This is a genomic window from Pseudonocardia sp. NPDC049154, from assembly GCF_040648315.1.
GTDB lineage: Bacteria > Actinomycetota > Actinomycetes > Mycobacteriales > Pseudonocardiaceae > Pseudonocardia.
Genome location: NZ_JBEZDN010000052.1, coordinates 1 through 51,714 on the forward strand (window position 1 = coordinate 1; position 51,714 = coordinate 51,714).

At 72.2% G+C, this 51,714-nt stretch carries 49 protein-coding genes, 1 tRNA gene, 1 pseudogene and 1 other annotated feature; of the genes and pseudogenes, 19 read left to right on the forward strand and 32 right to left on the reverse strand.

Going from position 1 to position 51,714, the window contains the following annotated elements:
- Positions 1–969: 969 nt before the first annotated feature.
- The 8 genes from AB0B41_RS23210 to AB0B41_RS23245 form a co-directional block, all read right to left on the reverse strand.
- The gene (locus AB0B41_RS23210) at positions 970–1,665 is read right to left on the reverse strand and encodes a maleylpyruvate isomerase family mycothiol-dependent enzyme (protein WP_358206612.1); all 696 of its coding nucleotides are present in this window, start codon (positions 1,663–1,665) and stop codon (positions 970–972) included.
- Complete coding sequence (locus tag AB0B41_RS23215; protein WP_358206614.1) at positions 1,662–3,344, reverse strand: AMP-binding protein; 1,683 nt, start codon at positions 3,342–3,344, stop codon at positions 1,662–1,664. Before AB0B41_RS23215 ends, AB0B41_RS23210 begins: the two co-directional genes overlap by 4 nt.
- On the reverse strand, positions 3,325–5,379 hold the full coding sequence (locus AB0B41_RS23220; RefSeq protein WP_358206616.1) for an acetate--CoA ligase family protein: 2,055 nt from the start codon (positions 5,377–5,379) through the stop codon (positions 3,325–3,327). Before AB0B41_RS23220 ends, AB0B41_RS23215 begins: the two co-directional genes overlap by 20 nt.
- Complete coding sequence (locus AB0B41_RS23225) at positions 5,376–6,938, reverse strand: FAD-dependent monooxygenase (RefSeq protein ID WP_358206619.1); 1,563 nt, start codon at positions 6,936–6,938, stop codon at positions 5,376–5,378. The genes AB0B41_RS23220 and AB0B41_RS23225 overlap by 4 nt, the downstream gene beginning before the upstream one ends.
- Positions 6,939–6,941: 3 nt before the next feature.
- Complete coding sequence (locus AB0B41_RS23230; protein WP_358206621.1) at positions 6,942–7,754, reverse strand: fumarylacetoacetate hydrolase family protein; 813 nt, start codon at positions 7,752–7,754, stop codon at positions 6,942–6,944.
- Complete coding sequence (locus AB0B41_RS23235; RefSeq protein WP_358206623.1) at positions 7,751–8,836, reverse strand: cupin domain-containing protein; 1,086 nt, start codon at positions 8,834–8,836, stop codon at positions 7,751–7,753. The genes AB0B41_RS23230 and AB0B41_RS23235 overlap by 4 nt, the downstream gene beginning before the upstream one ends.
- Before the next feature lie 227 nt (positions 8,837–9,063).
- Positions 9,064–10,179, reverse strand: a complete 1,116-nt coding sequence (locus AB0B41_RS23240; protein ID WP_358206625.1) for an aromatic acid/H+ symport family MFS transporter — start codon at positions 10,177–10,179, stop codon at positions 9,064–9,066.
- A gap of 112 nt (positions 10,180–10,291) precedes the next feature.
- A complete protein-coding gene (locus tag AB0B41_RS23245) occupies positions 10,292–11,260 on the reverse strand; it encodes a PaaX family transcriptional regulator C-terminal domain-containing protein (protein ID WP_358206627.1) in 969 nt (322 codons plus the stop codon).
- Between the two features lies 1 nt (position 11,261).
- Here AB0B41_RS23245 and AB0B41_RS23250 point away from each other — a divergent pair, with 1 nt between their 5' ends.
- From AB0B41_RS23250 to AB0B41_RS23275, 6 genes are all read left to right on the forward strand, one after another.
- A complete protein-coding gene (locus tag AB0B41_RS23250; RefSeq protein WP_358206629.1) occupies positions 11,262–11,771 on the forward strand; it encodes an aldehyde dehydrogenase family protein in 510 nt (169 codons plus the stop codon).
- Positions 11,772–11,877: 106 nt separating this feature from the next.
- Entirely contained in the window at positions 11,878–12,984 is a 1,107-nt protein-coding gene (locus tag AB0B41_RS23255) for an NAD(P)-dependent alcohol dehydrogenase (protein ID WP_358206632.1), read from the forward strand.
- Between the two features lie 203 nt (positions 12,985–13,187).
- Positions 13,188–13,463: a hypothetical protein gene (locus AB0B41_RS23260; RefSeq protein WP_358206634.1), complete on the forward strand. Its 276-nt coding sequence runs from the start codon at positions 13,188–13,190 to the stop codon at positions 13,461–13,463.
- Positions 13,460–13,987 carry an SDR family NAD(P)-dependent oxidoreductase gene (locus tag AB0B41_RS23265; protein ID WP_358206636.1) on the forward strand — a complete coding sequence of 176 codons (528 nt, stop codon included), beginning with the start codon at positions 13,460–13,462 and terminating at the stop codon, positions 13,985–13,987. Before AB0B41_RS23260 ends, AB0B41_RS23265 begins: the two co-directional genes overlap by 4 nt.
- 531 nt (positions 13,988–14,518) lie before the next feature.
- Positions 14,519–14,890 carry a hypothetical protein gene (locus AB0B41_RS23270; RefSeq protein WP_358206638.1) on the forward strand — a complete coding sequence of 124 codons (372 nt, stop codon included), beginning with the start codon at positions 14,519–14,521 and terminating at the stop codon, positions 14,888–14,890.
- Positions 14,887–15,396, forward strand: coding sequence for a hypothetical protein (locus tag AB0B41_RS23275; RefSeq protein WP_358206640.1), 510 nt, complete (start codon positions 14,887–14,889; stop codon positions 15,394–15,396). The genes AB0B41_RS23270 and AB0B41_RS23275 overlap by 4 nt, the downstream gene beginning before the upstream one ends.
- Positions 15,397–15,437: 41 nt before the next feature.
- Here AB0B41_RS23275 and AB0B41_RS23280 read toward each other — a convergent pair whose 3' ends face one another.
- The 3 genes from AB0B41_RS23280 to AB0B41_RS23290 are packed head-to-tail and all read right to left on the reverse strand — an operon-like array spanning position 15,438 to position 18,801.
- On the reverse strand, positions 15,438–16,385 hold the full coding sequence (locus tag AB0B41_RS23280; RefSeq protein ID WP_358206642.1) for a PDR/VanB family oxidoreductase: 948 nt from the start codon (positions 16,383–16,385) through the stop codon (positions 15,438–15,440).
- Positions 16,378–17,421 carry an aromatic ring-hydroxylating dioxygenase subunit alpha gene (locus AB0B41_RS23285; protein ID WP_358206644.1) on the reverse strand — a complete coding sequence of 348 codons (1,044 nt, stop codon included), beginning with the start codon at positions 17,419–17,421 and terminating at the stop codon, positions 16,378–16,380. Before AB0B41_RS23285 ends, AB0B41_RS23280 begins: the two co-directional genes overlap by 8 nt.
- A gap of 27 nt (positions 17,422–17,448) precedes the next feature.
- The gene (locus AB0B41_RS23290) at positions 17,449–18,801 is read right to left on the reverse strand and encodes an MFS transporter (protein ID WP_358206647.1); all 1,353 of its coding nucleotides are present in this window, start codon (positions 18,799–18,801) and stop codon (positions 17,449–17,451) included.
- A gap of 153 nt (positions 18,802–18,954) precedes the next feature.
- Between AB0B41_RS23290 and AB0B41_RS23295 the strand changes: the two genes are divergently transcribed.
- Positions 18,955–19,551: a TetR/AcrR family transcriptional regulator gene (locus AB0B41_RS23295; protein WP_358206649.1), complete on the forward strand. Its 597-nt coding sequence runs from the start codon at positions 18,955–18,957 to the stop codon at positions 19,549–19,551.
- Here the strand turns inward: AB0B41_RS23295 and AB0B41_RS23300 are convergent.
- The 3 genes from AB0B41_RS23300 to AB0B41_RS23310 all read right to left on the reverse strand — a co-directional run bounded on the left by AB0B41_RS23300 (position 19,541) and on the right by AB0B41_RS23310 (position 21,946).
- Positions 19,541–20,431, reverse strand: a complete 891-nt coding sequence (locus tag AB0B41_RS23300) for a zinc-binding dehydrogenase (protein ID WP_358206651.1) — start codon at positions 20,429–20,431, stop codon at positions 19,541–19,543. The genes AB0B41_RS23295 and AB0B41_RS23300 overlap by 11 nt on opposite strands.
- A 319-nt stretch (positions 20,432–20,750) precedes the next feature.
- The gene (locus AB0B41_RS23305) at positions 20,751–21,341 is read right to left on the reverse strand and encodes a 3,4-dihydroxy-2-butanone-4-phosphate synthase (RefSeq protein WP_358206653.1); all 591 of its coding nucleotides are present in this window, start codon (positions 21,339–21,341) and stop codon (positions 20,751–20,753) included.
- A gap of 50 nt (positions 21,342–21,391) precedes the next feature.
- Positions 21,392–21,946 carry a TetR/AcrR family transcriptional regulator gene (locus tag AB0B41_RS23310; RefSeq protein WP_358206655.1) on the reverse strand — a complete coding sequence of 185 codons (555 nt, stop codon included), beginning with the start codon at positions 21,944–21,946 and terminating at the stop codon, positions 21,392–21,394.
- A gap of 213 nt (positions 21,947–22,159) precedes the next feature.
- On the opposite strand from AB0B41_RS23310, the gene AB0B41_RS23315 reads away from it, so the two are divergent.
- Positions 22,160–23,185 (forward strand): AraC family transcriptional regulator, encoded by a 1,026-nt coding sequence (locus AB0B41_RS23315; protein ID WP_358206657.1) that lies wholly within the window; start codon positions 22,160–22,162, stop codon positions 23,183–23,185.
- A 27-nt stretch (positions 23,186–23,212) separates the two neighbouring features.
- Here the strand turns inward: AB0B41_RS23315 and AB0B41_RS23320 are convergent, their stop codons facing one another.
- The 4 genes from AB0B41_RS23320 to AB0B41_RS23335 are packed head-to-tail and all read right to left on the reverse strand — an operon-like array spanning position 23,213 to position 26,456.
- Positions 23,213–24,151, reverse strand: a complete 939-nt coding sequence (locus tag AB0B41_RS23320; RefSeq protein ID WP_358206659.1) for an amidohydrolase family protein — start codon at positions 24,149–24,151, stop codon at positions 23,213–23,215.
- Positions 24,151–25,230: a maleylacetate reductase gene (locus AB0B41_RS23325; RefSeq protein ID WP_358206718.1), complete on the reverse strand. Its 1,080-nt coding sequence runs from the start codon at positions 25,228–25,230 to the stop codon at positions 24,151–24,153. Before AB0B41_RS23325 ends, AB0B41_RS23320 begins: the two co-directional genes overlap by 1 nt.
- A gap of 53 nt (positions 25,231–25,283) precedes the next feature.
- Positions 25,284–26,147, reverse strand: coding sequence for a dioxygenase (locus tag AB0B41_RS23330; protein ID WP_358206662.1), 864 nt, complete (start codon positions 26,145–26,147; stop codon positions 25,284–25,286).
- Between the two features lie 9 nt (positions 26,148–26,156).
- The gene (locus tag AB0B41_RS23335; RefSeq protein ID WP_358206664.1) at positions 26,157–26,456 is read right to left on the reverse strand and encodes an antibiotic biosynthesis monooxygenase; all 300 of its coding nucleotides are present in this window, start codon (positions 26,454–26,456) and stop codon (positions 26,157–26,159) included.
- A gap of 240 nt (positions 26,457–26,696) precedes the next feature.
- Between AB0B41_RS23335 and AB0B41_RS23340 the strand changes: the two genes are divergently transcribed.
- Complete coding sequence (locus tag AB0B41_RS23340; RefSeq protein WP_358206666.1) at positions 26,697–27,158, forward strand: flavin reductase family protein; 462 nt, start codon at positions 26,697–26,699, stop codon at positions 27,156–27,158.
- 77 nt (positions 27,159–27,235) lie between these two features.
- Here the strand turns inward: AB0B41_RS23340 and AB0B41_RS23345 are convergent, their stop codons facing one another.
- From AB0B41_RS23345 to AB0B41_RS23365, 5 genes are all read right to left on the reverse strand, one after another.
- Positions 27,236–28,081, reverse strand: coding sequence for an alpha/beta hydrolase (locus AB0B41_RS23345; RefSeq protein WP_358206670.1), 846 nt, complete (start codon positions 28,079–28,081; stop codon positions 27,236–27,238).
- A 168-nt stretch (positions 28,082–28,249) separates the two neighbouring features.
- Positions 28,250–29,659 (reverse strand): MFS transporter, encoded by a 1,410-nt coding sequence (locus tag AB0B41_RS23350; protein ID WP_358206672.1) that lies wholly within the window; start codon positions 29,657–29,659, stop codon positions 28,250–28,252.
- Positions 29,660–29,817: 158 nt separating this feature from the next.
- Complete coding sequence (locus AB0B41_RS23355) at positions 29,818–31,029, reverse strand: acyl-CoA dehydrogenase family protein (protein WP_358206674.1); 1,212 nt, start codon at positions 31,027–31,029, stop codon at positions 29,818–29,820.
- Positions 31,026–32,000 carry a dihydropteroate synthase gene (gene folP, locus AB0B41_RS23360; protein WP_358206677.1) on the reverse strand — a complete coding sequence of 325 codons (975 nt, stop codon included), beginning with the start codon at positions 31,998–32,000 and terminating at the stop codon, positions 31,026–31,028. Before folP ends, AB0B41_RS23355 begins: the two co-directional genes overlap by 4 nt.
- A gap of 371 nt (positions 32,001–32,371) precedes the next feature.
- Positions 32,372–33,511: a hypothetical protein gene (locus AB0B41_RS23365; protein ID WP_358206679.1), complete on the reverse strand. Its 1,140-nt coding sequence runs from the start codon at positions 33,509–33,511 to the stop codon at positions 32,372–32,374.
- Between the two features lie 142 nt (positions 33,512–33,653).
- Here AB0B41_RS23365 and AB0B41_RS23370 point away from each other — a divergent pair.
- Positions 33,654–34,914 (forward strand): annotated as a pseudogene (locus AB0B41_RS23370) (IS3 family transposase).
- Positions 33,953–34,087, forward strand: a sequence feature (AL1L pseudoknot). It overlaps the preceding pseudogene by 135 nt.
- 28 nt (positions 34,915–34,942) lie before the next feature.
- Here AB0B41_RS23370 and AB0B41_RS23375 read toward each other — a convergent pair.
- On the reverse strand, positions 34,943–35,161 hold the full coding sequence (locus AB0B41_RS23375) for a hypothetical protein (protein ID WP_358206681.1): 219 nt from the start codon (positions 35,159–35,161) through the stop codon (positions 34,943–34,945).
- 221 nt (positions 35,162–35,382) lie between these two features.
- Positions 35,383–35,457: transfer RNA gene (locus tag AB0B41_RS23380), tRNA-Ile, on the reverse strand.
- 280 nt (positions 35,458–35,737) lie between these two features.
- Here AB0B41_RS23380 and AB0B41_RS23385 point away from each other — a divergent pair.
- Complete coding sequence (locus AB0B41_RS23385; RefSeq protein WP_358206683.1) at positions 35,738–36,421, forward strand: YceI family protein; 684 nt, start codon at positions 35,738–35,740, stop codon at positions 36,419–36,421.
- A 9-nt stretch (positions 36,422–36,430) separates the two neighbouring features.
- Here the strand turns inward: AB0B41_RS23385 and AB0B41_RS23390 are convergent, their stop codons facing one another.
- From AB0B41_RS23390 to AB0B41_RS23410, 5 genes are all read right to left on the reverse strand, one after another.
- A complete protein-coding gene (locus tag AB0B41_RS23390; protein ID WP_358206685.1) occupies positions 36,431–36,868 on the reverse strand; it encodes an SRPBCC family protein in 438 nt (145 codons plus the stop codon).
- 3 nt (positions 36,869–36,871) lie between these two features.
- A complete protein-coding gene (locus tag AB0B41_RS23395; RefSeq protein WP_358206688.1) occupies positions 36,872–37,708 on the reverse strand; it encodes a phosphoenolpyruvate hydrolase family protein in 837 nt (278 codons plus the stop codon).
- Complete coding sequence (locus tag AB0B41_RS23400; RefSeq protein WP_358206690.1) at positions 37,705–38,889, reverse strand: Tm-1-like ATP-binding domain-containing protein; 1,185 nt, start codon at positions 38,887–38,889, stop codon at positions 37,705–37,707. Before AB0B41_RS23400 ends, AB0B41_RS23395 begins: the two co-directional genes overlap by 4 nt.
- 21 nt (positions 38,890–38,910) lie before the next feature.
- On the reverse strand, positions 38,911–39,174 hold the full coding sequence (locus tag AB0B41_RS23405) for a hypothetical protein (RefSeq protein WP_358206692.1): 264 nt from the start codon (positions 39,172–39,174) through the stop codon (positions 38,911–38,913).
- A 207-nt stretch (positions 39,175–39,381) separates the two neighbouring features.
- Positions 39,382–40,611 (reverse strand): DoxX family protein, encoded by a 1,230-nt coding sequence (locus AB0B41_RS23410; protein ID WP_358206695.1) that lies wholly within the window; start codon positions 40,609–40,611, stop codon positions 39,382–39,384.
- 98 nt (positions 40,612–40,709) lie between these two features.
- On the opposite strand from AB0B41_RS23410, the gene AB0B41_RS23415 reads away from it, so the two are divergent.
- From AB0B41_RS23415 to AB0B41_RS23425, 3 genes are read left to right on the forward strand one after another with little or no spacing between them, the layout of a single operon-like run.
- Positions 40,710–41,675, forward strand: coding sequence for an ROK family protein (locus AB0B41_RS23415; protein WP_358206697.1), 966 nt, complete (start codon positions 40,710–40,712; stop codon positions 41,673–41,675).
- A gap of 9 nt (positions 41,676–41,684) precedes the next feature.
- Positions 41,685–43,340, forward strand: a complete 1,656-nt coding sequence (locus tag AB0B41_RS23420) for an alkaline phosphatase D family protein (protein WP_358206699.1) — start codon at positions 41,685–41,687, stop codon at positions 43,338–43,340.
- Positions 43,337–43,903 carry a GNAT family protein gene (locus tag AB0B41_RS23425; RefSeq protein WP_358206702.1) on the forward strand — a complete coding sequence of 189 codons (567 nt, stop codon included), beginning with the start codon at positions 43,337–43,339 and terminating at the stop codon, positions 43,901–43,903. The genes AB0B41_RS23420 and AB0B41_RS23425 overlap by 4 nt, the downstream gene beginning before the upstream one ends.
- On the opposite strand, the gene AB0B41_RS23430 is transcribed toward AB0B41_RS23425, so the two are convergent.
- On the reverse strand, positions 43,875–44,594 hold the full coding sequence (locus AB0B41_RS23430) for a TetR/AcrR family transcriptional regulator (RefSeq protein ID WP_358206704.1): 720 nt from the start codon (positions 44,592–44,594) through the stop codon (positions 43,875–43,877). The genes AB0B41_RS23425 and AB0B41_RS23430 overlap by 29 nt on opposite strands.
- Before the next feature lie 80 nt (positions 44,595–44,674).
- Here AB0B41_RS23430 and AB0B41_RS23435 point away from each other — a divergent pair, with 80 nt between their 5' ends.
- A complete protein-coding gene (locus AB0B41_RS23435) occupies positions 44,675–46,120 on the forward strand; it encodes an MFS transporter (protein WP_358206707.1) in 1,446 nt (481 codons plus the stop codon).
- Positions 46,121–46,122: 2 nt separating this feature from the next.
- Here the strand turns inward: AB0B41_RS23435 and AB0B41_RS23440 are convergent, their stop codons facing one another.
- Positions 46,123–46,905 (reverse strand): maleylpyruvate isomerase family mycothiol-dependent enzyme, encoded by a 783-nt coding sequence (locus AB0B41_RS23440; protein WP_358206709.1) that lies wholly within the window; start codon positions 46,903–46,905, stop codon positions 46,123–46,125.
- Between the two features lie 103 nt (positions 46,906–47,008).
- On the opposite strand from AB0B41_RS23440, the gene AB0B41_RS23445 reads away from it, so the two are divergent.
- The 4 genes from AB0B41_RS23445 (at position 47,009) to AB0B41_RS23460 (ending at position 51,607) form a co-directional block, all read left to right on the forward strand.
- A complete protein-coding gene (locus AB0B41_RS23445; protein ID WP_358206711.1) occupies positions 47,009–47,335 on the forward strand; it encodes a hypothetical protein in 327 nt (108 codons plus the stop codon).
- 311 nt (positions 47,336–47,646) lie between these two features.
- Positions 47,647–47,781, forward strand: coding sequence for a hypothetical protein (locus AB0B41_RS23450; protein ID WP_358206713.1), 135 nt, complete (start codon positions 47,647–47,649; stop codon positions 47,779–47,781).
- Between the two features lie 162 nt (positions 47,782–47,943).
- A complete protein-coding gene (locus AB0B41_RS23455; RefSeq protein WP_358206720.1) occupies positions 47,944–50,586 on the forward strand; it encodes an ABC transporter ATP-binding protein in 2,643 nt (880 codons plus the stop codon).
- Positions 50,587–50,683: 97 nt separating this feature from the next.
- Positions 50,684–51,607, forward strand: coding sequence for a serine/threonine-protein kinase (locus AB0B41_RS23460; protein ID WP_358206716.1), 924 nt, complete (start codon positions 50,684–50,686; stop codon positions 51,605–51,607).
- The last annotated feature ends 107 nt before the right edge of the window (positions 51,608–51,714 follow it).

The window sequence follows — 51,714 nt, forward strand, 5'->3', positions numbered from 1 at the left end:
GGTACTCGTCAAGATCACGCGGTGGCCGTCTCACGTCACGACGCCACGCCGCTCACCAGCGAGGGACTCGTACACCACCCCCGAGGACGCAGCCCCCCGCCTGCAGCGCGGTCCCCTGCAGAGCGGCGGGGTCGCCACGGTGCTCAGCTCATCGGATCGCCTGCGGCCGTGCCATTCGATCGGATCGCCGAGCAGGCCGCCTCGGAGGATCGGCACGGGGCAACACCTAGCTGCAGTTCCTGCTCGCCGGCGGCCTACGGCCGGCCGCCGCTCGGCGTGGTCGGCGTACCAGCCCGCTGCGCGCCGACTTCCCGATCTCGACGGCGGCCTCCACCGCGGCGTCGTCGTGCGCGGGGGCGGTCGACGAGCGAGCTACCCGCGGGATCGACGGTCTCGATGAGGATGGTCAGGTATCCACCCGGTCGGGGGTGCGGACCTCTCCGGTGGTGCTGGCGGCGGACCCGACCCGCCGGGCCAGCACGAGGCCGCAGGCCAAGGGTGACCGCCAGGATCGCCACAACGTAGACCGAGACGGAGGGCCCCCCGGGTGCTCCTGCCCGCGGCGGCTCGAAGAGGACCAGCGTGCCGACGAGTCCGCGCTTCTCGGCGTAGGCCAGCGTGCAGAGCGCGCCGTAGGAGTGCCCGAGCAGGTGGGCCCCCGGCCCGGCCACCGCTATCATCGCCGCGATGTCCGCGACCTCCGTCCCGAGGTCGTACGCCGGCCGCGGCATCCCCGCTGCAACCCCGGCCGCGGCGGTCGAAGGCGTAGCAGGTGAAGTGCTCGGCCAGGTGCTCGGTGGCCGGGATCCACTGCTCCGCGGCCGAGACGCTACCGTGCGTGATGACGAGCGCAGGCCCCGACCCTCGGCGGAAGTAGCCGAGGACGGTGCCGTCCGCCGAGGTCGTGGAGTCGAACGTGAGATCGGACATCGGCCCTCCGTCGGGTCGATCAGGGGGGGTCGTCGGGGCTCAGAGCCAGCGTGGGAGCGCGGGCCGGTCGGGGCCCGAGACGCGACCGGTGAGCCACCCCGCGAGCTCCGCGGCGGGCGCGGCGACCGTCTCGCGGGCGTCCGGGGCGCCGAGGGTCCAGGTCCGGTCCCGGTCCGTCGGGGCCAGCAGGAGGGCGGCGCAGTCCTCCTTGCCGGAGAGGGCCGCGCTCACGTCGTCGAGCAGGAGGTCGACGACGTCCGCGGGCAGGTCCTCCACGCCGGCTCCAAGGTCGACCGCGTGCAGCCAGACCTCGCGGATCCGCATCCACGGCACCTCGGCCGCGGGGATGGCCCGGCCGAGCGCGCTGCGGACCTGGGCCTGCCACTGTGCCGGGGTGAGCGCCGAGAGGTCCGCGTCCAGGGTCGCGGCGGTCGACGCGAGATCCCCGCGCAGGGTGGCCGCCGGCAGGGCGGCGGAGCTCTCGATCTCCGCCGCGCGCTGTTCGCGGTCCGCGTACATCGGCGTCTCGACACCGGTCCGGGCCCACGCGGCGAGCCTGCTCAGCGCCTCGGCGTTGCGCGCCATGTGCCCGACGACGTGCGCCCCCGTCCAGCCCGGGAGTGCGCTCGGGCCTGCGAGCTCCTCGTCGGTGAGCTTGTCCACCACCGCGAGCAGGTGCGCGGTGCCCTCGCGCATCCACGGCAGGGTGGCGGTGACGTCGTGCCGGTCGGTCATGCAGGGGCTCCGTTCAGGCGGTCGGCGATGTCGGCCCGCAGCGCCTTCTTGTCGATCTTTCCGACCTTGGTGGAGGCGATTTCCTCGACCAGCACGAGGTGCTCGGGCAGCTTGAACCGGGCGACGCCGATCGCGTCCATGGACTCGCGGATCTCCTCGAGGGTCACCGTCGCGCCCGGCCGCGGGACCACGTAGAGGCAGACCCGCTCCCCCAGCTGCGCGTCCGGCATGGCGACCGCGGCGACCTGGGCGACCGACGGCAGCTGGTAGACCAGGTTCTCGACCTCCTCGGCGGAGATCTTCTCGCCGCCGCGGTTGATCATGTCCTTGTCGCGGCCCTCGACGATCAGGTTGCCCTCGGGGGTGCGCCGGCAGATGTCGCCGGAGCGATACCAGCCGTCCTCGGTGAACGCGCGCGCGTTCTGCTCCTCGGCTCGGTAGTAGCCGCGCGGGGTGTACGGGCCGCGGGTGAGGAGAGAGCCCGGCTCGCCCTCCGGCACGTCCTTGTCCAGCTCGTCGACGAGCCGGACCTCGTCCGCGGGACACATCGGACGACCCTGCGTGGTGCAGATGAGGTCCTCGGGGTCGTCGAGTCGGGTGAAGTTCAGCAGCCCCTCCGCCATCCCGAACACCTGCTGGAGCGTGCAGCCGAGCACCGGGGTGATCTTGCGGGCCAGCTCGTCGGCCAGCCGCGCGCCGCCGACCTGCAGCACCCGCAGGCTCGCGACCTGCGCCGCGCCGTGCTCGGCGGCGTGGTCGAGCCAGCGACCGGCGACCGCGGGGACCACCGCGGTGTGGGTCACGCCCTCGGCCTCGATCGTCGCGAAGGCCCGGACGGGCTCCGGCGACGGCAGCGTGACGACCCGGCCGCCCGCCAGCAGCACCCCGAGGATGCCCGGGCAGGCCAGCGGGAAGTTGTGGCCCGCCGGGAGGCTGATCAGGTAGACGGAGTCGGCGTCGACGTCCGCCATCTCGGCGCTGCGCCGGGCGTTGTAGACGTAGTCGTCGTGCGTGCGGGCGATCAGCTTCGGCAGGCCCGTGGTCCCGCCCGAGAGCAGGAAGACCGCGACGTCGCGGCTGTGCGGCGCGAGCGCGTCGAGCCGCGCCCGGTCCGCCTCCGGATCGCCGGGACCGCACAGCTCGCGCAGGTCGATACTGCCGGGAGCCACCTCGTCCCCCGCGACGAACACGTGCCACGGTCCGTCGGCGACCTCACGGACGTCGTCGGCCAGCTCGTGAGCGAGCGTCTGGTGGTCGAAGTCCCGCATCCGGTCCGGGACCGCGATCGCGGTCGCCTCGGCGTGCCGGGCCAGGTAGGTCAGCTCGGTGCGTCGGTGGGCGGGCAGCGCCATGACCGGCACGATCCCGGCCCGGAGGCAGGCCAGGGTGAGCACCACGAACTCCCACCCGTTGCCCAGCTGGACCACGACCCGCTCGCCGGCCGCCATGCCGAGGTCGAGCAGGCGGGACGCGGCGGCGTCCGCGCGGTCGGCGAGCTCGCCGTGGGTCAGCCGCAGGCCGGTGGCGGCGTCGACGAGGGCCGGGGCGTCCGGGTGGGCGTCCGCGACCTCGCGCAGGGCCGTGCCCAGCGCCACCTCGGCCCAGTAGCCCTGGGCGACGTACTCCACGGCGAGGTCCGCAGGCCAGGGCACGGTGTGATCACTGATGGGGCTGGGCATCGCTGGCCTCCCTGGGGATGACGACGGCATCGAGGGCGACCAGGCCGGTCGCGGTGAGACGGAGCGGGTTGACCTCGATCTCGTCGAGGTCGGGGTTGGCCACGAGCAGGTCACCCAGCGCCGCGACGACCCGGCCGAGCTCGGCGGGCTCGAGCACGGGGCCGCCGCGCCACCCGTCGAGCAGTGCCTGCCCGGCCAGCTCGGTCGACATAGCGCCGGCCTCCTCCGGGGCCACCGGCGCGAGCCGGATCGCGACGTCGGCGAGGGCCTCGGCGGTGGTGCCGCCCAGGCCGAGCAGCAGGATCGGCCCGAACACCGGGTCGCGGCGGGCGCCGAGCACCAGGTCGACGCCGCCGGAGGCCATGGACTCGACGAGGTAGCGCTGAGCGTCGACGGCGTCCAGGGCGTCGAGGGCGCTGTCGAGCTCGTCCGCGCTACGGATCCCGAGGTGGACGCCGCCGATCTCGGTCTTGTGCAGGATCGCGGCGTCGAGGATCTTCACCGCGACCGGCCCGCCGAGCTCGGCGAGGGCGGTGTGCGCCTCCGCCCGCGACGCGCACACCCGGCGCGGGGTGGTCCCGACGCCGATCCGGTCGAGGAGGCTCTTGGCCTGGTCCTCGTCGTGCGGGCCGTGGATCCCGGTCGGCGCCGCGGACGGCGTCGGAGCCGCCGTGGACCGCTCTCGGGCGCGGGCATCGGCGAGCAGCGCCCCGGTCGCCGCGGCGACGCCACGGGGGTCGTTCGCCACCGCGATCCCGGCCGCGAGCAGGTCACGACGCTGGGCGACGACGTCCTCGCCGGTGCCGCCGAGGCCGAAGACGACCGGGACCTCGGGGACCCGGCCCTCCTCGGCGGCCGCGACGAGGTCGACCGCGTCCGGTTCGTAGAGGGCGTACGCGGCGACGACGTCCACCTGGGGGTCCGAGGCGACGGCGTGGAAGATCCGGCCGAGCTCGGGGCCGGGCCTGCCCGTGTCGACCGGGTTGGCCTGGAAGGTCAGCGGGGGCAGCAGGGTGCCCAGCGTGTCCTGGGTGGTTCCGGTCAGCTCGGGCACCCGCGCCCGGCGACCGCGAAGGTCGTCGAGCAGCAGCAGACCCGGCCCGGCCTGGGCGGTCACCACCCCGACGCCTGCCTCTCGCGCTGGCCGGGCGCGGGTCACCGACAGCGCCCCGACCGCGTCGACGAGCTCGCGCTCGTCGTCCACGGTCACCGCACCGGCCTGCGCCAGCGCGGCGCGGGTCGTGCGCCAGGAGGTGGCCAGCGCGCCGGTGTGCGACGCGGCGAAGGCCCCGATGTCGTGGCGCCCCACGACCAGGGCCACCACCGGCCGCTCCGCGGACAGCCTCCGGACCGCCTCGACGAGCCGGGGCCCGTCGGCGACGGACTCGATGTGCAGCGCGACCGCCCCGGTGCCCGGGTCCACCGCGAGGTGGTCCAGCACGTCAGGGGCGGAGACGTCGACGGCGTTGCCCAGGCCCACCGCCAGGCTGACCCCGTGCCCGGCCTCGGTGAGCAGGAACGACAGCGCGTGGTTGACCCCGCCGCTGGCCGCCACCACGGCGACCCGCCCGGGCCGCACCTGGGTCACGCCGGGCACGAAGCTGGCCGTGACCCCAACGTGGGGGGCGAGGAAGCCGCTGGTGTTGGGGCCGAGCAGGCGAATGCCCGTCTCGGCTGCGACGGCGGCGAGATCGTCCTGGTAGCCGATGCCGGGTCCGCCGGCCTCGGCGAACCCGCCACCGCAGATCACCGCGGCGCCCGCGCCCGCGGCGGCCGCCTCGGCCACCACCGACACGCTCGCGGCGGCCGGGACACAGACCACGGCGAGGTCGACCGGGCCGTGCTCAGCGGCCGCGGCCACGCTCGGGTACATCGTGTCGTCGCGGGAGTTCACCAGGGCGAGGTGTCCCCCGCGCTCGGCGAAGCCGCTCAGCGAGCGCGCCATCGTCGCGCCGAGCTTGGCGGGGTTGCGGGAGGCGCCGACGACGGCGATCCCCTTCGGTGCGAACAGCGCGTTGAGATCGGTTCGGGTCATGCGGGCACTCCCACCAGGTCGGCACGGCCGGAGAGGACGGTGGTGACCGCGCGGTCCCGCAGTCCCTCCTCGCCGTCGACGTCCACCAGCAGCGCGGGCAGCCGGTCGTGCATGCGGGCCTGCTCGCAGACCAGGGTGCGGGTCAACGCGGTGCCGCCCGCCACGGCGACCAGCACCGGCGCCCGGTCCCCGAGCGCGGCCCAGCCGCGGAGCCGCTCGAAGACCGCGGAGAGGCCCTCCTCGTTCTCAGGGGCCCCCAGGCGCGCCACCCACGGACCGTCCTGCGGCTCGTCGGCGAAGGGCAGGTCGTCCGCGACCGCGGTGTCCGACAGGCGCACCAGGCGGCCCGGGCTGGACCAACTACCGTGCTCGAACGGGGTCTCGAGCGGCTCCGCGCCGTGGGCGTCGACCCAGCCGCGGTGGCTGGCCTCGACGAACTCGGGGGCCCGCCGCGCCAGCCGAGCGTCGGAGATGCTGCGGGACAGGAAGTGGTAGGCGAACTGCCAGGGCTCGAACTCGTCGTGGTAGCGCCCGAAGTGCTCCCACCAGGCCAGGCTCGGCCGGGCCGAGTTCTGGATCTTCCGCACGGACGGCTGGGCCGCCTGCTCGTAGTCGGCGAGCGCCGCGCCCAGGTCAGCAGGCGACGCGGCGACCGCGCGGGCCAGCTCGACCGCGTCCTCCATGGCCATCTTCGTGCCCGAGCCCACCGAGAAGTGAGCGGTGTGCACGGCGTCGCCGAGGAAGGCGACCGGGCGCGGGCTCAGCGTGTGCCAGCGCCGGGTGCGACGGGTGCGGAAGTTGCCCCAGCGGGAGTTGTTGGTCAGCAGCCGCTTGCCGTCGATCTGGTCGGCGAACAGCTTCTCCAGGTAGTCCTTGGTGACCATGTCGCTGGCCCCGGGGGGCTGGGTCACGTCGAACTCGTCGAGCCCGGCGCGGCGCCACGACGCCTCGTCGGTCTCGACGATGAAGGTGGAGACCTCGTCGGAGATCGGGTAGCCGTGCACCGCGAAGACGCCGTCGGGGCTGCGCTCGTGGACGAACGTCAGGCCGTCGAACAGGTAGTCCGTGCCGAACCAGATGAACTTCGCCGTGGCCGTCTCCACCTCGACGCCGAGGTCGGCCTCCAACTGCTCCCGGATCCGGGAGCCCGTGCCGTCCGCAGCGACCACCAGGTCGTAGTCGTCGAGGTCGGCGAGGGTGACCTCGGTGGAGAAGCGCAGGTCCGCGCCCACGTCCCGGGCGCGGGCCTGCATGAGCGCCAGCAGGGTCTTGCGCACCACCGCGGCCATGCCGTTCCCACCGCAGCGGATCCGCTCGCCCTTCAGGCGCACCTCGATCTCGTCCCAGTGCTTGCCGTGCTCGGTCAGGGCCTGGCGCAGCACGGGATCGGCCTCGTGGATCCCGGCGAGGGTGCGGTCGGAGAAGACCACGCCGAAGCCGAACGTGTCGTCGGCGCGGTTCCGCTCGAAGACGGTGACCTCGATCGACGGGTCGGCCCGGCGCAGCAGGGTGGCGAAGAACAGCCCGCCCGGGCCGCCCCCCGCGACGGCGATCCGCATGCCTCAGGCCCCCTTGACGACGGTGTTGCGCAGCTCGCCGACGCCCTCGACGCGGGTGACCAGCTCCGAGCCCTCGGCCAGGTAGCGCGGGGGCTTGCGGGCGTGCCCGACCCCGCCCGGGGTGCCGGTGGCGATGATGTCCCCGGGCACCAGCGTGATCACCTGGGAGATGTAGGCGACGAGGTCGGCCGGGGAGAACACGAGGTCCGAGGTGTCGGCCTTCTGCACCACGTCGCCGTCGACCTCGCAGGAGATCTCCCCCGGCTCGGCGTCGGTCACCAGCCATGGGCCGACCGGCGTGCTGCGCTCGAAGGTCTTGCCCTGCAACCACTCGACCGACCGGTACTGGAAGTCCCGGGCGGTCACGTCGTTGACCACCGTGTAGCCGGCGATCGCCGCGGCCGCCTGCTCCGGGGTGGCGTGCCGGACCTCGGCACCGATCACCACGCCGAGCTCGGCCTCCCAGTCCACCTGCTCCGACCCCGCCGGCAGCTCGACCGGGTCGTATGCGCCGACCAGCGCCCGGGCGAACTTCGCGAACAGGGTCGGGTACTCCGGCAGCTCGCGGCCCATCTCCAGGATGTGCGTGCGGTAGTTCAGCCCGACGCAGAACACCTTCTCCGGCCGCGGGACCAGCGTGGCGTAGTCCAGTCCGGCCAGGTCGTGCCGGGTGCCCGACGCCGACTCCGCGGCGGTGCGCCAGTCAGGGCGGGCCAGGAACTCGCCGAGGTCGGCGGCGCCCAGCTCGACGGCCCCGTCGCCGTCGATGCGGACGGCAGCGGTGCCGCTGGGGGTGCGGATGGTCGCGAGCTTCACGAACGGTCCTCTCGGGAGGTACGGGCGAGGCCGAGGGCCTCGAAGACGGGGGCGTCGGAGTAGGCGAAGGCGTCCAGCCCCGAGGAGCCGGCGTCGAAGGCGAGCCCGGCCCAGGACGGGACGCAGAACAGGTCACCCTTGCCGACCTCGTAGCGCTCGTCGCCGACCGTGACGACGCCGGAACCCTCGAAGATCTGCCACACGGACGAGCCCGCGGTGCGGGTCAGCGCCGTCGAGGTGCCCGCCCGCAGGCGGTGCATCTCGCAGCGCATGGTGGACAGGCAGTCCCCGGCCGTGGCCGGGTTGGTGAACCGGACGACGGCGTGCCCGGGCTCGACGACGCCGGGGTGCCCCTCGGCCTCGAGCTCGAGCTGCGCGGTCAGGGCGGCGTCGGTGTGCTCCCAGCGGTACGCCATCAGCGGCGACGCCTTCGGGGCGGACGCGCCGACCGGGGCGAGCCCGGGGTGGCCCCAGAGCCGCTCGTTGCGCGAGACCGCCGGGGTCTCCTTCGTCGACAGCATGTCCGGGCCGAACTCGAAGAACCCGGCGTCGAGCGTGCGGACCAGCGGGATGTCCAGGCCGTCGATCCAGGCCATCGGGTGGTCAGTGGTGTTGTGGTGCTCGTGGAAGTGCATCCCCGGGGTGAGCAGCAGGTCCCCGCGGCGCATCGCCACCGGGTCGCCCTCGACGTTGGTCCACACCCCCTCGCCCTCGACGACGAACCGGAAGGCCGTCTGCACGTGCCGGTGCGCCGGCGCCTCCTCGCGCGGGCCGAGGTACTGGATCGCCGCCCACAGCGTCGGGGTGGCGTAGGGGGTGCCCGGCAGGCCGGGGTTGGCGAGCGCGATCGCGCGCCGCTCCCCGCCGCGGCCGACCGGGACGAGCTCGCCCGCCTTCTCCGCCAGCGGGAGCAGGGTCGACCAGCGCCAGAGGAACGGCACCGAGTCCGGACGCGGGCTCGTGGGCATCAGCCCGCCGATCTGCGTCCAGAGCGGCTTCATGTGGGCCGCCTCGAAGTCGCTGTACAGCTCGTCGAGCTGCTTCTGCTCCTCCGGGGTGATCTCCGGAACCGTCGCGGTCATGCGGTCGTCTCCTCCTTCGTCGTACCCGAGGTCGTCGGGTCGTCGGATGTGCTGCCGGTCGTCGTGCCCGTGGGGCGTCGGCGGGGGATCAGGGCGATCAGGACGGCCCCCGCGAGCGCCGGCACGGCGAACCCGTAGAAGTTCCACTCGAAGCCGATGCCGGAGGCCAGGACCCAGCCGCCGAACAGCGGTCCGACGATCGCCCCGGCTCGCCCGACCCCGAGCGCCTACCCGAGGGCGGTCGCCCGGATCGAGGCCGGGTAGTGCACGGCCACGTACCCGTTCACCAGGATCTGGGTACCCACACTGCCGAGTCCGGCCACGGCCACCGCGACCATCAGCAGGCCCGTGTCGACCCGCTGGCTCAGCACCAGCAGGCACAGCGTGGCGAGCAGGAACGCCCCGACGGTGACCGGCTTGGGGCCGAACCGGTCCGCCAGCAGCGACGCGATCACCGCCCCGACGATCGCGCCGAGGTTCAGCACGAGCAGGAACGTGAACGCCGAGCCGAGCGGGTAACCCGCCTGCCGCATGATCTGCGGCAGCCAGGTGTTGAGGCCGTAGACGAGCAGCAGGCCGCAGAAGCTCGCGGCACCGAACAGCAGGGTGGCGCCGAGCATCCCCTTGCGGAACAACGCCTTCGGACCGGCGGCCCCCGCGGCGGCGGCGCGCTCCTCGCGGAGTGCGGGCAGGTCGACGCCGTAGCGGGCGGCGAGCGTCTCGGCCTCGTCGTCGCGCCCCTTCGCCAGCAGGTACCCGACCGACTCGGGCAGGAACCGCCAGGCCAGGGGGAGCACGATGAGCAGCGGTGCGGCGCCGATGGCCAGCAGCGGGCGCCACCCGTGGTCGGCCACCAGCGACAGGGCCAGGACCGCGGCGAGCACCCCGCCGACGGAGTAGCCGGCGAACATCAGCGCGTTGTAGAGCTGCCGACGGCCGCGCGGGGCGTACTCCACCGTCAGCGCGATCGCCGAGGGGATGACGCCGCCGAGACCGAGGCCAGCCAGGAAGCGGAACAGCCCGAGCAGCTCCGGGTTGGGGGCGAGCGAGCAGACGATCATCAGCAGCGAGAACCAGGTGATGCCGATCAGCATGATCCGGCGCCTGCCGAGGGCGTCGGTGATCGCCCCCGCGCCCAGCGCGCCGATCAGCATGCCCGCAAGGGCGTAGCTGCCGATGGCGCCCGCCTCCGCGGGCCCGAGGTCCCAGCCCGGTTCGGCCAGCAGGCTCGGCACGACCGAGCCGTACACGATCAGGTCGTAGCCGTCGAAGACGATGGTCAGGAAGCACAACGCGATCACGATGAGCCCGGACCGGGTCGCCGGCTTCGTCGTCCCTGACACGAGCACCACGCTCCTCGTTGCGATGCGCACGACGCCGCCATGGCGAGTACACCGACAAGTTACAACGTGGTACCGACGACCGTCTAGTTAGTGACACACTTTGAGCGCGTGATCACCCTGCTCGCTCGTCCAGGAGCGTCGAACCCGTCAGCGCGTCCACGCAGGCCTCCGCAGGCCCCCGCAGAAGGCCGTGCGCCTCGATGAACACGTCGTGCGCGACGCGCCCGTTCCAGCCCTCCGGCAGCAGCTCGGGCGGCAGGTCGGGATCCCGGAACGGGAAGCTCCGGTACTCGTGGATCAGGCACATCCGCTCGGCGAGCGCCTCCGCCCCTTGCAGCTCCCCTGCGCGGTAGGCCGCCAGGCGGGGCCGGTAGGTCGCGAGGAAGTCGACGTAGGCACGGTTCAGCTCACCCAGATCCCAGGAGCGCGACGCGATGCCACGATCCTCCACTGCGCCGCTCGTTCGAGAGCGGAACACATCCAGGCGTACTGCAGGCTCCTCCGCGAATGCCTCCTTGACCAGCCCGACCCGGTCGTGCGGACTGAGCCAGACCGAGGACGACAACGGGCCGAAACCGAACCAGGCGAGCTTCTTGCGGAGCTGTTCACGCAGGCCTCGCTCGGACTCCGGGACCGAGTAGATGACCATGTGCCACTGCCCGTCCCATGGCCCTTGGGCGCGATGGAAGATCCGCTCGCGCCCCTCGTCGAGCAGCGCCCAGGCCGCGTCGGTCAGCGCGTACACGGTCTCGCGTCCCTCACGACGGCTGGACAGCCAGCCGTCCTTGCGCAGCCGGGCGACGACGACGCGCACGGTCGGCCCAGGGACGTCGAAGCAGCCCATCAGCGACACGAGGCTGCGCAGCCGCGCCTCTCCACCGCGGTACCGCAGGTAGTCACCGAACAGGTCGAAGACCAGTGACCGCGCCTTCACGACGTCACCTCCTCCGTCGACCGAGGCGGCCGACGACGCCCACAGAGTTTCATCCCGTCGCTCGGAGCGAGGTGTCCCATCCTTCGCGGGGCGCGTCGCCAGCTCGTCGACCGACGCGTGATTGACACGCAAGGAGCCCGGCGCCATGATGGCCGTGCGACTGGTCTCGCGACGGCCGTTCGATCTGTGTTGCACATCAGAGTCGCTGTCGCGGGTCCCACCGCTGTTCCGCGGCCACCCCACGCGGCGTCTTCACCGGCAACAACCTGGTTCACCGGCGGCACCGCGACCGCCCAGCGCCGCACACGCGGCCTTCCCGGCTACCGGGTGGGACAACGGCTACTACGTGCTCCCGCACGTGGTGCGCAACGTCGAGCACACCGCGCCGGTCTCCTGCGAGGAGCAGTTCGGCCCGGTGGTTCCGCTCATCGCCTACGACGACGAGCAGCAGGTCCTCGACTGGGCCAACGACAGCGACTACGGCCTGGGGTCCTCGGTCTGGACCTCCGACCCAGATCGCGGCCTGGCCTTCGCACGCAAGGTCGAGGCCGGCAGCACGTTCATCAATACCATCAAGCAGAGCGGTATTGGGCGCGAGTTCGGCGACGCCGGGCTGTCCGAGTACGTCGAGGAGCACTCGATCCGTAGGCTCAAGTGAGCCCCGGCGGGGCGGCCGGACCGGTCGCCCCGCCCATCGAGGCAGCCGGTCGGGGTCGGGGTCGATCGACATGCCATTCCAGCAGGTCGAACCATAGGAGACATCGATGACCACCATCACCGCCGCCGTCGCCCGTGAGCACCACGCGCCGCTGACGCTGGAGCAGCTCGAGCTCGACGCGCCCCGCGCGAACGAGGCCCGCGTCCGCATGGTCGCCACCGGCATCTGCCACACCGACGCCATCGTCCGCGACGGCGTGTATCCCAGCCCGCTGCCCGCCGTGCTCGGCCACGAGGGCGCCGGGATCGTCGAGGAGGTGGGTGCGGACGTCACCACGGTCGTGCCGGGCGACCACGTCGTCCTCTCCGCCGCGTACTGCACCCACTGCCTGGAGCGCCGCGCCGGACGGATGGCCTACTGCGAGAATCTGTTCGCCGAGGCCTTCGGCGGCCGGCGCCACGACGGGTCCACCTCTCTGACGACGTCGTCGGGCGAGAGCATCTCGTCCCACTTCTTCGGGCAGTCGACCTTCGCCACCCACGCCAACGTTGTGGAGAGCAGCATCATCAAGGTCGACCCAGCCGCCCCGCTGGAGGTCCTGGCCCCTCTCGGTTGCGGCATGCAGACGGGCGCGGGATCGATCCTCAACGACCTGCGGCCGCCGGCGGGCTCGTCCATCGCGGTGTCAGGCGCCGGTGCGGTGGGGCTGGCCGCGGTCATGGCGGCCCGGGTGATCGGCTGTACCACGATCGTCGCGGTCGACCTGCACGACTCGCGTCTCGAGCTCGCCCGCGAGCTCGGCGCGACCCACACGGTCAAGGCGGGCAGCGACAGCACGCTCGACGAGCTGATGGCCGCGAGCGATGGGCGGGGGCTGGACTACATCCTCGTCACCACCGCGATCCCCAGCGTGTTGACCAACGCGGCGCAGGCGCTGGCGATCCGGGGGACCCTGGCGCTGGTCGGCGCGGGCGCGCCCGGCACCGAGACGACGTTCGAGACGGGCGCGTCGCTGGTCAAGGGCTGGACGTTCAAGACCATCATCCAGGGCAGCTCGGTCCCCCAGCAGTTCATCCCGCGCCTGGTCGCGCCGTGGGAGCAGGGCCGCTTCCCGTTCGACAAGCTCGTCAAGACCTACAAGCTGGACGACATCAACACCGCGTTCGCCGACTCCGCGTCGGGGGCGACGGTGAAGCCGGTCGTCGTCTTCTGACGACGCGTCGGTGGGCCGGCCGTCGACGTCAAAACTCTTTACGCCGCGACGCGGCTCGCGGCGGACACCATCCCATGTGCTCGGGCCCGGGCGCGTCTCGTCACGACCGGTTCGACATAGACGGACGGACACGCCGTCCCGCCGGGCGCATCCCCGCGTGGCGGCCCCGTCGTGAACAGCAATAACGGGAGGCCTTGCAAGACATGGCAGATCTGACCGGGAAGGTCGCATTCATCAAGGGGGCGGCGCGCGGGCAGGGCCGGGCGCACGCCATCGAGCTGGCCAAGGCCGGCGCCGACATCATCGCCCTCGACGTCTCCGACGCGAATGCCGCCTTCGGCCTGGGCTACCCGCTCGGGACGGCGGAGGAGCTCGCCGGAACCGCCAAGGAGATCGAGGCGCTCGACCGGCGCGTCGTGACGGCGGCGGTGGACGTCCGCAACGCCGAGGCGCTGACGGAGGCCCTGCAGAGCGGGTGAGCGAGCTCGGCAGGCTCGACATCGTCGTCGCGAACGCGGGCATCGCGCCCGGACCGATCCCCATCCAGGACACCACTCTGGAGGGCTGGCAGCAGGTCCTGGACGTCAACTTGACGGGTGTGTTCAACACCTGCAAGGCCGCCATCCCGCACCTGATCGACGCCGGTGGCGGGGCGATGGTCCTGACCAGCTCGATCGCCTCGATGTACACCCACGCCGGCCTCGGCTCCTACACCGTGGCCAAGAGCGGTGTGGTCGCGCTGATGAAGACGCTGGCCAAGGAGCTCGCCCCCCACTCGATCCGGGTGAACACGATCCACCCCTCGCAGGTGGACACTCCGATGATCATGAACGACGAGCTGTTCCGGATTTTCCGTCCGGACGTCGAGAACCCGACCAAGGCGGACTTCGAGGAGGCCTCGCAGGGGCTGCACGCGCTGCCCCTGACCGTATCCAGCCCCGGGACATCGCCCGGGCGGTGCTCTTCCTCGTCTCCGACGACGCGAAGTCCATCACCGGGGTGAGCCTGCCGCTCGACGCCGGGATGCTCGTGAAGTAGCCCGCTCCCCGCGGGTCCGTCGAGGCCCCCGCGCCGCGGCACGGCAGCACTGCCGCCCGCGGCCCGGGGGCCTCGCGCCGTTCCAAACCGCATCGCCGCGTCAAGAACTTTGACGCCCCAACCCGTCCGCGGCGGGGCACCATCCTCCTGCTCGCATCCGAGCCCGTCCCCACCCGACCGGTCGTCCGGCTCGACCGGGGACATCCGATCGTCCGACAGGAGAACGGTCAACGATGACCACGATCCAATACGAGGAGACGTCCGCCGCACGCGGGTCCGCCCCGCGCACCCTCCCCTGGTACGCCTTCGGCCTCGCCAACCTCGCCGTCGTCTTCGTCCTGAGCCTGGGGACCTGGTCCCTGCTCGTCGATCCCGAGTGGAGCCCGCTCGGGATCTACCCGCAACCGTTCCTGGCGCTGGTCTTCTGGGGCCTAATCGCGGTCGTGTGGCTCGGCTTCAACCTGGAGTGGCACGGGTTCGACCGCCTGCGCCAACCGTGGCGGGGACTGGCGTTGATCCTGACGGCCTGCGCGCTCGCCCTCGGCATCACGGTGCGTTCGCGCTCGGCTACGGCGCCCTCGACCCGACCTTCGCGGGCGGGCGGGCGGAGGGGACCGGCTACCTCGCCGGGGCGCTGTGGGTCCTGTTCGGCTTCTTCTTCTACGTGATGAGCGTGGTGAACTGGGGGAACCGGCCGTGGACCAAGTCCGGGCTGCCCCAGCCCTGGCTCGGGTTCGGCCAGATCAGCATGCTGATCCTGCCGAGCACGGTGCTGTTCCTCGTCCTCGCCGTGCCCGCGGTCGCGGAGTGGGGCGCCGACACGGCGATCCTCGATGCGAACACCCTCATCGGCTGGTTTACTGCATGATCATCGCGGTGGTCGTGACCGGTCTGCTGACCGAAAACTGGCCGTGGCGGCTGGCCGGGACGCCCGGGCGGGTGGCGCTCGCCTCCACCCTCGGCAACGTCCTGCTCGGCACCGGCATCTTCTTCGCCCTGCGCCCGCTCACGGAGCTGCTCCTCGGCCCCGCGGACGTCGCCGCCCTCGGTCCTGCGGCCGTGAGCTTCACCGCGCAGCTCGGCGTGTGCTGGGTGTTCTGGATGATCCTGTGGCAGAACTGCTTCGCCAACAAGCCCGACGGGCTGCCCGCCCCCGGCCGCTACGCCGCCCGCATCATCATCACGCTGCTGCTCGGGATCGGCACCTTCTTCCTCTACTTCCACGTCCTGGCGGGCGGCCTGCTCCACGAGCCGCCGATGACCGAGAACATTGACGGCAACGCCCTGGGCTGGATGGACGGGATGGTGTTGTGGACGCTCTTCTACGTCCTGTGCCTGCAGTCGTGGGGACTCCCGAAGCCCGCCACGGCGTGAGGAGTCGTGCCGGGTCATGGCAGGGCGAGGTACCGGCCACCTCAGAGGTCGAGCTGCAGGCGCTCGCCCCGGCAGCGCGACACGCACACGCACATCCGGTCGCCCTCCGCCTTCTCCTCATCGGTGAGGTAGTCGTCGCGGTGGTCGACGTCGCCGGCCAGGACAGGGGTCACGCAGGTGCCGCAGATCCCCTGTTCGCACGAGTAGTCGATCTCGATCCCCGCGCGGCCGAGAGCATCCAGCACGCTCTCGGCCGCGCCGACCTCGACCGCGATGCCCGACCTGGCGAGCTCGACCCGGAACCCCGACGCCCCGACCTCGACCGGGGCTGCGGAGAACCGCTCCTCGTGGAGCTGCTCGGCAGCCCAGCCTGCCCCCTGCGCCACCGCTCGCACGGCGTCCATCAGCGGCCCGGGTCCGCAGGTGTAGACGTGCACCCCGGCCGTCGGCTCGCGCAGCACGGCCCGCAGCACGGCGCAGGTGCCGTCGGGGTCGAGCCCGACGTGCGGGTACGCCGCCCCTCTCCACGGTCCCTCGGTGATGACCTCGCGGAATGCCATGTGGGCCTCGGACCGGGCGAAGTAGTGCAGCTCGAAGCCCGCGCCGCGCCGGGCCAGGTGCCGGGCCATGGCGAGCACGGGGGTGATGCCGATGCCCCCGGCGACCAGCACGTGGCGACGCGCCTCCTCGACGAGACCGAAGGCGTTCCGCGGAGCGCCGATCTCGAGGACGTCGCCCTCCTCGACCCGGTGCATCGCCGCCGAGCCCCCACGTGACCCGGCCTCGAGCTTGACCGCGATCACGTGGTCGTCGGGGTCGCAGAGCGAGTACTGGCGGATCGGGCCGCCCGGGGTCTGCACGTCCACGTGGCTGCCCGGGGTCGCCGGGGGGAGGCGGTCCCCGTCGAGCCCGACGAGGCGGAAGGACCGGACGCCCTCCGCCTCGTCGACGATCCGGTCGACCCGAACCTTCCGGAGGGGCTCAGGCATCCCTGCGCTCCGCGGCGATCAACCCGTCCATGATGCGGTGCCACCGCACCACGCCGGAGTCGGTCTCGAGGAGCACCGGCCTGGTGGGCGCACCCTCCGCTCGGGCGAACGCGGCGATGGTCGCGTGCTGTGCCCGGATCATGGGCTCGTCCTGCTCCTCGAACGCGAACCGGCGCATGTCGGAGATCTTCAGGCGCATCTCGTCGGACTCGGTCCCCGGCCGGACCCCCCAGCGCGAGGCCGTCGTGAAGTAGTGGGTCGTGGTGCTGGTCTCGGGCGTGAGGATGTGGGTGCCGAAGTAGCCCACGCCCTCCTCCCGCGGCCTGCCCGGGGCGGTCACGCCGACGTCGAGCAGCAGGTGGGAGGGCGGGTCCCAGCGGAAGTCCGTCCAGGTGTCGACCGGCGCGCCGTCGTTGTGGAAGAGCATGTCGAACATGCCCGGCGGCGGCACCGACTCCGACGAGCGGATGACGTTGATCGTGGTGCCGACCTGCGTGACCTCGGTCGCGGTGTCCAGCATGCCCTCATTGCCGAGGATGCCGTCGTGCAGGAAGCTCGTGTGGCTGCAATCGAGCAGGTTGTCGACGATCAGGTCGTAGGGCACGTCCATCACGAGGTGGTCGCGACGCGTGGTGGTGTCGTCCGTGTCGAGCCGGGAGAAGTCGGGGATCATCGACGGGTCGGGTTCCCGGTCCCCCGCCCACAGCCAGACGGCGCCGTGGCGCTCCACGACGGGATGGCGCCTCACGGTCGCCGCGCGCGGGATCCTGCCCGCGCCGTGCGGGTTGCGGATGCACGTGCCGGTGGTGTCGAACTCGAGCCCATGGTAGCCGCAGGCGATCGTGCGCCCGTCGAACCGCCCCCGCGACAGCGGAGCGAAGCGGTGCGGGCAGCGGTCGTCCAGGGCGACGAGGTCGCCCTCGGCGCCGCGGAGCAGCACCAGCGGCCGCTCCAGCACCGTCCGGCCGAGCAGCTCATTGGGCTTGACGTCGCCGGACCAGGCGACGAGGTACCACGCGTTGCGTAGGAACTCCATGATCGGACCCCTTCGTCTCGGGATGGGTCAGTCGGGCAGGTCGAATCGCACGGTCTCCCGCATGCGGAGGGCGGCGACCATGCTGACCAGTGCGGTGGCGACCACGAAGGCCGCGGGGGCGACGACCGAGCCGGTCCACTCGATGAGCCAGGTGGAGACGAACGGCGTCGTGCCGCCGAACAGGGCGAGGGCCAGCGAGTACGAGACCCCGACCGCGGTCGTCCGCAGGCGCGTCGGGAACATCTCGGAGAAGGCCGCGGGGCAGGCACCGCAGAGCATCGCCATGAAGAGCCAGATCAGCAGCTGCCCGGCGATCGCGGCCGCCATGGTGCCCACGCTCAACAGCAGGTAGGCCGGGTAGGCGACCAGTGCGGTGCCGATCGCGCCGGCCAGGATCACCGGCCGCCGCCCTACCCGGTCGGAGAGCGCACCGAAGAACGGGATGCTGACCGATCCGAGGAGGGTCGAGATCAGGATCGAGGTGTAGGCGAGGCTCGGCGGGTACCGGAGCACCGTCGTCACGTAGCTCACGACGAACGCGAGCACGGTGTACGAGCACACGGCGAAGCCGACCGTGATGCCGAACAGCGAGAACATCCCGCGTCGCTGGGTCCGGACTGAGGTCGTGAGGGGGCCTTCGTCCGACGGCGCGGCGGTTCGGAAGGCGGGCGACTCCTGGACCTTCAGCCGTATGTAGAGCCCGATCGCGAGCAGCGGGAAGCTGAGCAGGAACGGGATACGCCATCCCCAGGTGGCGAGGAACTCCGGCGTCGAGAGGGACCGGACCAGGAACACGACGCCGAGCCCGACGAAGGACCCGAGGCACGCGGTCAGATAGGCGATCGACCCGTAGAGACCCCGCTTGCCCCGGGGAGCGAACTCCACCAGGAACGCGGTCGACGAGCTGAACTCGCCGCCGACCGACAGCCCCTGCGCCGTCCGCGCGAGGACTAGGAGCAATGCCGCCCACACACCCGCGATGGCGTAGGTCGGCATGATCCCGATCAGGACCGTCGCCGCGCCCATCACGGTGATGACGACCAGGAGGGTGGGTCGACGCCCGTACCGGTCCGCCATCCGACCGAAGACGATCGCGCCGACGGGTCGGGCGGCGAATCCGACCGCGAAGACCGAGAACGACGCCAGCAGCGAGACCAAGGGGTCCCCTGCCGGGAAGAACAGGCCGGCGAGCACCGCCGCCAGACCCGCGTAAACCGCGAAGTCGTACCACTCGAGAAGATTGCCGATCGCGACGGCGGTCACGGCCCGCCGACGTGCCCGCGGCGTCACGGAGCCGTCCGCCGGGGCGACCGGTGACGGCCGCACGGCGGGGTCGACCGGTTCGGGCGGGAGGGATTCGGGCAGGGTGGATTCGGTCATGGGAACCTCACGTCCTTGTCGGTTCGAGATGACGGCGAAGTGCGCACCAGCGATTCGTTCCGTGTCGCTAAACTGAACGAACGCGTACAGGAACATACGGTCCGCCCGACCCGGTGTCAACGGCGTCCGTCGTGGGCGTCGTAGAGTCGACCCATGACGGACGAGGCGGCCGCGGAGCCGCGTCCCCGACGGGGACGGAGCCGCGACCGTTCGAAGGACACGGCGGTCCTCGAGGCGACGATCAAGCTCCTGGCCATCGAGGGCCTGGCCGGCATGTCGATGGACCGGGTCGCCGCGGCGGCGGGCGTGTCCAAGGTGACCGTCTACACCCGGTGGAGCAACAAGACCGAACTCGTCGGGGCCGCACTCACCCACCTCCAGGTCGACCACGTCCCCGAGCCCGGGGACAACGTGCGGGACGACCTCGTCGCCCTCCTCGAGGCGATGCGGCGCCAGTACGCCGAGGTCGGCGGGATGGCGATCATTGGCAACTGCCTGGCCGACGAGCCGCTCTCCGGCGACCTGCTCGCGCAGATCCGCCGGAGCACGCTCCTCCCCCGCCGGGCGCACTTCGCGGCCGCGGTGCGCGCGGGCGTTGACCGGGGCGAGCTCCGTGCGGACGTCGACGTCGACCGCGCGGTCAGCATGATCGTGGGGAACCTCTACGCCGACCACCTGGCAGGCTTGGACACGGACGGCGACTGGGCCGGTCGGGTGGTCGACGCGGCCCTGCGGGGCCTCACGGCGTAGAGGGGACGACGACCAGCTTCCCGCCCGCGCTGCCGTGCTCCATGAACCGATGGGCCTCGACGATCTCGTCCAGCCGGTAGGTCCGCGCGATCGGGACGGTGGCGCGGCCTGCGGCGACGTCGTCGAGGAAGGTCTGGAGGACCTCGGCGGGCAGGTCGGAGGCGTCGCCGCTGTAGCCGGTGAGCCGGACACCGCGGGGGATGTAGTCGATCGGGTAGAAGTCCGGCACCGTCCACACGTTGGACAACATCCCGGACATGCAGACCACGCCATGCACCCGCGTCGCGGCCAGGGTGTCCGGCAGCGTCGGGGTGCCGACCAGCTCCAGGGCCGCGTCCACGCCCTCGGGCACGATCTCGCGGACCCGGGCGGCCACCGCGCCGTCGTCCAGGATCGGGTGGTCGACGCCGGCCCGGGTGAGCACGTCCGCCCGGGCCAGGTCGCGCGTGGTCGCCAGGACCCTCAGGCCCTGGCGCTTGGCGAGGATTGCGGCCGCGAGCCCCACCGAGGAGGTCCCGCCGCGGACCAGCAGCGTCTGGCCGGGCCGGACGTCGAGGCCGACGGTGAGCGAGCCGTAGGCGGTCTGCAGCATCTCCGGCACCGCGCCGATCACCGCGGGATCGAGGTCGCTGTGGAACGGGACGACCTGGCTCGCGGGGACGCAGGTGTACTCGGCGTAGCCGCCGTCGAACGCGCGGCCCATCCCACCCATCATCGCCACGACCTGCGTGCCTCCGGCGAACTCGCCGCCCGGCGCGGACACGACGACCCCGGTCGCCTCGATCCCGAGCACACGCGGGAGGGTCACGCCCTCGGCGAGCCCGAGCCGGGTGTGCAGCTCGGACCGGTTGAGCCCGAAGGCGGTAACCCGGATGAGCACCCAGCCGGGCTCGGGGGGTCGGCACGGGCAGCTCGCGGATAGTCAGGGCCTCGGGCGGGCCCGGTGCGTCCAGGACGACGGCGCGCATCGTGTTCGGGACCGTGCTGGTCATGGTCGCTCCTCTCGGTTCGCTCCCGGCAACGACGGCAGGCGAGGGAACGATGTCGGGTAGTGACCCCGTGTGACGCGGCCGGGTGGTCCCCGAGCCGGACGGTAAGCCCTCGCGCATCCAGTCCGGGCGCGTCTCCGCCGCCGGGTCGAGGCGGGCCAGGATCTTCTGGTTGGCGATCCGGACCTGCTCGTCCTTCTCGTGGGTGGGCTACTTGTGGTTGAGCGCGTCCTGGGTCCGCCCCCGACCTTCTCCATCGGCCAGCATCCGGAAATCGACCGGTACCCCGACGCCTCCCCAGGCGCGCACCCGCTCGTTGCAGCCGGGCTGCCGCATCAGGTTGACCAGTGCGGCGTTGGATGACGCCGGGCGACGGCGGCTTCGGTATGACCTGCGCACGAGCACGCCGCCGCCGCGGGCGCTGAGCGGGAAGACACGTCTCGGCCTACGCAGCTCGTCCGGGCTGGTGGCCGGGCCGGCCAGCGCGTTGAGAGTGCGGGCACGCTCCTCTGCAGTGCCAGTTGCCGCCGCTGTGGGCTGGTCGTCGTGCCCAGCCACAGCACCGACACCACGGCGACGACCAAAATGAGGTCGCCTTCCTTCCTCCGGTCGGCATCGTGGGCGACGACGATCATCCGACCGGCTGCAAGGGCCGAGATCGCGCGTTGGACGGCTGCCGTTCCCGTCGGGCGCGTGGCGCAGATTGATACGCGTCGACACGATGCGCCATCGGACCTCCTCGGACGATGCCCGGCCGGAGGCTAGGGGTCCTTGCGAAGGCGGGCTATCCGTGGGCGGCACAAACTGTCCGCATCACGAAACGGTCGTGAAGCCAACGGGCTGTGAGACGGTCAGCTCGACTGGCCATGCAGGTAGGACGGATGAGCTATCCCGATCAGATTGAGGTCGACGACCCGCTCCGCCCATCCGGGACCGCCGGCATCCAGGCCGGCGAGCCGGTCGCCGTAGTAGGCGCCGATCAAGCCGCTGACCACCTGCTCCAAGTCGATCCCGTCTCGAATCTGGCCGGCCTGCTGGCCTCGTGTCAGGGCGTCGATGAAGGTCTGCCGGCGCGGCCGGAAGGTCGAGTCGCGGATGGTGTCGAGCAGCTCGGGCATCCGCTGCTCGGCTGCCAGACATGACCCCACGATGCTCATCCCGCCGATGCGCTCGTACTGCGCCGCCATGTGGTCGAGTAGTTGGATCAGCTCACGTCGAACGTCCCCGACGGGCTCGGGCAGATCCTCGACCCGCAGGTGCGCCAGCGCAGCCCCGATGAGGGCCATGCGGTTGGGATAGCGCGAGTAGACCGTTGCCTTGGTGGTTCCGGCTTCGGCGGCGACCTTTGCCACCGAAAAACTCTCCAGGCCCTGCCCTGCCAGCACGCGCAGCGCGGCCTCGACCACAGCCCGCTCAACGCCAGGCGTCCGCGGACGGCCGGGGCCGCTCCTCACACCCGTGCACTCCCCCACGACTACACCATAAGCGAACATCCCCGGACGGCGTTTGACAGCGGGCCCACCTGCACCTACATTTCCGGTCACAGCGGTCTAGAAATTCTTGGCCGCTGACCGTGGCGGCGGCGAGGCCCCGCCCGCGCTCTTCCGAGGAGTCAGTCGATGGAGCGATCGATGATGATCGAACCGGTCTTGGCGGGCGGCGACGGTGAGCCGAGCGTCCTTGACGGTTTCGAGCTGTGTCGGGCGGCGCAGTTCGATGTCTTCCGGGACAGCCTGAACGGGGTGTTCTATCCCGCGAAGGTCGAGCCGACCGGTCATGACGGCACCTTGAGGCATTCGCTGCTCAGCGCGATCGAGCTGACCCACTTGACGTTGGGTTTTGTCCGCTTCGGCACCGAGACCGCGCTGGATCCGGGCGCCCTGGGGGCCTACCACGTCAACGTGGCGCTGTCCGGGGCCGTCGAATCGTTCTGTGGTAGGCAGCGCGTCGTGGCGCGGCCCGGTATGGCGGCGGTGTTCACCCCGCGGGAGCACACCTATCTGCCCCGGTGGGGAGCCGACGCGGGGCAGCTGTGCATCAAGATCGACCGCCGCGCGTTGGAGAGTGAGCTGGAGGCGATGATCGGGCGGCCGGTGTCGTCCTCGGTCCGCTTCTCGCTGGGCTTCGACCTGACCGGTCCCGCGGGCCGAAGCTGGCTCCGAGTGGTGCGGCTGCTGCTGGCCGATCTGGAGGCCGAGCAGAGCCTGGGGAGGCAGTTCACGGCGCATCGCGAGCAACTCGAGCGCCTGGTGATCAGCTCCCTGCTGCGTGCGCAGCCGCACGACTTCTTCGAGGCCCTGCGCGACGATCGCCGACCTGTCCGGTCGCGGACGGTCAAGCGCGTCGTCGACGCCATCGATACCGCCCCGGAGCAGCCGTGGACGCTGACGAGCCTGGCCGAGACCGCCGGGGTCAGCGGGCGCCGGTTGCAGCAGGGGTTCCGCGAGCAGATGGGCATGTCGCCGATGGTGTATCTGCGCGTCGTGCGGCTCGAGCGCGTTCATCACGACCTGGTGGGAGGCGTCGGCTCGGTAACCGACGTGGCCTTCCGCTGGGGGTTCACCCACCCCGGGCGGTTTGCCGACGCCTACCGCGAGCGTTTCGGTCAAGCACCGTCGGAGACGCTGCGCCGCGCCCGCAGCTAGCACGGGCGGGAGCCGCGCCGAGCGTGTTCAGGCGTGCAGTGCTGTGTAGCGCGGCAGTAGTGCTCGGGCGTTGTCGATCTCGATCGTCCGCCGCGTCGTAGCGTCGAGGTCGAACTCGGCGAACCGCTGCGTGAAGTACGCGACACCGGAGTTGGAGGCGTGCGGCCAGTCGGTGCCGAAGATGACCTTATCCGCTCCGAAGAACTCCAGCGCCGCCGGGAGGCTCGTCGGGCTGGACGTCTGTGCGGTGTCCACGCGGAAGGACGCGAGATCGGCGAGGAAGTCCTCGACGGTGCGGCCCGAGTCGAACGTCATCGTCATGGCCAGGCGGTGGGCGGCGAACGGGATGAAGCCGCCACCGTGGGACAGGATGAAGGTGATGTTGGGGTGGCGGCGGATCACGTCTGCGCGGACCAGACTGACCGCCGTGCGCGTGGTGTCGAGCAGGAAGTCGGCGATGTAGGGAGGGATGCCGTCGGCGGCTGGGCCGGGCAGCTTCGAGGGATGCACGAACACGACGGCGTGACGGCGGTCGAGCTCGGCCAGCAGCGGCTCGAACTCGGGGTCGCCGAGGTAGCGACCGTCGACGTTGGCCAGCAGGATCAGCCCGTCGGCGTGCAGTTCGTCGAAGGCGTACGCGGTCTCGGCGAGCGCTCCTTCGACGTCGGGCAGCGTCACCGTGGCAAAGAACCCGAACCGGCCCGGGTGCCGGGCGGCGAGCTCGGCGGCGTACTCGTTGACGTGGCGGGCCAGTTCGCGGGCTTCGGCGTCGTCGCCCAGGTGCACGCCGGGGGTGGACACCGACACGATGGCCGTCTCCACGCCGTGGGCGTCCATCGCGGCGAGGGCCAGGTCCTCGGACCAGGCCGGTGCGGGCAGGCCCCCGGCGGTGAGCCCGCGCTCGTCGAGGCGGGCTTGGTAGCGCGGCGGAATGAGATGGTTGTGGACGTCGATACGACCGCTCATCAGATGCTCCTCGTTGAGATCGCGGCCACGGCGGGGAGAGGTTCTGCCGCGGCGTTCGGGACGGTGCCGGCCCAGGCGTTTTGTAGGAGGCCCAGCACGGCGTCCCGGTCGGCCTGGCGCGGATTGATGTAGGGTCGCGCGAGGACGGCGTCTGCGGCCGCGGACAGATCCGCGCGGGCCACGCCGAGCTCGGCGAGCGAGCTGGGAAGCTCGAGCATCCGATTGAGCTCGTAGAGGGCTCGGGCCGGGTCGTCGGCCCCGAGGGCGCGGCGCAGCGCGGCCGCTGCCCGCGGTGCGGCTTCGAGGTTGAACGCGGCGACGTGTGGCAGCACCACGGTGTGGGTCTCGGCATGCGGCAGGTCGAGCAGGCCCCCGAGCACGTGGCAGAGCTTGTGGTGCAGGGACATGGTGGTCGCGCCGAGACAGGCCCCGGCCAGCCAGGCTCCGCGCAGCGCCAGGGCCCGCCCTGTCACGTCCGCGGGGGCGCGGACGACCGCCGGGAGTGCGCTGGCGAGGCTTCGCGCCGCCTCCTCGGCCAGGAGCGCGATCACCGGCGACACGTCCGGGGCGTAGAGGGCCTCGACGGCGTGGGCGAGGGCGTTGACCCCGCTCGCGGCGGAGGTGTGTGCCGCGAGGCCGACGGTCAGCTCGGGGTCGTAGACGACGCTGCGGGGCAGGACCACCGGGTCGCGACCGGTGCGTTTGTCGCCGTCCTCGGTCAGGCCCCACACCGGTGTCATCTCCGAGCCGGAGTAGGTGGTCGGCACGCAGACGCTGGGAAGGCCGGTGTCGCGGGCGATGGCTTTGGCCAGTCCGATGGTCGAGCCGCCACCGATGGCGACGCACCCGTCCGCGTCAAGTCGCCGGGCCTCGGCCACACCCGCCTCGGCGACGTCGACGGGGACGTGCATTCTCGCCCCGTCGAACACGCCGATCGCCGCGTCGCCGAGCAGCTCGGCGGCGCGTTGGCCCAACTCGCGGCGCCCGGGGGTGCACAGCACCAGCACACGGCGCAACCCGAGCCGATCCACCTCGTCTGGCAGGTGAGCGAGTCGGCCCGACCCGAACAACACCCGCATGGGTAGGGCGTCATAGACGAACTCGGTCTGCGCCGCCCCGCCGTCCCGGTCGCTCACAGCGTCTCCTTCTCCTGTAGCTCGATGTCGAACCTGGCGTGGATGAAGGGGGGCTCCACTCCAAACTCGGCGGCGAGGACTGTGTCGTCGGTCTCGACGAAGTCGACGAGCAGCCCCTTCTTCACCGCGAACACGGCGTCGGAGTCGATGTAGGCACTGCCCGCGACGAAGGCGTGCGTGGTGACCTCCTCGTAGCCGTCGGCGGCTGCGATGAAGTGCACGTGCGCTGGGCGGTAGGGGTGGCGGGAGGTCGCCTGCAGCAGCCGTCCGACCGGTCCGTCGGTCGGGATCGGGTAGTGCGAGGGCACGACGGTGCGGAACCAGAACCTGCCCTGCTCGTCGGTGCGGAACAGCCCCCGACCATTGCCTTCCGGCTGCACGTGCGGCTGTTGGACGTCGTAGAAGCCGTCCTCGGTGCATTGCCAGACGTCGACCAGCGCATTCGCCAGCGGCGTGCCGGCCGTGCTGCGCACCGTCCCCGACACCACACAAGCCCGGCCCCCGCCCAGCAGATCGATGGACTCGCCGAGCTCTCGCGCGGGGGACTCGGTCATGTGGAAAGGGCCGAGCACGGTGCTCTCGGTGCCCACATCCTGGCCGTTGATGGTCTCCACCAGCATGGACACCCCCATCACGTCGGAGAGCAGGATGAACTCCTGCCGGGTGTCGGTGCAGGTCTTGCCGACATCGGTGAGGAACTCGATCGCGCTGTTCCATTCCTCGATCGAGGGTGAGGTCTCGCGGACGAAGCCGTGCAGATGCCGAGTCAGGCTCTGCAGGATCTCGCGCAGCCGCGGATCGGGGGTCGCGTCGAAGCTGGCCTCGACAGCCGCTGTGGCGGTATCGACGGTGAAGTCCACGTCGTCCTCCTAGGCGCTGACGGGGTCGGCGCCGAAGTGCCGAACCTGGGGCGGTCCGTCAAAGAAGTGCGCGACGTGCGCGGCGAACTCCCTGCCCGCGTCGCTGTCCGGGAACACCTCCAGGTGGTCCTCGAGACGCTCCCACGTGACCCGGAGCAGGTAGGCGCCGGCGAGCTCGACGTCTGGGAACAGCGCCGAGTCCCGACAGCCCTGCGCGCCGGCCAGGATCGGCTGCGCCTTGACGAACGCCGCCTCGAAGTCGGCTTCGCGGCCGGCGGCGACGGTGATGTAGGCATGCTCGACGACCATGTCGTTCCTTCCGTCAGGTTGGGCGCCACGCTAGGAACCACCCGTGGACGGCACGAGCCGAATCGCGTGTCGGCCATCCGGATCGCGAAAGCGCGCTCCTTTCGCGCAACGGCTGCATCTGAACGCTTTCCGGCTGGTGGAGCCACCGCTGCTCACTAGCCTCGAGCCGACGTACTCGCCGACGAGGAGATAGTGATGACTGCTCCGTCCCTGCTTCGCCCATCACCCGGGGACACCGCCTTGCTGCGCTCGGTCTTCGGCTGCTTTCCCAGCGGAGTGACCGCGGTCTGCGCGCAGGTCGACGGAGTGCCCGTCGGCATGGCCGCCAGCTCGTTCACCTCGGTATCAATGGACCCACCGCTGGTGTCGGTCTGCGTCCAGAACAGCTCCCGAACCTGGCCGCTCCTGCGCGGCGCTGCTCGGATCGGGCTCAGCGTCCTATCCGCCGCCCAGGATCGCGCCTGCAGGACGCTGTCGGCTAAGACCGGGGACCGCTTCGCCGACGTCGACTGGTTCAGCGGCGAGGATGGCGCAATCTTCATCAACGAGGCCACCGCCCTGCTGGACTGCACGCTGCACAGCGAGGTCCCGGCGGGTGACCACGCGATCGTGCTACTGCAGATCCAGCAGGTCTTCGCCAACCACGCCGCCGCTCCTCTGGTGTTCCACGGCAGTCGCTTCCACCGGCTGGCCGAGATCTGAGCGGGAGCGGGCGAGCGCGACGCGGCGGGGCCTCACCCCACGGGTGGTGAGGCCCCGGGTCCGTGGGTGAGAATCAGTCAGCTGTCGCGGGCGGTGTTCCACTGAGGAGGCACCGAGTCGGTGCTGGTGTGCATGTAGGTCAGAACTGCCCGAAGCGCCGCGCCGAAGACGTCCGGGCGCGGGACGAACTCGAGGTGGATGCCCGGGAACTCCACCCAGGGCGCCCCGATCCGTGAAGCGATCTCCACTGAGGGGCGGCCGTAGTAGAGCCCGCGATCTGCCGCACCCGCGCCGAGCACCAGGGGGAAGTCGACCTTCGACAGGGCCGTCTCGTCCGGCAGGAACCGGCCCCACGCCTCCCACTCCCACCTGAAGAGGTAGTCGGCGTTGCCGGCGAAGCGCTGCAGCAGGTCCTCGGGCCAGGCGTAGGTGCCCTCGCCGCGGATCGTGGCGATGAACTCGCCACCAGCGGCTTGCGGGCCGACCTCGGCGTAGCGGGCTCCCAGCCGGTCGAAGAAGTCGAACCACGGGTCGTCCGCAGGCAGCACCCCGATGACCGGGGGCTCGTGGGCGACCGCGCCACGGACGACCTCCGGGTGGCGGGCGGCCAGGTCCAGGGTGACGATGGCGCCGCCGCTGTTGCCGTAGACGAGTGCTCGGCCGCCGGCCAGACCCTCGATCAGTGCACGGGCGTCGTCGGCCTGGTCGGTCAGCTTCATCGGGGCGTCGAGTCGTCCGGTGCTGCGGGAGTTGCCGCGCCGGTCGTAGGTGATCACGGTGAAGGCGTCGGCGAGGTTGTCGGCCAGGCCGGTGAAGTAGCCGGCGTCGCCGCCGGCCCCGGGGATGAGCAGTACCGCCGGGCCCTCTCCTCGGATCTCGTAGTACAGCTGGGCGCCGTCGACGTCGAACATGCCGCTCTGCATGGGGTCACTCCGCTCGGTCGTGCACGTGGAACAGCGATTGTGGCGCGAGTCTGCCGCCGCGGAGACCTGCTGGTCCGGCGGCGACCGGCTCGCTCAGGGGCTCGGGGCTCGAGGGGCTACCGGCTTGATGTTTCTGCTGGTACCGACCTCCTGCGGGCGGTGTTTGGGTCAGCGCTTCTCGGTGAGGTCGATGCCTCGCGTCTCCGGCGCGCGGAACATCACCCACGCGGTCAGCAGCGCGGTTGCCGCGACGTAAGCGACGAACACCCCGTTCAGATTGATCTGGCCGAGCCACTGCCGCAGGTAGGGCGCGGTCCCGGCGAACAGGGTCGCTGCCAGCGCGTAGGGCACCGCAATACCCGAGGCGCGCACACCGGTGGGGAAGAACTCGGCGATAACCGCCGGGTAGACCGCGCCGAGCAGGGCGAACACGAGCAACCCGCCGGTCATGGCCAGCCCGAAGTGCCAGGCGGTCCCGCCGTGAGCCAACAGGTCCAGCGGCCAGGCGAGGAGGGCGCCGAGCAGACCGAACGCGATCATGACGGGACGCCGTCCGATCCGGTCGGACAGGGATCCGACCAGCGGAAGGGCCAGCAGCCCGATCGCTTGCGCGATCACACTGGCCCAAAGCGCGGACTGGGCTGGGATCTTCAGCGCGCTGACTGCCCACGAGGGGGCCCCGATGGCCCAGGTGTAGTAGAAGACACCGAGGGCCGCCCCCATCGCGAAGACTCGCAGCGCAGCGGTCCGGTTGGCCCACAGTCCCGCGACCAGCCCCGGCTTCGGCGCCGGCGCCGAGGAGGAGGTGCGTTCGACGACCCGGTCGGCTTGGGTTTCCTGCTGCTTGGTGGTGAACGCCTCGGTCTCGTCGAGCTTGCGGCGCAGGTAGAGGGTGAACAGCGCGATGACCGCACCGAGGATGAAGGGCAGCCGCCAGCCCCACGCGGTCATGGCCTCCTTGGACAGCACCGAGGTGAGGATCGCGCCCAGGATCGTCGCCACCAGGATCGCCGCCGTGCCTGAGGTGAAGATCGAGCTCGCCCACAGGCCGCGCCGGCGAGCCGGTGCCGCCTCGGCGACGTAGGTGTAGGCGGCGGCGACCTCGCCGGTGTGCGCGACGCCCTGCAGGAGGCGCGCGATCAGCAGCACCACCGCGCCGAGCAGACCCGCCTGGGAGTAGGTGGGGGCCACGGCGATCAGCAGCATGCCGCCGGAGGCACAGGCGATCGCCAGCAGCAGCGATGCCTTGCGACCGTGCCGGTCGGCCAGCCAGCCGAAGAAGATGCCGCCGACCGGTCGGACCGCGAAGCCGACGGCGAAGACGGCGAAGGTCGCGAGGATGGCCGCATTCGGGTCCTCAGGGGCGAAGATCTGTGTGCTGAAGAAACTGGCGAAGACCGCGTAGGCGGTCCAGTCGTACCACTCGAGAGCGTTGCCGAGGGCTACGCCGGCGAGGTTGCGGCGGCCCCGCTTGGTGGAGTGACCGGTCGATGAGGCAGTGGTCGAGGATGCGCTGGCCGAGGCCTCGGCGGCCTGCGGTGTGTCGCCGGTCGGTGACACATCGGTGGGGTCGGACACGGACAACGTCGTCTCGCTTCCAGCTCAGAGGAATCCGGCGCGTGCACGTGCAGGCACGGCCATCGCGACGCCGGGGCGTGCGACGGCCGCGCCGTGAGCCGCCGTGGTGCCGGCGGATGAGGACGTCTCCGGCAGTCGCGGCTGCCGGAAGACCGGGGTCAGACGTCCAGGGTGAGTGGCTCGTCGGTGCCCAGGAGCATGCGCCCGTAGGCCTCCTTGCCGAGCTCGGGCATCACCAGCGCGTGGCGGCCCGCGATCTCCGAGTCGCGCCAGATGCGGCTGAGCACGTTCGCGTCGGCGAACGACGAGGCTCCGTTCACGCTCATCAGCTTGTCGATGCCGTCCTTGACCAGCTCGCCGATGATGCCGGTGTCGTTGCGGACGCGGGCACGGGTGAGCTTGTCGAGCTGGACACCTGCTGCAGCGGCTCCGTCGACGTCGGCGCAGGCGCGCTGCATCAGCAGCTCGGCCTGGTCGAAGCGGGAGATCGCCTCGGCGGTCTGGATCTGGTGGGTGGGGCTGTTCTTGGCGTTGGTGTAGCAGGTGTAGGCGACGTTCTTCGACGGAACGCCGGCGAGCGTCCGCTCGCGGGCGTGCCGAGCGAGCCCGACCTGGGCGCCGACGAGGATCAGCGCGGCGACCGGGATGAAGGCCATGTTCGCGTTCTGCTCGTCACCCTTGTGCGAGGTGCGGAAGCTGCCCTCGACCATGTCGGTGAAGCGCTGGATGCGGTGGTCGGGCACGAAGTGGTCGTTGACGACGATCGTGTCGCTGCCCGAACCCTTCATCCCGGCGACGAACCAGGTGGGCTCGATCGTCCAAGCCTCGGCCGGGATCAGCGCGAGTGCGCGGGGGTCGCCGTCGCCCTCCAAGCCGATGCCCAGGGTGGCCCAGGTGGCTGCGAACGAGCCCGAGGAGTAGGACCAGCGGCCGCTGACCAGGTAGCCGCCCTCGACACGCTCGGACTTCAGCGGCGGGGAGAAGATGCCGCAGGCCTTCGCGTCCGGCGTGCCGAACATCTCCTGCTGCGCCTCGTCACTGAAGGTGGTGGAGAACCAGGTGCAGACGTTGAGCAGCGCGACCGCCCAGGCGGTGGAACCGTCACCACGCCCGACCTCGGCGATGCACTCCATCGTGGTGCGCAGGTTCGCCTCGAGGCCACCCAGCCGAGCTGGGACCAGGAGCTTGAACAGCCCGGCCTGCTCCAGGGCGTCCACGACCTCCGGCACGACCCGCCGCTCCTCGGACGACCGCGCCGCGTGCTCACGAATCAGGGGCACCAGCGCGGTAGCGCGGGCGACGATCTCGGCGTCCGGTCCGATGCCGGCGCCGGTCCGGTCGGTTTGGGGCCGGTCCAGGATCTCGGTCATTGAAATACCTCCGCTCGACGCTGAATGTGGTGCAGGACGCTAGGCGGTTTCTGTGAACCGACCATCCGCTTCACGACGGCCCCGGTCCGGTTGGCGAAACGGGCTCGGCGTCGACGCGGGTGAACCCTCGGTTGCGAAGGTCGACTTCTGCTTCCTCGATCGGAGCGTGCCGGCGCCGTCGCGGCCGCGGCGCACCGCGGCTGCGATCCGGGTGGCCTGCACGCTCGCGGCAACGTCGTGGACGCGCAGGCAGTCGACCCTGGACTGGGCGACGATGGCCGATAGGCTGCCGTAGCTGTGTCGCGCGCCGGCGGTGGCGGTGTGACACCGTCGCGCGCGAGCTCGGCGCCGAGGAACGCCTTCCGGGAGGCTCCGACTAAGATCGGCCGGCCGAGAGCCTTGAACTCGTCGAGCCTGCCGAGGATTGTCCAGTTCTGCTCGGCGGTCTTGGCGAAGCCGAGCCCGGGATCGACGATTACCCGAGTGAGATCGACCCCCGCCCGTGACAGCGCGTCGAGGCGTCGCGCGAGCGCAGCGATGACGTCGGTGACCACGTCGTCGTAACTGGTGAACCGGTGCATGTCGGCACTCGGCGCGCGCCAGTGCATGGCGACATAGGGGACGTCGCAGTCGGCGACGGCGCCGACCATCAACGGGTCGGCCAGGCCGCCGCTGACGTCGTTGATCAGATGTGCCCCCGCGGCGACGGCTGCCCGGGCCACGCTCGCACGGGTGGTGTCGATGCTGACAGTGACCCCGGATCGGGCCAGTTCACGCACGACCGGCACGACTCGGTCGGTTTCGATCGTGGCGGGCACGCGTTGCGCGCCGGGTCGTGTTGACTCACCGCCCACGTCGACGATATCGGCGCCCTCGGCCACGAGGCGCAACCCGTGCGCGACGGCGCGGTCGACGTGGAGATAGCGGCCGCCGTCGGAGAAGGAGTCCGCGGTGACGTTGAGAATCCCCATGATTCGCGTGCGACCGGAAGCTGCCGGGCACGAGCGCTCATCGGCGGCCCGCCCACCCTCCTCGCTCGGCGTGCCCCCAACACCTGTCCTTCCGCGTGGACGACCCGGCGGGCCATGATCGAACGGGCCCGGGTGGCCGTCTGCTGCGTCGGGCGCGCGCGGCGTTGCGTGCTCAGGCCGCATGGCTACCTCCAGTTCGTAGCGTGGTTAGGGATCACGGGATGCCCGGGGCCCTCGCGGTGGCGGCGGCGAGCAGGTGGAAGGAGCCGGCCACGACCACCGGGGTCGGTGTGCCGCTGTGCTGGTCGCTCCCCGGTTCCCATGCAGCCCTGACCGCCTCCTGTGGGAGGGCACCACGCGGGTTGGCAGGGTCATGCTTCTGGCAGCCGCCGCAATCGCCTCGGCCGACGCGGACCGCTTTGCGGATGGTCGTCGCCGGAGCGGAACTCGGTCACGACCAGCTCCTCTACGAGCGGGGAGATCTCCTGCAGCGCCGCGGGGACGTCCTTGTCTGCGGCGAACGCGACGGCCCAGCAGAACCGGCGCCCGGGGTAGGCCGCGCGCAGGTCGGCGACGAGTGCGGACAGTTTCAACGGGTAGTGCGAGCCGTCGAGCAGTACGGGGATGCCGGAGACGGTGGTGGTCTGGAAACGCCCCGGTAGGTGCACTGTCGCCAGCGCGGCCTGTCGCGCGCCGGAATCGGGGCACCAACCGTCCCGCGCGGCGAGGATCTCTACAGGACGCGAAGCGACGGCCAGCTTGCGGCGCTGATGGTCGGGCGCGCAGCTGGAGTCCTTCGGGTGGGGCTGCGGTGGATAGGCGGTCTCGAGGAGACAGTCACGGCGCGCCGCCACCGCCGCAACCACGCGGCCGACCTCAGGGCGTTGCATGTCTGAGACCGCCCCGCCGCCGGTGGGCAGGATTCCGGCTTTCTGCCGGGCGATGTCGGTGATCTCGGGCCCGAGGATCTCGACGTGGTCCATGCCGATCGTCGTCAGGACCGCCAGCTTGTCCGGGCGCCGGAGGGTGTTGGTGGCGTCGAAGAGTCCGCCGAGCCCGGTCTCCACCACCGCGTAGTCGGCTCGACCGCGGAACGCGGTGAACGCCACCGCGGTGCAGGCCTCGAAGAACGTCGGCCGTCCCCTGCCCTCCTGCTCCCCGATGTGGACGGCACCTCGCACATCGTCGACCAGGTCCGCCAGCAAACCGGCCTCGATGGGCAGGCCGTCGAACAGGAAGCGTTCCCGCAGGCTGTACACGTGGGGTGACATGAACGAACCGATGCGGAACCCATGGCCCACCAGCTGCGCGGTGATCAGCGCGTTCACTGTGCCCTTGCCGGGGGTCCCGGCGATGTGCACGGCCGGGACGTCCTCCTGCGGATCGGCGAGGAGCTCAAGCAGCCGGCGCATCCGACGCAAACCGTGCGCGGCGGGGTCGAAGCGCTTCGCCGCTGTCAGCCCGTAGAGGTAGCGAGCCGCGTCGCGGTCGAGGTCGGCAGGTTTGGTCATGTGCGGTCCTGGTGAGTCACGATGACGTGTCGACCAGATGGGCGCGTCGGCCCACGGCCCCGGTCCGGGCTTCGCCTGGGCGTCGGAATGACTCGCCCTGGTTCCGGTGGAGGCTCCTGACCTTGGAAACGAGGATGGAGTCATGCCGAAAGAGCAGTCGCCGGGCAAGCCGAGTACGCGTCGGTACTCCGAGGAGGAGAAGGCCGCCGCGGTGCGGATGGTCCGAACCCTGCGCGCGGAGCTGGGCCACGATCACGGCACCGTGAAGCGGGTGGCCGAGCAGCTCGGCTACGGGGTCGAGTCGGTCCGGTTATGGGTACGCCAGGCCGACATCGATGACGGCCACGAACCCGGCGTGACCACCGCCGAGGCCGCCCGGGTCCGCGAGCTCGAGCAGGAGGTCCGCGAGCTGCGCCGGGCGAATGAGATCTTGAAGCGGGCCGCCAGTTTCTTCGGGGCGGAGCTCGACCGCCAGCATCGCAGGTAGTGGCGTTCATCGACGCCCACCGCGACGACGTGGTCGAGGGCAAGCCGCTCGGGGTCGAGCCTATCTGCCGGGTCCTGCAGGTGGCCCCGAGCACCTACTACGCCGCCAAGTCCCGCCCGCCCTCGAAGCGGGCCCGCCGGGACGCAGAGCTCACGCCGCAGCTGATCGCGTTGTGGGAGAACAACTACCGCGTCTACGGAGCCCGCAAGCTCTGGAAGGCGGCCCGCCGGGCCGGCCTCGACGTCGGACGGGACCAGGTCGCCCGCCTCATGCGCACGGCCGGGATCGAAGGCGTCCGGCGGACCAAGAAGACGCGCACCACCCGGGCCGATCCCGCCGCCGCACGCCCCCCCGACCTGGTGGACCGCCACTTCCAGGCCGAGGCACCGAACCAGCTGTGGGTCACCGACCTGACCTCTGTCCCGACCTGGGCCGGAGTCGCCTATGTGTGCTTCATCGTCGACGCGTTCTCCCGCACAATCGTCGGGTGGCGCGTCGCGCCACACATGCGCACCAGCATGGTCCTCGACGCCCTCGAGATGGCCCGCTGGTCACGCGGCACTCGGCTGGACGGGCTGCGGTGTCACTCCGACGCCGGGTCGCAGTTCACCTCGGTGCGCTACGGCGAGCGGCTCGCCGAGATCGGCGCCGTCCCGTCGATCGGCAGCGTGGGCGACTCCTATGACAACGCCCTGGCCGAAACGGTCAACGGCTACTACAAGGCCGAGCTCATCCGCGGACCCGCCCGCAGCCGTGGAAGACCGTCGAGGACGTCGAACTCGCCACGCTGAGCTGGGTGCACTGGCACAACACCGCCCGCCTGCACGGCTACCTCGACGACCGGCCGCCGGCCGAGTACGAGCAGGCGTTCTACGCTGCCCCACGGGACGACCGCGAGACGGTCGAAATCCCATGAGCCGGGCCTCCGTCAGACCCAGGACGACTCAGACCTTGAGCGTGCCGAGGAAGGGCCGGATGTGCTTCTCGGCGTACCTCGCATAGGTGCTCGTGGTGGTGCGTTCCCGGTCGAACAGCGCGAAGTAGCGGTCGAGCAGGTTGTCGACCGATGCGGTGGTGCGTGGGTTGCGGCGCTCGTCGAGCTCGTTCATGAGCCGGGTCAGAGCCTTCTCCGCGCGCAGGGCGGCGTCCGGCCCCTCGGGCACGGTCTCGACGAGGTGTGTCGGCGACGCGTGACCGGGTCCGTGCCCGCGTACATGCGCAATCGAAACGCCCCGCTGGGCAGTTGGTCGATGGTGCCGCGAGGCCGCTTGCGCCTGCCCGAGGGGGTCGCCATGGCGCGAACGGTAACCCGGTTTGTGTCACGACTCGTGTCACGCGGACCCTGGGTCCACCGAAGCTACTCACAAAAGTGCTGGTCAGAGCGTGGGGCAGGTCGGGCTCGAACCGACGACCTGACGGATTATGAGTCCGCTGCTCTGACCAACTGAGCTACTGCCCCTCGCTCGACAGGCTAGCGGCCCACGTCCATGGCGACGCGCCGCGCTCCGCAACTCCCGACTCGCGGTGCCGCAACTCCCGACTCGCGGTGCCGCAACTCCCGACTCGCGGTGCCGGAAGTCCCGACTCGCGGGGGTCACAGCGTGACTCGCGGGGCGGCTTCGGGCCACCTCGCCGGTGATGCCTCATTCGTTGAACGTTCAGCTCGCTCTCAACCACCCTCGCTACGGTCGCTCGTTGAAAGTTCAAATGTGAGGCGAGCACACGATTCGGGGGTTCCCGTGAAGCTGCGGACGTACTGGAAGCGCTACCTGCTCGGCGCGGTCGCGCTGGTGGTGGTGCTGGCGGTCGGCGGGCCGCTGTTCTACCCCAGGGTGATCGAGGGCGACGCGGCGGCGCCGCTCGCCGTGGGGACCGACCAGACCGCCGCGACCGGCGAGCTGGGCGGCACCTACACCGTGTCGGCCGGCTCCGAGTCCGGCTTCCGGGTGCACGAGATCCTGGGCGGGCAGAGCATCGACGCCGTGGGTCGGACCCGAGACGTCTCGGGCTCGGCCACCGTGAGCGGGTCGCAGGTCACCGCGGGCGACGTCACCGTGCAGCTCGCCACGGTGAAGAGCGACCAGGCGCGCCGCGACAACCAGTTCACGGGCACCATCATGAACGTGGCGGAGTACCCGACCGCCACGTTCCGGCTCACCGAGCCCGTGGACCTCGACGAGGGCTTCGCCGGCGGCGAGCGGGCGACGGCCGACGCCACCGGCGAGCTGACCGTGCGCGGCGTGAGCCGCCCGGTCACCTTCCCGCTCACCGCGAGCCGCAACGGCGCCGGGATCGACGTCTCCGGCTCCGTGCCGGTGACGTTCGCCGACTTCGGCGTGACGCCGCCGAGCATCGGCGACTTCGTGACCGTCGACCCGACGGGTCGGATCGAGTTCCTCCTCAAGCTGGCCCCGGCCGCCTGAGCGGGGACCTCAGGCGAGCTTCGCCCGCAGGCCGTCGATGCCGCCGGCGTAGACGCCCTGCGCGAAGGTCCGGTTCAGCTCCTCCTCCTGCCCCGCGTCCGCGTCGTACTCCGACCACCACTCGACGAAACTCTCGCCGGTGTCGGTGATCGGTGCGACGCGGACCGTCGACACGTAGCGACGGGCGTTGAACGGGTTCGCGCCGGTGAAGGCGTAGGTCAGCGTGCGGTCGGCGTCGTCCATCGAGAGCAGCTTCTCGTCGAACGGGTCGCCGCCGCCGGCGAGGGTGAGCCTGCGGACGGCCCCGACCGCCCCGTCGGTGCCCTCGACGATCTCGCTGTTCGCGATCGCGGGCAGGAACGCGGGCAGGTCGTTGAAGGCGCGCAGCAGCGGCCAGACCTTGTCGGCGGGCGCGGCGACGACTCCGCTGGCGTACGGACGCGGCATGGCTCAGTCCTCTCGGTGCAGGGCGTTCTTGAAGGCGCGGGTCTGCTCGACCAGCGCGGTCTCGGTGGGCAGGCGCTCCATGGAGGACGCGCCGTAGAACCCGTGGCAGGCCTTCGTCCGGCTCAGCACGTAGGCGGCGTCCTCCGGCATGGCGATCGGGCCGCCGTGGCAGAGGACCAGCACGTCGTCGCGCTCCTCGAGGGCTGCGGCGGACCACTCGTCGATCAGCGCGACGCAGTCGTCGAGCGACTTCGCGGTCTCCGCCCCGATGGAGCCGCCGGTGGTGAGCCCCATGTGGCAGACGACGGTGTCGGCGCCCGCCCGGGTCATGGCTCGGGCGTCGTCGACCGAGAAGACGTACGGCGTGGTCAGCAGGTCCTGCGCGCGGGCAGCGGCGACGAGGTCGACCTCCAGCCCGTACCCCATGCCCGTCTCCTCGAGGTTCACGCGGAACACGCCGTCGATCAGGCCGACGGTCGGGAAGTTCTGGATCCCGGCGAAGCCGAGGTCGGCCAGCTCGCGGAGGAAGCGGTCGGTGAGCATGAACGGGTCGGTGCCGTTGACGCCGGCCAGGACCGGCGTGTGCCGCACGACGGGCAGCACCTCGGCGGCCATCTCGACGACGACGTCGTTGGCGTTGCCGTAGGCGAGCAGTCCGGCGAGCGAGCCCCGCCCGGCCATCCGGTAGCGGCCGGAGTTGTAGATCACGATGAGGTCGATCCCGCCGGCCTCCTCGCACTTCGCCGACAGCCCGGTGCCCGCTCCCCCGCCGACGATCGGCTCGCCGCGGCGGGCCATGTCCCGGAACCGCTCCACCAGCTCCGCGCGGCGGAACCTCATGCCGTCACCTCCCGCCACGCGGCGACGACCGCGTCGGCGAACTCGGGATCGTTGATCGCCACCGGAACCTTCCGCAACACAGCGTGGCTGTCCAGTCCGGACTCCAGCGCGGCGAGCAGGGCCGCGTCGGCCTCCGTGTCGTGAAACGGCCGGCCGGGCACGTCGAGCAGTGACACCCCGCCGGTCGGGACGAGGAACAGCGCGGGCCCGGTGAAGGCGTTGATCTTGCGGGCGAGGAACTCCCCGATCGCGGCGTTCTCGTCCGGCGTGGTGCGCATGAGCGTGACCTGCGGGTTGTGCTCGTAGAAGAGGCGGTCGGCGAAGCGGGGCGGCACGGTGTCCCGTGCCCCGAAGTTGACCATGTCGACGGCGCCGACCGACCCGACGTACGGCACCCCGGTGCGGGCGATCGCGTCGAGCCGATCCTCCCCCGCCGCCATGACCCCGCCGACGAGCAGGTCGGCCACCTCGGTGGTGGTGAGGTCGAGGACGGACGAGACCAGGCCGTCGTCGACGAGCTTCTCCATCGCCTTCCCACCGGTGCCGGTCGCATGGAAGACCAACGGGTCCACCTCGGACCCCAGCCGTTCGACGACGGCGGTGACCAGCGGCGTCGTCACGCCGAACATGGTCAGCCCGACGGCCGGCCGGTCCTCCCCCGCCGGGATCTCGCGGGTCAGCGCCCCGGCGAGCATGTGCGCGGCGTTGCCGAGGACGAGCCGGGAGATGCGGTTCAGCCCGGCGACGTCCGTGACCGAGTAGAGCATCGCGATGTCCGCAGCGCCGACGTACGGCGCGGTGTCCCCGGACGCGACCGTCGACACCATCACCTTGGGCACGCCCACCGGCAGCGCGCGCATCGCGGGGGTGACCAGCGCGGTGCCGCCGGAGCCGCCGAGGCCGAGCACGCCACCGACCTCCCGGGCCGGCAGCCAGCGCTCGAGCGCGACGGCCATCGCCGCGACCGCGGTGCCCCGGTCGCCGGTGAAGACGGCGTCGACCCCGTCCGGGTGGGCGGCGGCGACCTCGGCGGCGGACACGTCCGCCCGCGCGGCGCCCTTGTCGGAGGTGGACACGTCCACCGAGGTCACGGCCAGGCCCGCGGCGCGGAGCAGCTCCGCGACGTGGCGCAGCTCCGCGCCCTTGGTGTCGTGCGTGCCGATCACGTACGCAGGACCCATCCCTGGAGTCCTACCGCACGATCACTCCTCGCGCAGCCGGTACTCGCCGCCGTGTCCCGCGACCTCGTGCAGGTCGTAGTGGTGGACGATCTTCGGCCCGCCGTGCAGGTGGACGTGGCGGACGACGGCCGGCGCCTCCTGCTCGGCCGGGCGGGTGCGGACCCGGCCGTCGAGCGGGCCGCCGACGAACCAGTAGGTGTCGCGCGGGGTCTCGTCGGCGGGGTCCGGCCGGGGCGTCCGGGCGGCGACCCAGTCGTCCCAGTCCTCCTCCGAGGCTGCGGGCATCCGGCCACGGTACGTGACCGTCCGGGGACGGCGCACGGCCGGCGGGATCACGCCGGGCACGACTCGCGGAGGACCACAGCCCGACTCGCGGGAGGCCACAGCGCGACTCGCGGGAGGGGGCGGGACACGGAACGGCCCCGCCACCGGGGCACGTCGGTGGCGGGGCCGGTTCGTCCGGTCGTGCGGGTCAGGCTGCGTCAGGCTGTGTCACGCCACGGCCTTGGCGCGCTTGCGCGCGTCCTTGGCGATCCCCTCGACGGCCTTGGCGCCGGCGGAGCCCGCGGTCGCGCCGGCCTCGGCGGCGCGGTGGGCGACGTCGCTGCCGAAGCGCGACACCTGCTCACCGGCGTGCGCGGCGAGCGCGGTCAGCTGGTCGACGTAGCCGGGGGCCTGCTTGCGGGCCTTCTTCGCGGCCTTGCGCGCGCTCTTCTCCCACTCGGCGCGCTTCTTGTCGGCCGCCTTCTCGAACTGGGCCCGCCTCTTCGACGCGGCCTTCGCCCACTCCTCGCCCTTCTGGTCGGCGAGCTTCTCCCAGGCCTTGCCGCGCTTGTCGAGCTCCTTCTGCCACTCCGCGCTGCGCTTGTCGACCTCCTTGCGCAGCGCCGCGCCGCGCTTCTCGGCCTTCTTCGCGGCCTTCGCGGCACGCTTCGACAGGTCGTCGCCCCACACCGACGCCTGGTCCGACGCGGTGGCGGCCCAGCCCGAGGCGCGGTCGGACGCCGTCGCGCCCAGGGCCGTGGCCGTGGCGCCGAGGGCGGCCGCACGCTCGGCCGCGGCGGAGCTCAGCTCCGCGGCCCGCGCCTTCACGACCGGCGCCTTCTCCGCGACGGTCGCGGACAGCGTGTCGGTCAGCGCCGACGCCTTGCCAGCCAGGTCCGACCCCGCCGGGCCGCCCGACCCGCCGATGCCCGAGACCAGCCCGGAGACCGAGTCGCCGGCGCTGTGCGCGGCGTCGGAGAGCGCCTCGGCCCGCTTCCCCAGCGCGACCGAGGCGGCCTCGGCGGCCCTGCGGCTGCGCCAGGCGACCGAGGGCTTGCCGTGGGTGTCGGCGGCGGCGATGAGCAGCCCGCCGAACAGGCTCACGTTCTTGAAGAAGTGGATCTGTTGGGCCTGCTTGGCCGCCGGGTCGCTCTCCTCCCAGAAGCGGTGCCCGGCCAGTGTGGTCGGGACGAGGGTCGCGGCCAGGACGGCCGACGAGGTCCGGGGCAGCTTCCCCAGCGCGAGCAGGGTGCCCGCGGCCACCTTGACGCCGCCCTCGACCTTCACCAGTGTCTCGTTGTCGGGGCGCTTCTCCAGCGGGGACAGTTGCACGGCCTTGTCGATCGCGGGCGCGGCGTAGTCCAGGACGGGCTTGGCGGCCTCGGCGTGCGCCCCGGGTTGGCGCAACGCGTTGATTCCGCCCGAGATGAAGATGGCGGCCAGCATGGGACGGGCCACACGACGCAACAGAGGCATGGGCCCGCGTTCCCCACGCGCGCGGGTGGCAAACACGGGTGCCGCTGGCGGGGGACCCCGACGTTCGGAATCATGCCGGGGTGGCGAGACACGCGATCGGACTGGACATCGGCGGCACCAAGGTCGCCGGCGCCGTGGTGGCCGAGGACGGGACGGTCGTCGACGAGCTGACCGAACCGACCCCGCAGACCTCGGACGCGCCGACCATGTCGCGCCTGCTGCTCGGCATGGTCGACTCGCTCCGCGGCCGGAACCCCGAGGTCCTGGCCGTGGGGGTCGGCGCCGCGGGCACGGTGGCCTGGCCGAGCGGGCGGATCCTGTGGGCGCCGAACAACGCCTACCGGGACTGGGCCGTGCGGGCCGAGATCGAGGAGGCGACGGGCCTGCCCGCGGTCGTCGACAACGACGCCAACGTGGCCGGGCTGGCCGAGGCCCGCCTCGGCGACACCCTCTACCAGGAGATGGTGCTGGTCACCGTCGGCACCGGGGTAGGCAGCGGCATCGTGCTGGGCGGGCACATCTACCGCGGCCCGCGCGGGCTCGGCGCCGAGCTGGGGCACATCATCGTGGACCCGAACGGCCCGGTGTGCGGCTGCGGCAACCGCGGCTGCCTCGAGTCGCTGGCCTCGGGCACCGCGTTGACCCGCACCGGGCGCGAGGCGGCCGCGGCGGAGCCCGACGGGCTCATCGCCAGGCTGGCCCGCGAGAAGAACGCCGAGGTCTCGGGGCAGATCGTCACGGAGGCGGCGCTGCAGGGCGACCCCACGGCGCGGCGGCTGTTCCAGACCCTGGCCCGCTGGCTGGGCATCGGCATCGCGTCGGTCACCACGATCTTCGAGCTCGACGCCGTGGTGATCGGCGGCGGCGTCGTCGACACGGGCGAGCTGCTGCTCGCCCCGCTGCGCGAGGCGGCCGCCGAGTTCGCCTACGCGAACACGGTCCGGCCCCTCGTCCCGGTGCTCCCGGGCACCTTCGGGAGCGCCGCGGGCAAGATCGGTGCCGCCCTCCTCGCACTGGACCACGCGGATGATCGGAGCACCCGTTAGCGTGACGGCGTGACCCTCCTCCTCGGCCCGGTCCTGCGGCACGTCGGTGAGACCACGGCGGTCGTGTGGGTGCAGACGGCACGCCCGGCCACCGTCGAGGTCCTGGGCAGCAGCGCGCGGACGTTCGAGGTCGCGGGGCACCACTTCGCGCTCGTCGTGGTGACCGGGCTGGAGCCCGACGCGCGGATCCCGTACGAGGTGCACGTCGACGGCGAGCGCGCCTGGCCGCTGCCGCACAGCCCGTTCCCGCCGAGCGTGATCCCCACCCGCGGGCCGCGCACCGCCGGGCGGGCGCGGATCGTGTTCGGGTCCTGCCGGTACGTCAAGCTCTCGGACCGGAAGCTGGCCGCGCTCTACGGCCTCGACGCCCTCGACGCCTACTCGGCGCGGATGGCGGGCCGCCCCGCCGAGGAGTGGCCGTCGGCGCTGCTGCTGCTCGGCGACCAGGTCTACGCCGACGAGCTCACCCCGCAGACCCGCCGCCGGATCGCCGGCCGCCGGGACCGGCACCCCGACTGGCCGGACGACGAGATCGTGGGCTTCGACGAGTACGTCGGCCTCTACCGGGACTCCTGGATCGACCCGGAGATCCGCTGGGTCATGTCCACCGTGCCGACGGCGATGATCTTCGACGACCACGACGTGCGGGACGACTGGAACACGTCGGCGACCTGGCGCGCGGAGATGGCGCGCACGCCGTGGTGGCAGGACCGCATCCGCTCGGCGCTGGCCTCCTACTGGGTCTACCAGCACCTCGGCAACCTCTCGCCGGACGAGCTGGCCGCCGACCCGGACTGGACGAAGGTGCAAGCCGCGGAGGGCGACGTCTGGCCGCTGCTGGTGGACCTCGCCGACCGCGCCGACGCCGAGGTCGACGGCAGCAAGGGCCTGCGCTTCAGCTTCCGCTGGGACATGGGCCGCAGCCGGCTGGTGATGATCGACTCGCGCAACGCCCGGATCCTCGACGGCGACGAGCACCTCATGCTCGGCGAACGCGAGTTCGCGTGGGTGGAGGAGCAGGCGACCGCTCCGACCCCCGACGGGCAGGACGTGGACCACCTGCTGTTCGGCACGTCCGTGCCCTGGCTGCTCGCCCCGGCGCTGGGCGACCTGGAGACGGTCAACGAGATCGCCGCGGCGCGCCCGGGGCTGCGCGGCCGGATCGGCGAGGCGGTCCGGCAGGCGGCGGACATGGAGCACTGGCCGGCGTTCCGGGCGTCGTTCGACCGCCTGGCCGAGCTGGTCGGGCGGGCGGCCCGCGGGGCGGCCCCGCAGCCGCCGGCGACCGTGACGGTAGTGTCCGGTGACGTGCACCACAGCTACACGGCTCGGGCGGAGCTGCCCGGCGTGCCCGCGGGCGCGGCGCGCGTCCACCAGGTCGTCTGCTCCCCGGTGCACAACCACGTGCCGGGGGCCATCCGGGCCGCGTTCCGGCTCGCCTGGTCGAAGCCCGCCGCCGCGTGGGCCCGGGCGTGGGCCGCGCACCACGGTGCCCCGGCTCCGGGGCCGAGCTGGGACCGGGTCGGCTCCCCCCTGTTCGGCAACCACATCGCGACCCTGCTCGTCGACGGCCGGCACGCCGAGGTGATCTTCGAGAAGCCGCGGTCGGCCTCGGTGCTCGACGAGCGGGCCCGCGTCACCCTCAGCGCGGAGGATCACGCATGAGCACGCTCGGACACCCGGGACCCGGGGCGGTCCCGCTGCGCGGCGACGAGCCGCCGGAGACGGACGGCACCGGCGCACTGGCCGGGCAGACCGTGGTGCTGCGGCCCACCGAGCCGCGGCACGTCGGCGAGTTCCTGCAGATCCTGCAGCACCCCGAGGTCGAGCGGTGGTGGGCCGGCTACGACCTCGAGCGCGTGCGCCGGGAGCTGCTGGGGCCGCACTGCTACGCGGTCGAGGCGTACCGCGAGACCGTCGGGCTGATCATGTTCCACGAGGAGGAGGACCCCGACTACCGGCACGCGGGCATCGACGTCGCGCTGCACCCGGACGCCCACGGGCAGGGGCTCGGGGCCGACGCCGTGCGCACGCTCGCCCGGCACCTGTTCGACGTGCGCGGGCACCACCGGATCGTCATCGACCCCGCCGCGACGAACGAGCGGGCCATCCGCAGCTACGAGCGCGTGGGGTTCCGGCGGGTCGGCGTGATGCGCGAGTACGAGCGCAGCCCGGACGGCACCTGGCACGACGGCCTGCTCATGGACCTGCTCCCCGGGGACCTGTAGCGAGCGCGGCCAGGCCGCTCACCAGCAGCTCGAGGCCGAACCGGAACCGCTCTTCGTCCGTGCCCGAGGTGAGGTGGGGCAGCAGCGAGACGAAGGTCGGGAACCGGTCGGCCGGCAGCGCGGCGAAGAACTCCTGCAACTGCCGGGCCTGGTCGTCCCACTGCCCGTGTCCCTCCTCCCGCTGCGCCCGCATCGAGCCCTCGACGGCGCTCGCGCTGACGTACAGCCCCACGACGTCCGCCGACCAGGCGACCGCCTGCTCCGGGACGCCACCGAGGCGCAGCAGCCGCATGGTCGTCTCGGTGACGCGCAGCGCGTTCGGCCCGAGCGGGACCGACCCGAGCGCGGCGCGGGCGATGTCCCGGTAGCGCATCAGCGCCGCCCGCGAGTCGATCCACAGCTGCGTGAGCTGCTCCCGCCAGCGCTCCGGGTCCGGCTCGGGCAGCGGGATCTCGGCGGCGACCTCGTCGAACAGCAGCTCAACGAGCTCGTCCTTGTTCGCGACGTGCGCGTAGAGCGACGCCGCGCCGGTCGACAGCTCGGTCGCGACGCGGCGCATGCTCACCCCGTCGATGCCCTCCTTGCGCAGCACCCCCATCGCGGCCTCGACGATCGCCTCCCGCGACAGGGAGCGCCGCACCGGCTGCTTGCGCGGGGTGCGCCAGGGTGGCTCGGGCAGGTCGTGCTCCACAGTTCCGATTCTATTTGACACGAACACTGTTCGTGAGTAGAACACCGTTCGTTCCGAACAGTGTTCGCCGAGAGGGAACCGTGGAGACGCTCTACCGATGGCGCTGGCTCGCGCTCGTCGCCGTGCTGATCGCCGAGATCATGGACCTGCTGGACGCGACGATCGTCGGCGTCGCGGCGCCGTCGATCGAGCGCGACCTCGGCGGCGGGTCGACGACGATCCAGTGGGTCGCAGCGGGCTACACGCTCGCCTACGCGGTCGGGCTGGTCACGGGCGCGCGGTTGGGCGACCTGCTCGGGCGGCGCCGCGTCTTCCTGGCCGGGCTCGCCGGGTTCGTCGTCGCCTCCGCCCTGTGCGGCCTGGCGACGACGCCGGGCACGCTGATCACCTTCCGGGTGCTGCAGGGACTGTGCGGGGCCGTGCTGATCCCGCAGGGCTTCGGCATCGTGCGGACGGCGTTCCCGCCCGCGGAGCTGGGGAAGGCGTTCGGGGCCTTCGGGCCCGCGATCGGGCTGTCGGCGGTGGCCGGGCCGATCGTGGCCGGAGCGCTCGTCGCCGGCGACGTGGCCGGGCTCGGTTGGCGCGCGGTCTTCCTGGTCAACGTGCCGATCGGGCTCGCCGGGCTGGGGCTGGCGTGGGCGGTGCTCCCGGACTCCCGGGCCGAGGACGTGCCGGGCGGGGTCCGTTCGCTGGACCTCGGCGGGATGCTGCTGGTCGGGCTCGGCCTGGCCGTGGCCGTCGTCCCGCTGGTGCAGGGCCGGGAGCTCGGCCGGCCGGCGTGGGCGGTCGCGCTGCCCGTCGCGGCCGTCCCGCTGCTCGCCCTGTTCGGGTGGCACCAGGTGCGACGCGCGCGGGCCGGCCGTCCGCCGCTGGTCGAGCCCGGGCTCTTCCGCATCCGGGCGTTCACCGGCGGCACGGTCGTCGGGCTGGTGTTCTTCGCCGCGATGACGGGCCTCGTCCTGGTACTGGGCCTCTACCTGCAGCTCGAGCTCGGCTTCGGCCCGCTGCAGGCCGGCCTGACCCAGGCGCCCTGGGCTCTCGGGGTGGCGGCCGGGTCGGTGCTCGGCGCGGGCGTGCTCGCCCCGCGGCTCGGTCGGGGCGCGATCCAGCTGGGCGCCGGCGTGATGACCCTCGGCGTCCTGGGCGTGCTCCTCACGCTCGGGTTCGCCCCGGTCACGGGGTGGACGCTGGCCCCGGCGCTGGTCGTCTGCGGCGTCGGGATGGGCGTGCTGCTCGCGCCCTTCTTCGACATCGTGCTGGCGGGCGTCGACGGGCCGCTGGTCGGCTCGGCCTCGGGCGTGCTCAACGCCGTCCAGCAGCTCGGCGCCGCGGTCGGCGTGGCCACGCTGGGCACCGTGTGGTTCCAGGTGGCGGCCGGCTCGGGCATGACCGCCGGCTTCCGGGTCGTGCTGATCGCGGGCGCGGTGACGACCGTGGTGGCCGGCGCGCTCACCGTGCTGCTCCCGCGGCGCGCCGCGGCCCCGGAGAAGACACCGGAGGCGGCGCCGGAACCCGCGCCGGCCTGACCTCAGAAGGGGGTGGCGGCGAGCCAGGCGTCGAAGGCGGCGGGCTCGCCGAACACCTGCAGCCGGGGGTCGTCGGCAGGCAGCCGGCGCAGGGTGGCGAGGTAGAGGACGGTGGCGGGCCCGCGGACGGCGACGGTGCCCTTCGCGTGCCCGTGCTCCCAGGCGATCCCGGCCCGCTCGCCGGAGCCGTCGGGGCGGACCGTCCACTCCCCCGCCGGACCCAGGTCGCCGTCCGTGGCGTGCAGGTGCAGCGTGACGCCCGCGGGCAGCAGCTCCCGGCCGCGCCGGGCGGCGACGAGGTCGAGCCACTCGGACAGCCCGTCGGCCGCGAGCGCGGGCACGAGGTCGCTGTCCTGCCCCAGCGCGAGCTGCGCGTCGGCGCGGTGCGCCGTCTCCTCGTGCAGCCGGCGGCGGATCCACCAGGCCGCGGGCTTCGGTCCGGTGAAGGTCCACGCCGGGGCGTCCGGACCGACCGCGTCGACGGCGTCGAGCACGGCCCGGGCGCTCTCGCGCAGCCACACCACCGTCCCGTCGAGGTCGGCGGGCGGCTTCCCGCCCGGGACCTGCCGGGGATCGAGGGCCTCCGTCACCCGCTCGGTGATCATCGTGGCGGCCCAGCGGTGGCCGCGTCCGACGTGACGGAGCAGCTGGGTCAGCGTCCAGCCCGGGCAGGTCGGGATCTCCGTGGCGTGGTCGGCGGTGCGCACGAGCTCGGCCAACCGCGCGTTCTCGTCGAGGAGGGCGGCCCGGACGTCGAGCTCGGTGAGGGCGGCGTCGCTGCTCATGTCCGGAACCTAACCCACGCCGACGGGCCGGCGGGCCCCACGCTCACGAGGGGATTCCCGGCGCGCAGGCATGATCCGTGATCGCCGTGGGTAAGCGATCGACATGGCGCCCGAGCATCACGACTGGACGCGCCACGGCGCGGGACGATCCCTGCTGTGGTGGCCGCTCTCCTCGTTCGTGCTCATGGCGGTCTTCCCCGACGCCGGCATCCTGCCGATCGTGCTGTCCGGCCTCGCCCTCGCGCTCGTCGGCGTCACGGGCACGGTGGCCGCCCGGATGCTGCGCCGCCGGCTCCGGGCCCGGCGCGCGGAAGGCGCCCCGGCAGCGCTGTCCGCTGCGGTCGGCGACGTGGTCGACGAGGCCGTGGAGACGGTCGAGGAGGCGGTCGAGTCGGTCGTCGAGCCGGTCGCGGGGCGCCGCGCGGCGTGAGGCCGCCCCGGTCAGCACGTGCTGTCCGCGGAGAGTGACCACGAGGACGATCCGGGCGGCACCCGGATAATCACCGTGATGGCATTCACACCACCCCGACGCGAGTTCCGGCGCGGGCAGTGATCGATCACGGCACGATCACATCACCCGACCGGGCAGCGCTCGCCCGGATGCCGCACGCCTGGCGTTCACCGCCTGTTTAACCCGATCGAGTGGCGTGTCGAGAACGTCGCACCCTCTTTCCCGTTCGCGCTTTAGGCGAGATACGCGGTGCGCAATAGCGGACCGCGTCCCCGGAGAAGGAGAAGCAGATGGACTTCCTGGCTCTGCTGCCGCTCGGTGGCGGTCCGAAGAAGCCGAAGAAGCACGACAAGTGCTCGCACTCCAAGAAGTCGTGGAGCAAGTCGCACGGCAAGAAGAAGGACAAGAAGCACGGGCACAAGTGACCCGGGTGCACTGAGCGCGATGTACGTGCGGCGGCCCCTCCCGCGCTGCGGTGGGAGGGGCCGCCGTCGTCTCCCGGCCCTGCCGTCCACCCGATCTTCTCGCCCCACGTTCCGGCCCCCGCATTCCCCCGTTCTCCCCCGGACCACCGGAGGCACGTGAAGATGCCGTCCCCCACCGCCCGGCACCGCGCGACGCGGCGCGGTGCCCACCGAACCGCCCGGCCCGTCGCCGAGACCGCCGAGACCGCCGAGACCGCCGAGACCGCCGAGCCGACCCCGGTCCCCGTCCCGGAACCACTCCTGGAACCGGTGCCCGAGCCGACGCCCGGATCGTTCCCGGCCGTGGCCGTGGAGCCGATCCGCGAGGCTCCCACCAGCACCGATGCCGTCGCCGTCGCCGAGGACGTCACGGCCGGCGACAGCGCTCCCCTGCGCAGCACCGCCGACACCCTGCTGCCCGAGGCGCCCCACCTCACCGTCCGGCAGATCTTCCGCCGGTTCTGGCCCTACACCGTGGGCTTCCGCGGCCGCTTCGCGCTCGGCCTCGTCCTCTCCGCGCTCAGCCCGCTCACGATCGCCGCCAGCCTGTGGCTGTTCATGATCCTGATCGACGACGTGCTGACCCCGCAGGACTACGCGTTGCTGCCCTGGGTGATCGGCGCCTATCTCGCCGTCTCCGTCGTCGGTGCGGTGATCGACTATTTCGACTCGTACGTCGCCGCGTGGGTCGGTGAACGATTCGTCCTCGTCCTGCGCACCCGCGTGTTCGCACATCTGCAGCGGCTCTCGCTCGGATTCTTCGAACGGCGCCAACTCGGCGACGTGATGTCGCGGTTGTCGAGTGACATCGGCGCGATCGAGGAACTGGTGCTGACGGGTGTCGCGATGGCCGTGACGTACGGCGTCCAGGTGATCGTCTTCACGACGCTGCTCTTCTATCTCAACTGGCAGCTGGCGTTGATCGCGATCGCGGCGGCGCCGGTGTTCGGCCTGGCGTCCCGGTTCTTCGCACGCCGGATCAAGGCCGCGTCCCGGGAGAAGCGGCGGCGCACCGGCGGGATCGCGGCCGTGGCCGAGGAGAGCCTCGGCAACGTCGCCCTCGTGCAGGCCTACGGCCGGCAGGCGAGCGAGACGGAGCGCTTCCACCGGGAGAGCCGCGGCGCCTTCGCCGCGCAGATGGTGGCCGTGCGGCTCAAGTCGCTGTTCGGGCCGCTGGTCGGGATGCTCGAGGTCGTCGGGGTGCTGACCGTCCTCGGCGTCGGGATCTGGCAGATGGCCCGCGGCAACCTGACCCTCGGTGGACTGCTCGTGTTCACCGGCTACCTGAGCCAGCTGTTCGGCCCGGTCCGGGGCTTCGGCGAGATGGGCAACACGATCTACGCCGCGGCGGCCGGTGCCGAGCGCGTGATCGAGCTGCTGGACGAGAAGCCGCAGGTCACCGACCGGCCCGACCCGGTGCGGATCGAGCGGGCCCGCGGCGACCTGCGCCTCGAGGACGTCACCTTCACCTACCCGGGCACGACCGAACCCGCCCTGGAGCAGGTCTCGATCCTCGTCCCGCGCGGGCACACCGTGGCGGTGGTCGGCCCCAGCGGAGCCGGCAAGACCACGTTGACCAAGCTCCTGCTGCGCTTCTACGACCCGGACGCCGGTTCCGTGGTGCTCGACGGCCACGACCTGCGCGAGCTGGCCCTGGCCGACGTCCGGCGCAACGTCGCGGCGCTGCTGCAGGAGACGCTCGTGTTCGACGGCACCGTGCGCGACAACATCCTGTGGGGCCGGCCCGACGCGAGCGAGGCCGAGATCGTCGAGGCCGCCCGGGCCGCCGACGCGCACGAGTTCATCACCGCCCTGCCCGACGGCTACGACACCCGGGTCGGCCAGCGCGGCCGGCTGCTCTCCGGCGGCCAGCGGCAGCGGCTGGCGATCGCGCGGGCGATGGTCCGCGACGCGCCCGTGCTGATCCTCGACGAGCCGACGACGGGCCTCGACGCCGGCGCCACCGAGCGCGTCCTCACACCGCTGCGCCGGCTGATGGAGGGCCGCACCACCCTCGTGATCAGCCACAACCTGCTCACGGTGACCGACGCCGACCAGATCGTCTACCTCGAGGACGGCCGGATCACCGCCTCCGGGCGGCACCGCGAGCTGCTCACCCGCAGCCCCGGCTACGCCGAGCTGTACCGGCTGCACCACCCGGGCGCCGAGCCCATGGCCGAGCACCTGCCCGCCGCCCTGCGCCACGCGTTCGACGAGCTCGACGAGGACGGCTGCGACGGGTACGACGAGTACGGGGACCACGAGGACCGCTTCGAGGACGACCTCGACGCCGACCTCGCCGCCCTGCAGACCGCCTCCTGGCCCGCCGACCCGTGGGCCGAGACCACGCTGCTGCCGACCTTCCGCACGCCGGGCGCGCACGTCGGGCTCTCCGAGCTCGCCCCGCTCTCGGGCCCGGAGGCGCTGTCCCGCTGGGCACTGCCCGCGCGCCGGACGGCGGTGGCCGAGCAGCTGTCGGCCCTGGTGGCGGAGCCCACATCCGGACCGGACGCCGCACCCACCGAGCGTTTCACCGCCGTCACCGGAGCCTCCGAGGTGCCCGGCGGGCGCCACCGCGCGAGGATCGACCGCGTGGGGTTCGACGGTGCGGGGGTCGAGGACGTGCGGGGCGTGCAGGCGGGCGCCCTCGGCACGGTGGGGACGGACGGGATGAACGGCACGGACGGACCGGTGGACGTGGACGCGCTGGCCGATGCCTACGGCGAGCGCACCGGCTGGAGCGTGCGCCACGGCGGTCCGCGATGAGCGACCGTCGCGGCGCCCGGCGCGGGGCCGCGCGATGAGTGCCGCCGCCGTGGAGCCGGATCCGCACGCGGGTCCGGCTCCCGGCACCCTCCGCGAGGTGGGGACCCGCAGCACGACCCGCGGGACCGACGAGCCGGCGACCGGCCTCGACGGCCCGCCCCCGCTGGCGCCCGGCCGGGAGGTCGCGCCGGGCTACAGCGTGGTCCAGCACCTGCGGCGCGGCGAGGACTACGACACGTACGACACGTGGAGCGCCGTGCACCACTGCCACACGGTGGCGAAGGTGCTCCGGCCGGACCTCGTGGGCGACGCCCGCACCCGCCGGGGACTGCTGCGCGAGGCCAAGCTGCTCCGCTCGCTGCGGCACCCGTACATCGTGCGGCTGCTCGACCTGGTCGACGAGCGCGGCCCCGCCCCGGTCATGGTGCTGGAGTCGCTGCCCGGCGGGACCCTGTCCGACGCGCTGGACAGCTACGGCCGCTTCCCGGAGGCGGCGCTCGCGCACCTGGGCCAGCAGCTCGGCGCCGCCCTGCGGTACCTGCACGAGCAGGGCCGGGTGCACTGCGACGTGAAGCCCAGCAACATCGTCGTCAGCGCCGGGGTGACCCGTGTGATCGACCTGGCGCTCGCCCGCACGCCCGGTCCGGCCCCGGCCGAGGTCGGCAGCGCCCGGTACATGGCACCCGAGCAGATCCTCGGTGGGGTCGTCACGCCCGCCACGGACGTCTGGGCGGTCGGCGTGGTCCTGCACGAGGCCGCGACCGGCGTCCGCCCCTTCCCCGACGGCGTCGCCGACCCGGAGCAGACCGGCTCGCACAGCCTCTCCCGCACCGACTCGACCCACCCACGCGCCGACCTGGGCCGGCTCTACCCGCAGCTGCTCAAGCCGGCGCCCCGGCTCCGGTCCCGGCGGCGGCTCCCGGTGCGCGTGGCGAGCGTCCTGGACGGCTGCCTGCTCGCCGACCCCACCTCCCGGCCCACTCTCGCCGAAGTGCACACCGCGCTCGACACCCTGCTGTGAGCGCCAACCGCCGCTAGGAGGGTGCTGAACTAAGCCCGCTTGGCGCGGTTGGACGTTGGACTCGCGGGAGCATGCGCGTAAACGGCGTTTATGCGCTCGGGTTGGGG

Excerpts from the sequence above, each read along its gene's own strand:
- AB0B41_RS23335 (WP_358206664.1), bottom strand. The coding sequence starts at position 26,456 with ATGGTCGTCGAGCATGCCTACATCACCGTCGCCGCCGGCCGCGAAGCC.
- AB0B41_RS23345 (WP_358206670.1), bottom strand. The coding sequence starts at position 28,081 with ATGCAGAGCGGCATGTTCGACGTCGACGGCGCCCAGCTGTACTACGAG.
- AB0B41_RS23275 (WP_358206640.1), top strand. The coding sequence starts at position 14,887 with ATGATCATCGCGGTGGTCGTGACCGGTCTGCTGACCGAAAACTGGCCG.
- AB0B41_RS23440 (WP_358206709.1), bottom strand. The coding sequence starts at position 46,905 with ATGAGCAGCGACGCCGCCCTCACCGAGCTCGACGTCCGGGCCGCCCTC.
- AB0B41_RS23315 (WP_358206657.1), top strand. The coding sequence starts at position 22,160 with ATGGAGCGATCGATGATGATCGAACCGGTCTTGGCGGGCGGCGACGGT.
- AB0B41_RS23235 (WP_358206623.1), bottom strand. The coding sequence starts at position 8,836 with ATGACCGCGACGGTTCCGGAGATCACCCCGGAGGAGCAGAAGCAGCTC.
- AB0B41_RS23285 (WP_358206644.1), bottom strand. The coding sequence starts at position 17,421 with ATGGAGTTCCTACGCAACGCGTGGTACCTCGTCGCCTGGTCCGGCGAC.
- AB0B41_RS23355 (WP_358206674.1), bottom strand. The coding sequence starts at position 31,029 with ATGACCGAGATCCTGGACCGGCCCCAAACCGACCGGACCGGCGCCGGC.
- AB0B41_RS23325 (WP_358206718.1), bottom strand. The coding sequence starts at position 25,230 with ATGCGGGTGTTGTTCGGGTCGGGCCGACTCGCTCACCTGCCAGACGAG.
- AB0B41_RS23290 (WP_358206647.1), bottom strand. The coding sequence starts at position 18,801 with ATGACCGAATCCACCCTGCCCGAATCCCTCCCGCCCGAACCGGTCGAC.
- AB0B41_RS23320 (WP_358206659.1), bottom strand. The coding sequence starts at position 24,151 with ATGAGCGGTCGTATCGACGTCCACAACCATCTCATTCCGCCGCGCTAC.
- AB0B41_RS23445 (WP_358206711.1), top strand. The coding sequence starts at position 47,009 with ATGGCGCCCGAGCATCACGACTGGACGCGCCACGGCGCGGGACGATCC.
- AB0B41_RS23455 (WP_358206720.1), top strand. The coding sequence starts at position 47,944 with ATGCCGTCCCCCACCGCCCGGCACCGCGCGACGCGGCGCGGTGCCCAC.
- AB0B41_RS23280 (WP_358206642.1), bottom strand. The coding sequence starts at position 16,385 with ATGCCTGAGCCCCTCCGGAAGGTTCGGGTCGACCGGATCGTCGACGAG.
- AB0B41_RS23400 (WP_358206690.1), bottom strand. The coding sequence starts at position 38,889 with ATGGGTCCTGCGTACGTGATCGGCACGCACGACACCAAGGGCGCGGAG.
- folP (WP_358206677.1), bottom strand. The coding sequence starts at position 32,000 with ATGGGGATTCTCAACGTCACCGCGGACTCCTTCTCCGACGGCGGCCGC.
- AB0B41_RS23220 (WP_358206616.1), bottom strand. The coding sequence starts at position 5,379 with ATGACCCGAACCGATCTCAACGCGCTGTTCGCACCGAAGGGGATCGCC.
- AB0B41_RS23255 (WP_358206632.1), top strand. The coding sequence starts at position 11,878 with ATGACCACCATCACCGCCGCCGTCGCCCGTGAGCACCACGCGCCGCTG.
- AB0B41_RS23365 (WP_358206679.1), bottom strand. The coding sequence starts at position 33,511 with ATGACCAAACCTGCCGACCTCGACCGCGACGCGGCTCGCTACCTCTAC.
- AB0B41_RS23250 (WP_358206629.1), top strand. The coding sequence starts at position 11,262 with ATGGCCGTGCGACTGGTCTCGCGACGGCCGTTCGATCTGTGTTGCACA.
- AB0B41_RS23260 (WP_358206634.1), top strand. The coding sequence starts at position 13,188 with ATGGCAGATCTGACCGGGAAGGTCGCATTCATCAAGGGGGCGGCGCGC.
- AB0B41_RS23450 (WP_358206713.1), top strand. The coding sequence starts at position 47,647 with ATGGACTTCCTGGCTCTGCTGCCGCTCGGTGGCGGTCCGAAGAAGCCG.
- AB0B41_RS23395 (WP_358206688.1), bottom strand. The coding sequence starts at position 37,708 with ATGAGGTTCCGCCGCGCGGAGCTGGTGGAGCGGTTCCGGGACATGGCC.
- AB0B41_RS23210 (WP_358206612.1), bottom strand. The coding sequence starts at position 1,665 with ATGACCGACCGGCACGACGTCACCGCCACCCTGCCGTGGATGCGCGAG.
- AB0B41_RS23245 (WP_358206627.1), bottom strand. The coding sequence starts at position 11,260 with ATGGCGCCGGGCTCCTTGCGTGTCAATCACGCGTCGGTCGACGAGCTG.
- AB0B41_RS23390 (WP_358206685.1), bottom strand. The coding sequence starts at position 36,868 with ATGCCGCGTCCGTACGCCAGCGGAGTCGTCGCCGCGCCCGCCGACAAG.
- AB0B41_RS23215 (WP_358206614.1), bottom strand. The coding sequence starts at position 3,344 with ATGCCCAGCCCCATCAGTGATCACACCGTGCCCTGGCCTGCGGACCTC.
- AB0B41_RS23295 (WP_358206649.1), top strand. The coding sequence starts at position 18,955 with ATGACGGACGAGGCGGCCGCGGAGCCGCGTCCCCGACGGGGACGGAGC.
- AB0B41_RS23225 (WP_358206619.1), bottom strand. The coding sequence starts at position 6,938 with ATGCGGATCGCCGTCGCGGGGGGCGGCCCGGGCGGGCTGTTCTTCGCC.
- AB0B41_RS23405 (WP_358206692.1), bottom strand. The coding sequence starts at position 39,174 with ATGCCCGCAGCCTCGGAGGAGGACTGGGACGACTGGGTCGCCGCCCGG.
- AB0B41_RS23425 (WP_358206702.1), top strand. The coding sequence starts at position 43,337 with ATGAGCACGCTCGGACACCCGGGACCCGGGGCGGTCCCGCTGCGCGGC.